A 57,671-nucleotide genomic window follows, 5' to 3' on the forward strand; every position below is an offset into this window, starting at 1 on the left:
AGTAATAGGCGCACCAAAACGCGTCACTAAGCCTTCATAGAAGAAAATATAGTACGCCCCAAGAAATGCACCAAGGGTAGCAAATAGCCAATCGTGATAAGGCACGCGATGCTTCGGTGAGGTTGCAAATGCAGGGAATGAGAGATAAGCCAAAAATAAGGCAAAGGCTAAATGAATTGAACGTGCTTTCGTATCATCAACCACCACATTCAGCTCTAAGCCCGCATTACGCACCACTTCCTGCAACCAGAATGGAAATGGTGAAGTGTAATAAAGTTGAAATAATGACCAAATTATTGCGGTAACGACAATCAGTTTTTTCGTAAACCCTGTTGGGTTACGCCCTCCTGCATCATTGGAGGCAACCATATCCTGTAGATCATCGTAGTTTGCCGTTACTGAATTTTCCTTAACAGACATAACACTTTCCTAAAAATGAGAAAAACAAGCGGATCGTTTTTGCCTATATTTTGCAAAAAATCATCTGTTTTAAACCGCTTGTAAGAAATGAAACGAGAGATCTAGGAACAGCGATTAAGCTGTTCCTAGAGGTGAGCTAATGCTCGAGAACTTAGAAAAGATTATTCAATCCAACCTTTTTCTTTATAGTAGCGTGCTGCACCTTCGTGAAGAGGGACAGAGATCGCATTTTTGATCATTTCTTCTTGTTTTAAGTTTTCAAATGCTGGGTGTAAACGTTTAAAGCGATCGAAATTATCGAATACTGCTTTTACCACCGCATATACTTTATCTGAATCAACATCGCTAGAAGTCACCAAGGTCGCATAAACCCCAAAAGTCTCGGTTGGTTCATCTGCGCCTTTATATAACCCACCTGGAATAGTCGCTTTAGCATAATATGGATTCTCTGCAACTAATTTATCAATTGCCTCACCCGTTACAGGCACTAATTTTACATCGCAAGACGCTGCCGCTTCTTTTAATGCTCCATTTGGGTGACCAACGTTATAGGTAATCGCATCAAGATTGTTATCACACATTGCCGATGCCATTTCTGAGGCTTTTAATTCTGAGGCGACTTTAAACTCTTTTTCCGTCCAACCTTTTGCATCTAAAATGACCTTCATTGTTGCACGCGTACCCGAGCCAGGATCACCAACATTCACCCGTTTCGCTTTTAAATCATCAAAGCCATTGATATTCGCATCTTGACGCGCCATGATGGTGAATGGCTCTGGGTGAATCGAAAATACTGCACGTAACTTTTCATTTTTCTTACCATCAAAGGAGCTCGAACCATTATACGCGTGGAATTGCCAATCTGATTGCGCAATACCTAAATCACGCTCGCCTGCTGCAATCGAATTTAAATTATCAACAGATCCACCTGTCGAAGGGGCATTACATTTTACATTGGTGGTTCGGGTATCACGATTCACTAACTGACAAATTGATTGACCAACAACATAATAAACGCCTGTTTGCCCACCCGTACCGATGGTAATGAATTTTTCGTCTGCCTGAGCAGACAATGCTGTTGAAGCTAAGGTTGCAACTAAAGAGAGTTTCAACAATTTTTTCATCTTAATGCTCCTTATATTTTAGAAGAGATAAAATAGCGTTTCCCACTTTTTGGGAAAAAACGCTATAGATATACTCGACTTTTCAGCGCTATGCAAACGGTTTATCATAGAAACATGATTTTGTTCACAGATATTTAACATACTAAACAAGATGGAATACTTTATCCCAAAGCAACAAGTCATTTTTGAAGAAGAAATCAAAAAAAGCCGTTTTATCACCTATGTTCGCCCCACAAATGGCATATATGAAGCCAAAGCATTTTGGGCAGAAATTAAGGCATTACACCCACAAGCCCGCCACCACTGTTGGGCTGCAGTAGCTGGCGCACCAAACGATGGGCAGCAATATGGATTTTCCGATGATGGAGAACCCTCCGGTACAGCAGGCAAGCCGATGCTTAATTATTTACTGGGGTCTGGATTAGGTGAAATTAGTGCGGTGGTAGTACGCTACTACGGAGGGATTTTACTAGGTACAGGCGGCTTGGTTAAAGCCTATGGCAATGGCATACAACATGCGCTATTGAATGTTGAAAAAGTTCGCAAAGTTTTACGTCAAAACTACCGCTTGCAATGCGAATATGACCAATTTAATAGCTTACAACATTTGCTTGCAGAACAAGACATTGAAGTAGCTGAACAGCAATTTAGCGATAAAATTACGCTACTATTAGCAATAAATCCCGCGATTCTAGTAGAGTTTCAGCAAACATTAACACAACGATTTGCAGCAAAATTAGTTTTAGAAAAGCAAGAAAAAGAAAAAGCCTTCGAATAATCGAAGGCTTTAGCTCGTATTAAATAAATTGGCGGAACGGACGGGACTCGAACCCGCGACCCCCTGCGTGACAGGCAGGTATTCTAACCAGCTGAACTACCGCTCCGTGAAACGTGATAAATAATAAAGGCTTATACTCTGTTCGTCAAATCTTTTTTATGCTATTCGCATTTAATGTTGCACATCTCTCTCTTCTGCCACTCGAGTAAGCCATAAGCAATTTCCTTTCGATTTCTTCGTCAGCAACTCTAAATATTGATTATGCGCTGCTAACTCTTCATCATCTAATGCCAACGTAACAAGTCCTGTATTATCCAGCACACTATAATGTTCTTCGGCCATCGCAGATAGTCCATTATCTGCCTGATCTTGTTCATCCTCACCAAGCAATGCTATCTGTCCGCCTGTCATCATGAGGAAAACATCAGCAAGAATTTCCGCATCCAGTAACGCGCCGTGCAAAACACGCTTACTATTATCAATGCCTAAACGACTACACAATGCATCTAAATTATTTTTCTTACCAGGATACATTTTGCGTGCGAGTTGTAAACTATCTGTCACAATACACATTTCCGCCGTTTTTGGTGGAGGGTTTGGTAAAAATGAAAACTCATGATCCATAAAACCAACATCGAAGGGTGCATTATGAATCACCAATTCTGCTCCTTTGATGAAAGCAACAAATTCATCCACGATTTCAGCAAATGTGGGCTTATCTTGTAAAAATTCATTGGTAATGCCGTGTACTTGGATAGCTTCTTCTTCAACCAAACGAGGTGGTTTGATATAAACATGGAAAGTTCGTCCGGTTAAACGGCGATTAATTACTTCAACAGCCCCAATCTCAATAATGTTATGCCCAATATGCGGTGCACCACCAAAGTTCATTCCTGTGGTTTCTGTATCTAGTACCACCTGACGAATAATCTGCTCGCTCATACTATTATCCTTTATCAAAATTTACGGAATTATAGCCTAAAAATAAAAAAGCCCCCAGAGGGGACTTTTTAGATGAATTTTACAAAATTACGCTTTTGCATTTGCACGTTTAACCATAATCACAGATAAGCTAAATGCAACAATAAATGAAATAGCCATACCAATTGAATACATAGCAAGGCTATCTGGTTTAATTGATGGTACACCTAAGAAACCAGCAGCACCCAATGCTTGCGCTTTTACATTAAAGAAGGCAATAAATGCACTAGATAAACCTGAACCAATCATTGCAGCAATAAATGCTTGACGATAACGTAAGTTTACCCCGAACATGGCAGGTTCTGTAATACCTAATAGCGCAGAAATCCCAGATGGTACAGCTAAACCGCGAACTTTCGCATCTTTTAATGCAAACGCCACGCCTAAACACGCTGCACCCTGTGCAATATTAGACATTGCAGCAATAGGGAAGATAAATGTACCACCTGATAATACCATATTAGAAAGTAATTGCGTTTCAACGGCAATAAAGGTTTGGTGCATACCGGTGATAACAATTGGTGCATAGAACGTACCAAATACACCACCACCAATAAAGCCTAAGGTATCATATAACCAAGTTAGACCTTGTGTAATAAGATCACCTGCTTCACGTCCTAATGGACCAATCACGGTAAAGGCTAATACCCCAGCAATGAAGAGTGAGAACATTGGTGTAACAAGGTTATCTAAATAACTTGGCACAAATTTACGGAAAGTTTTCTCAAGTGTCGCTAATACCCAAGCAGATACTAACGTTGGAATAACAGTACCTTGATAACCCACACGTTCAATTTCTAAACCTAAAACATTCCAATATTTGATTTCACCTTTGGCGAGTGTTAAGGCATAGTTCCAACCATCAGCTAATGCAGGGTGAACTAACAACATACCGAGCGCAGCCCCTAAGAATGGGTTACCACCAAATTTACGCGTTGCAGAGAAACCTAGTAATACTGGCAAGAACACGAATGGCGCATTTGCAATAGTATTGATGAAATCAACAAGATCCGCAATATTTGGATAACGGCTCACGACCGATTCGCCTTCCCAGAAGAAACCGTTTGCCGTCAGCATTGAGTGAATACCCATTAAAAGACCGCCCGCCACAATAGCAGGGATAATCGGTACGAAAATATCGGCAAGGCCTTTCACTAAGCGTTGTAACAATGGCTGATTTGCAGCACCCGCTGCGGCAACTTCAGAAGTACTCATATCGCCAATGCCCATCTGTTTTTGCATTTCGGCATGGACTTTATTGACTGTTCCTGAACCAAAAATAATTTGGTATTGACCAGATGTTGAGAATTGGCCTTTCACACCGTCAATATTTTCAATTGCTTCTTTATCTACTTTGCTTTCATCGGCAAGTGTTAGACGTAAGCGAGTGGCGCAGTGTGCAAGCGTTGTGATGTTTTCTTTGCCCCCAAGTTTTTCAATCACTTGTTGAGCGATTTGAGGAAAGTTCATAAGTTCACCTATATACTCGTAGAAAGTTAAAAAGTAACCGATTGCATTCTAGCTAAAACGTTTTAGTAAAGAAAGGGAATTTTGCTAAAACGTTTTAGTTTTGTAATCTAGATCACATTTTTAGCAGATTTAGCAAAATAAACAAGCGGGTGAATTTTATAAAAAAATTACAAAAATCAAAGGGTTAGACCTAAAATCAGTCTAACCCCTTATTTTACTTTATTTAGCGCTATTTTACTCTTTCGAGTTATGTTCAGCGAATTCTTTCATCATCTGATCAAGTAATTGATTATTTTTCGCGAAGCCTCTACATCTACTACACACCATTAAGTGAACTTTAAGTTGCAATTGCTGTTTAAAACGCAATTTTTGTTCACAGTGTAGTGATAATAGCTGAGTAGCTTCTTTACAATTTAACATGTTATTCTCCAAACCATTTCTGGGTTAAGCAGACTTGCAGTTGTAATCTAGCACGATAAAGTAAGGTATGCACATTAGCGCTTGATATTTCACACGCTTGGCAAATTTCTGCAGTATCCATCTCTAAATGGCTACGCATCATAAATACTCGCGCTTGCATGGTCGGTAGATTACTCAAACAAGATTCAAACACTTGCCAAAATTGCTCGGAATAAACTCGCGAATCACACTGCCGCCATTCACTCGAATGATAAAGATCATCATTCCATTCCCCATCAGAGCGGAAAAGTTTTTCGCTGAGATCATTATCATCCTCTTCAAGTAATTCTGACACAATGATTTCTCTATTTTTACGTCGTAGTAAATCAATGATTTTATTTTTCAAAATAGCAAAAATCCATGTTTTTAATGCTGCTTGTCCTTTAAATGAATCTGCATATTTATAAGCACTAACAAAGGCTTCTTGTACAGCATCTTCGGCTAATTCACTATTTTTAAGATGAAGTGTAGCAAATTTCACCATTTGCAAACGGATTGTTTCTAATTGGGATTGGGGAATTGTTTTCATTATTCTCTCTTTATTCTTTTACTTTTCTTTGCCTGTGCAAAAAAAGTAACAAATCAACACGGGTAAACTACCTCCGCATTTACCCATTTTTGCCAAATCTGCCTTAAAACCATTTTTAAGGCAGAATTTTGCTCAGTAAATGCACTTAATTCATCCAGTAATCCATTCAGAGAATTTGCCTTTTCTTGTAAAGAGGTCAAAAGAAAGAAATCCAATTCTTCTAAAGTTTGGTAGTAAATGCCAAATTCGCTATCTCGCCAGATCAGCACATAAGTCGGCGCTTTTTCAAATTGTTGAAAACCACTATGCAGAAAATTTACCCCGTACTGGCGCAACTCTGCTGCACCGGAAAATTGCATAATAGTATCGTTATCCCATTCGAATTCGGCAGGCACATTAGCCATCGCGACTTCTACGGCAAGTTGGGCGTTTTCAAAATCCATGAGAGCTAACAAATGCGGCTCAACACACTGCGTTTCTCGACAAAATACTAAGAATTCAGCGGCAATATCTTGGAAAAAAGGCGAGTGTGCTTTGCCTTCACGCACAAATTTCTCTTTGATTGCCCACCAATCTTCGGCACTTAAATGCTTTGCTAATTCCACATAGCAGCGATCAATAAAACCCAGTGTATTATTCCGAACTAAACGTGCATACACTCCCAAACGTTGCGGCAAGATATTACCACTCATTAAGCTAACATCATTATACCGAATCGCATTGGCAAATTCTGTTTGAGTTTCTTTTAATGATTTCTGTAACATAACTCACTCCTACTTGGCATATTTCTGCTGTAATGCCGCAATATGCTGAACTTCCCCAAGCAATTCTTGAAATGGCGGAAAATTGAAATCTCGTTCCAATAATGTCGGTGGAATATGCGGTAAACACTCATAGGTGTATGCCAATAAATCCCATACGCTTTTCTGCACCGTTTCGCCGTGTGTATCCACCAGCAAAGTCGGCAGATGACGTAACTCACCTTTCACCTTATTAAATGACTCTCCCTCTGTCATTCTCACGGCCTCTGCCGCACCATGTTCTTCATCGTGCCCAGCGATATGAATATAGTCCACCCGTTTTTTATCCACTTTATCTACAAACACAAAGGGATCTAATAGGCCGTGATTAACCCCATTCACATAAATATTATTCACGTCCAAATGGATACCACAATCGGCTTCCTGTGCAATGGCATTAAGAAATTCCACTTCGTTCATCGTACTTGTCGGTGAATGGAGATAATAGGAGGTGTTTTCTAGCGAAATCCGCATACCAAGATAATCTTGCACTTGCTTAATACGATTTGCCACATGATGTACAGCTTCATCAGTAAATGGCATTGGCAATAGGTCATACAAATGTCCTTCGCATTCGCAGTAACTTAAATGATCGGAAAAAAAGAAGGAATTATACTGCTGTTGCATGGTTTTAATTCCTTTGAGCAATGTCATATCCAATGGTGCTTGCCCACCTAAAGAGAGCGATAACCCATGAATAACCAAAGGAATTTTCTCCGCGACTTTATCAAAGTTATAACGCGCCTGACCGCCCATTTTGAGCCAGTTTTCCGGCGCGACCTCCATAAAATTGATAACACTATTATCTGTTAAATTTAAAAAACCATCCGCTAAATCACGGCGATAGCCCAAACCTGCACCTTGAAATTTCAGCATTATTGTTCCTTTAATAATTTGCAAAAAATAGAAAGATTTTGACCGCTTGTAAACCACCTCACTATCCCCACTTTTTTCAATAAGAAGTAAACTACCTTCTGATAAAAAATGGCGAACATGATGTCTCCTTTGAAAATTTACCCCCTCTTTGAAAAAGAGGGGGTTGGGACTTAAAGATTACTTACTGGCGCCACACTTACCTTCGCCACATTTTCCCTCTGCCGCTTTTGGTGCTGCAGGTTTCATTGCTTTTTTATTACTGTCAGTTGCTGTCGCACCACATTTGCCTTCGCCACATTTTCCTTCGGCTGCCTTCATACTGTTTGCTGCGCCACACTTACCTTCACCACACTTACCTTCAGCGGCTTTGGTTTCACTTGTCGCACCACATTTTCCTTCACCACATTTCCCTTTCCCTTCGGCTGCTTTGGTTTTCATCATTTTGGCTTCCATTACATGCTCAGTCGCATGAGTTTCTGCATTTACATTTGCTGTTGCCATTGTTAATGCACCGGCTAGTGCCATTAAAGTTGCTTTTTTCATGAAAAATTCTCCATAGTGTTGAGTTCAAAATTAAAGGAATTTCAACCAAGATCTGCTTGGCTGTTTTTTCTGTAACAGAAAATCAAGAGATAGTGCTCCAGCACCTTGCATTAATAGCGGCAATAACGTGACCAAATAAATTAATGCCATTTTGTAACCATTACTACATACGTTGTAGCCTAATCCTGCGTGTACCGAATACCAGGCTACTGAAGTTAAAATCATCAAACTGATAGCACTGATGCGAGTGAATAAGCCTAGAATAAGCAAAATAGGTAAAAATAGTTCAGCACTCATCGCTGTAAACCAATTCAGATCGGCGGGTAATAAATTGAAAGGAAAAGGAAAGTTATCCTCAATCGCAGAAAACCAGTTTTCACCATGTAGCTTTTCCCACCCCGCCTCAAAGAATTCATAGGCAAGAAATAAGCGTAAAACCAGTAAACCAGCTCCTTGGGTAACATTTTTGACAGTGTAACAAGACATAAAAACTCCAAAATTGTGATAATGGAGCATTAGACGGACAAGTAGTTAAACTCTAACAAGAAGTTGTAAAAAAATTTGCATAAAATTGTTATTAGGATAGTATGTTAATTTTTTGTAAACAGAAATTAATTCAATAAAAATTTGATTTAAATAAAGTTTGCCCCTTTTGTGAATAACATAAGCTCGCTAGAATTTATGCTATCTTTTTTATATTTTATGAGGTCTATATGCTCTATCTTGAATTTTTATTCTTGTTAGTAATGCTCTATATTGGTAGCCGTTATGGCGGCATCGGTTTAGGCGTAGTTTCTGGTATCGGTTTGGCAATAGAAGTATTTATACTGCGTATGCCATTGGGCAAAGCCCCTGTCGATGTGATGTTAATTATTCTGGCAGTAGTGACTTGTGCTTCTATTTTAGAAGCCGCTGGTGGTCTAAAATTTATGCTACAAGTTGCCGAAAAAGTGCTACGCAAAAACCCTAAGCGTATTACATTTTTAGGGCCTTTAGTCACTTACATTATGACGTTTATGCTTGGTACCGGTCACTCTGTTTACTCTGTTATGCCAATCATTGCAGATGTAGCATTAAAAAATAAAATTCGCCCTGAACGCCCAATGGCCGCAGCCTCTGTCGCTTCACAATTAGCCATCACCTCTAGCCCGCTCTCAGCTGCCGTAGTTTATTATCTCGGTCAAATTAGTGGCTTACCAGGTTTTGAACATGTTAGCTTACTAAGCATTATTGGGGTTACAGTGCCTGCAACCCTTGCTGGTACGATTGCTATGTCGCTCTATAGCTTACGTCGAGGAAAAGAATTAGAAAATGACCCAGAATATCAACGCCGCTTGCAAGATCCTGTATGGCGTGATCGCATTGCTAATACAACCAGCACCACATTAAATGACACCTTACCTGCAGGGGCAAAACAAGCGGTTTATCTCTTCTTACTTGCACTAGTAGTGATTGTGGCTATCGCAATGTTCCCTGAAATTCGTACCGTAGGCGAAGGTGAAAAAGTGAAACCTATTGGTATGTCATTAATCATCCAAATTATGATGCTCTGCTTCGGTGGCTTGATTCTCATACTAACCCGCACGAATCCTCAAACAGTTCCAAATGGTGTAGTCTTTAAATCAGGTATGGTAGCGGCTATTGCAATTTTCGGAATTGCGTGGATGTCCGATACTTATTTCCAATATGCAATGCCACAATTTAAGGCTGGTATTACAGAGATGGTAGAAAACTACCCTTGGACTTTCGCTTTCGCGCTGTTTGCCGTATCGGTAGTTATTAACAGTCAAGCTGCAACTGCAGTAATGATGTTGCCTGTCGGTATCGGCTTAGGTTTACCTGCACCGTTATTAGTTGGTTTAATGCCTGCAACTTACGGCTACTTCTTCATTCCAAACTATCCATCTGATATCGCAACAGTAAACTTTGACGTAACAGGTACGACTAAAATTGGTAAATACTACTTCAACCACAGCTTCATGGCGCCTGGTATTATCGGCGTAGTAACAGCATGTGTGGTTGGTATTGCTATCGCCAATGTGCTTATTTAAGGTCTAGCTAGGCTTAATAAGCAGAGCCTGCCTAAATCTCAAAATGAAAAACGCCAATTGCATATTTGTAATTGGCGTTTTTGCTTTAGTAAGCGGTCGATTTTACGTCTTCTTTTGCAAAATCAGGCTTAGGCATTATTTCAAGCCTAGTTTCTTCTCTAAATAGTGAATATTTGTGCCGCCCTTACGGAAATTCTCATCACTTAAAATTTTATCATGCAATGGAATATTGGTTTTGATACCTTCAATAATGCTTTCTGACAACGCATTTTGCATACGTGCAATCGCAATATCGCGATTTTCAGCATAAGTAATCAATTTACCAATCATTGAATCATAATGTGGTGGTACAGAATAACCGGCATAAATGTGTGAATCCCAACGAACACCTAATCCCCCTGGAGTATGTAATCGATTGATTTTACCTGGTGATGGCAAGAAGGTATTTGGATCTTCTGCATTAATGCGGCATTCAATCGCGTGGCCACGCACTTTAATATCTTCCTGCTTAATTGAAAGTGGCAAGCCCGCAGCAACGCGTAATTGTTCTTTAACCAAATCAACACCAGTAATCATCTCTGTCACAGGATGCTCTACCTGTAAGCGGGTGTTCATTTCAATAAAGTAAAATTCTCCATTCTCGTATAAGAATTCAAATGTACCTGCACCACGATAGCCGATTTCTTTACATGCGTTGGCACAACGCTCACCGATATATTTACGCAGTTCCTCAGTAATACCAGGAGCTGGAGCTTCCTCCACCACCTTTTGGTGGCGACGTTGCATAGAGCAATCACGTTCAGCTAAGTAAACCGCATTTCCATGGGTATCGGCAAGAACTTGAATTTCAATATGGCGTGGATTTTCTAAATATTTTTCCATATACACCATATCATTATTAAATGCCGCTTTTGCTTCTGCTTTCGTCATTGCAATAGATTCTTCTAGATCGGCTTCGTTATGTACTACTCGCATACCACGGCCACCACCGCCACCTGAAGCTTTAATAATCACTGGATAGCCAATACGTTTTGCGATCTCTTTATTTTTTGTTGCATCATTGCCTACCGGACCATCAGAACCCGGTACACAAGGTACGCCCGCTTTTTTCATCGCATTAATCGCAGAAACTTTATCCCCCATTAAGCGGATAACGTCAGCAGTTGGACCAATAAAAATAAAACCAGACTGCTCAACCTGCTCAGCAAAATCTGCATTCTCAGATAAAAAGCCATAACCAGGGTGAATTGCATCTGCACCGGTCACTTCTGCAGCAGCAATAATTGCTGGAATATTTAAATAACTTTTAGTAGAAGGTGCAGGGCCAATACAAATCGTTTCATCAGCAAGTAAAACGTGTTTGAGTTCTCGGTCAGCAGTAGAATGAACAGCAACAGTTTTAATACCTAACTCGCGGCAAGCGCGCAGGACACGCAAAGCAATTTCACCACGGTTAGCAATCACAACTTTTTCTAACATAGGGGTTTCCTTTTAAATGGAACATTGAAAATTGAAAATGGATAATGACAAGCGCCCAAATTTCAAACGAAATTTGCAAATTGTCGATTATCCATTCCCCTTTTATTTCATAAAATTATTCAATAACGAACAGTTTTTGATCAAATTCAACCGCTTCACCATCATTGACTAAAATTGCTTTAACCACGCCTGCTTTGTCAGATTCGATACGGTTCATCATCTTCATCGCTTCTACGATACAGAGCGTGTCGCCAGCTTTCACTGTTTGACCAACTTCAACGAATGGAGCAGCCTCTGGGCTTGGACTACGGTAGAAAGTGCCTACCATTGGCGAAAGAATTGCATGTCCGCTCACTTCAGCACTTGGCGCAGAAGCTGCCTGTGGTGCACTAGCTGCTGGTGCAGCCGCTGCAACAGGTGCTACGGCAGGTGCAGCTTGCGGTGCTGCAACATATTGTACCGCAGGGGCTGCTGGAGCCGCACGACTAATACGCACAGTACCCTCTTCTTCAGTCACTTCTAATTCAGTGATACCTGATTCTTCAACTAATTCAATAAGTTTTTTAATTTTGCGAATATCCATAATGAGATCCGTAGTAAATGCTAAAAATGAAAATAGAAAATCAGTGCTAAAAAAGCACTGATTAAAATCTTGCGTAGATTACCCGAATTTCGGCAATTTTGCGATAAAAATCTTACAAAATGCGTGAAAATCGACAGAATTTGGTACTCATCGTATCAGTTAATTACTATTTGATTTTAACTTCTTTGAGCCATTTCTCGGTTAAACGCTTACCTTCTTCACTTGTCCCAAAACGATCAAAATCCATTTTAATTAGATTTAATGTTTTTGGATCGACCGATTGTGGTGCTGCCTCAGCATTGACATTCGTTGGCAGTTGGTAAACACCGACTTCACGCCATGGAATTTCTTGCGCCTCAACCCCTAATACCCAATCAATAAACAATTTTGCATTATCTAAATTGCGTGAGCCTTTGATGATACTTGCCCCACCTAACGAGTAACTATCCGCCTCACAAGGCAAGATTGCTTCAACTGGTGCGCCATTTTCTTTTTCTGTGGCATAGTTATGGATAAAACCAACGCTTAATGCACTTTCACCACGAGCAAGATTTGAAGTCACTTGCGCACTTTTTACATATTGTGAAACATTTGCATCAAGCTGTTTCAAAAATTCAAATGCTTTATCTTCACCCCATAATTGAATCAATGTGGCAATTGCAGTATAAGTCGTGCCAGATAATTGGGGATCTGCCAGTTGAATATGCCCTTTTAATTGTGGATGAGTCAAATCTTTCCAACAGCGTGGATACTCCTTAATCCCTAATTTAGCGAAGACTTCTGTATTTACGCCAAAGCCAAGCACTAGCATATAAATAATCGAGGTAAAATCGCCTTTTTTCTCCAGCAATGTTTTAAATTGAGGTAGGGTCTCTTGCTGCATCGGTGAACGATATTTTTCTAATAGCGATAAATCTGCTGCTTGGAAATGCTGCTCAATTGTTCCACCATACCAAACATCCGCCTGAGGATTATTTTGCTCAGCTTTAATTTTAGAAAGTGTAGCCCCCGTGCTATTACGCACAAATTTCGCATCCACATTATATTTTTTCGCAAATGTCTGGGTAATTTTTTCACAGGTTGCATTTTGTGCACTGCAATAAATAGTCAGCTTGCCTTCGGCTTGAGCATTATTTGCCAAGCTCGTGAATGCCAAACAAGCGCTAAGCAAGCTAACCCTCTTCTTTAACCCAAATTTCCTCGCCATGTTGTGTTTCATATTTGTTCCCCATTTGTTAATCATTGTTAAAAAATGGCGGAATATACAAGAATTTTACCGTTTTTCCAACTGTTTCAATGCAAAGTCTAAGGCGTATTCATAACCTTGTGCGCCTAAGCCACAAATAACGCCTTTAGCAATATCGCTTAGATAAGAATGATGACGGAAAGACTCGCGAGCATGTACATTCGAAAGATGAATTTCAACAAAAGGGATTGCTACAGATAGCAAAGCATCACGCAACGCAACACTAGTGTGCGTAAATGCCGCTGGATTGATGAGAATAAAATCGACTTTCTGGAAAGCTTGATGAATGCGATTAATTAAGGCCTCTTCACTATTTGATTGAAAATAGTCTAATGCCACACCTCGCTCTGCCGCACATTGCTGGAGATGCTGTTCAATGTCTGCCAGCGTCTGTGAACCATAAATTTCTGGCTCTCTTTTGCCCAGCATATTTAAATTTGGCCCATTGAGTAATAGGATTTTTTTCATAATAACTCCTTAACCAATTCAGGTGGTCTGCAAAATTTTGTGCCTTTTCGACCGCTTGCAAACGGGCGATTGAGCAGCTTGGGGTGTGCGGCAATCAGAGCAATAATTTGCTCTTGGGATAAATTTTTATCTTTAATTAATGTTTTATATTCGTCTGTTTCTGTACGAAGTGCTTGTTCAAGCATAATGCCGCTATCATGAATAAGACGAGCAATTGTTGTTTGATCTAATGGTACTTTAAGGTATTCAACAATCTCAACTTCAATGCCATGTTGCTGCAAAATTGCCAACGTTTCCCGCGATTTGGAACATTTAGGGTTGTGGTAAAGTGTAATCATTCAATTTTCTCCCTGCTTAGAAACCATCAACTGATCAATCTTAAAATTCTCTGTATCAATAATTTCAAATTTATAATTGGCGTACAGCACAAAATCCGTTTTTTTCGGGATTTTACGTAACATATACATCATAAAGCCGCCAATAGTTTCGTAGTTCTCTGAATGCGGAAACTCGTTAATTTCTAATGCTCTCATGACATCTTCTAAAGGTGTTGCACCATCAATCAACCACGAATTTTCATCACGTTGAACTATTTGTTCTTCTTCGTTAGAGACAAGCTCCCCCATCACGATACTCATTACATCATTTAAAGTAACAATCCCCACCACTAACGCATATTCATTAATAATGACAGCAAAATCCTCACCAGAAGACTTAAATAGCTCCAACACCTCGTAAAGTGAAAGTGTATCTGGAATATATAAGGCTTTGCGGAGTAATTTATTGTCAGTAAGCGAAACCTGTTCTTCCTGTAAATAGCGCGTAAGCAAAGTATGGGATTCTACATAGCCTAAAATTTTATCTAAGCTGCTATCACAAATAATGACTTTAGAATGAGAATTTTCTCTTAAGGTATCAAGAATTTGTTGGCGAGTATAAGCTTTATCTAAGTAAACGATATTCTCACGCGTCGTCATGGTAGAAGTCACCGTACGCTGTTGCATATCAAAAATATTTTCGATCAAATATTGTTCTTGGGTTTTCAATACGCCAGCCTCAGCTCCCGCATCAACAATCGCAATAATGTCATCAGAGGTCATGGTGTCTTCGCGCTCAGTTGAAATACGCAGTAAGCGGAATAAGCCATTCGCAATCGTATTAAAAAACAACACAAACGGCTTAAGTAAGGTAATGCTGACGGTCATCACATTCACCAGCTTTAAAGCAACTTTTTCAGGATTTGCCATTGCTAAGCGTTTTGGCATTAAATCTGCCAAAATAATAAATGCCACCGTAACCACACCAAAAGCGATCCAAGAAGAAGCACTCTCCACCCAAGCCGCTTGGCTATATTGCTGTAAAAAACGTTGTACATAAATGGTCAAAGAGCTTTCTCCGAGCATACCGCCAAGAATTGCAACCATATTCAAACCAATCTGCACAACGGTAATAAACTGCCCTGGCTGTTCTTGCAATTTAAGCAGTTTTTCAGCCCGCTTGTCGCCTTCATTTGCCAGATTTTGCAGTTTGATTTTTCTTGCTCCAGCAAGGGATATTTCTGCCGATGAGATGATTCCGCTGAGAATAATCAGCAATGCCAATACAATAAAAAATTCAAAAAGTCCCATTTTTTTGCCTAAATATAAAACTTTGTAAAAAAAATGTTAAGTGAATCACATTTTTTTGTCTGAGCTATCTTTTATAATTCGCCAATATTGCTAGTTAAATTATCGACAAACCCTAAATGAAAAGCAGGATTATTGCATATTTTAGTAGCAATATCATCAAGCCCTTAAATCTAACATAAGGAGATCTCTATGATCATCGGATGCCCAAAAGAAGTGAAAGTGCAAGAGTATCGAGTTGGATTAACTCCTGCCAATGTGAAAAGCTACGTTGAAGCTGGTCATACCGTTTATATTGAAAAAGATGCAGGTGCTGCTATTGGTTTTTCTGACAAACTGTATCAAGAAGCAGGAGCAATTATTAGTGATAAAGCAACACTCTTTGCTCACAGTGAAATGATCATCAAAGTAAAAGAGCCGATAGAATGTGAATATGATTTCTTCCGAGAGGGACAAACCCTTTATACCTACCTACATTTAGCCGCAGATCAAGCTCTCACGGACATGTTGCTGGCGAAAAAAATTAAAGCCATCGCCTATGAAACCATCAAAACTCCAGCTGGATTACCTTGCTTAACCCCGATGAGCCAAATTGCAGGACGTTTGGCAACACTAGAGGCAGCAAAATTTATCCAGAAAAAATACGGTGGCTTAGGGTTATTGCTAAGTGGTACTGCTGGTACCCCAAAAGCAAAAGTTGTGATTTTAGGTGGTGGTGTTGTTGGTGTGAATGCAGCACAAATTGCGGTAGGTATTGGTGCAGACGTAACAATTTTAGATATTAACGCCGCACGCCTTGCCTATTTAGATCACATGTTTGGTATGAAAGTAACAACATTAACAAGTTCACGAGGCAATATTGAAAGCTGTTTAAGAAATGCTGATGTTGTGATTGGTGCGGTGTTAATTCCTGGTGCTAAAGCACCACATTTAGTCCGTAAAGCCGATCTTAAATTACTCAAAAAAGGGGCGGTATTAGTTGATGTGGCTATCGACCAAGGCGGATGTTTTGAAACATCTCATCCAACTACGCATGATGATCCAATCTATTTAGTTGATGATATCGTACATTATTGTGTCGCGAATATGCCTGGTAGCGTACCAAGAACTTCGACCCTAGGCTTAACCGATGCGACCCTTGAATTTGGTCTGAAAATTGCAGAGCTCGGCGTGAAACAGGCTTGCTTGGTAGATAATGCGATTTTAGAAGGCTTGAATACCTATGAAGGTAAATGCACCTTCAAAGGGGTCTCTGATGCCTTTGGTTATGCTTATACACCAGCAAAAGACGCATTATCATTAGGATAATCTTAAAATTTATTAGATAATACCGCTCTTTTTCCCCTAATTTGCAGTAGAGTTAGGGGAATTTTTATCAAAAAGAGGTAACTTATGAGTACAAAAGAACAAAGACTCTCTTGGTCGAGCCGCTTAACTTATGTGCTAACGGTGGCTGGGGCGACTGTTGGTTTTGGCGCGACATGGCGTTTTCCGTATTTAGTAGGAGAAAACGGCGGCGGCGCTTACGTATTACTATTCTGTATTGCAATGATTGTGATCGGCATTCCAATGATTTTAGTGGAAAATGTTATCGGTCGTCGTTTGCAACTTAACTCAATTGATGCTTTTGGCGGTACTGCAAATGGCAAAGAAATCCACAAGGGTTGGAAAATACTCGGCTTAATGGGTTTACTCGGTGCTTTTGGTATTCTTGCTTACTATATGGTACTTGGCGGTTGGGTACTCACTTATATTGGCGCACTAATCAGTGGCGGTTTAGATCTTTCAACCCCAGTTAATCCAGAATTAACCGCACAATTCTATAATGACCATATCCAAAATGATCCACTCATGATTCTTTGCTACACTGGTGTATTTGTACTTGCCAACTACTTTATTCTCGCTCGCGGTATCGTTGATGGCATTGAGCGTGCAGTGAAATTCCTAATGCCATTGCTTTTTGTTTTTCTCATCGTAATGGTTATCCGCAATATTACCCTACCAGGTGCTGCGCAAGGGATCGAATTTTACCTTTTACCCGATTTCTCCAAAATTACTCCACAGCTCTTTATTAAAGTCTTAGGTCAGGTCTTCTTTGCATTAAGTTTGGGCTTTGGTGTACTAATTACACTTTCTAGCTACTTAGATAAAAAAGAAAACTTAGTGAAAACAGCCACGATTACAGGTGTAGTCAATACCTTAATTGCAGTCGCAGCCGGCTTTATGATCTTCCCATCACTCTTTACCTTTGGTATTGAGCCTACAGCAGGCCCCGCACTAGTATTCCAAAGCCTACCGATAGTATTCTCTAATATGTGGGGCGGCACTGTCTTTGCTACGATCTTCTTTAGCCTATTGGTAGTCGCCGCATTAACGACTTCAATCACCATTTACGAAGTACTGATTACCGCTTTAGTTGAGAAAGCGAAAATTTCACGTAAAAGAGCCATTGCACTCGTACTGGGTGGCATTTTTGTTGTAGGCAATATTCCTTCTGTGCTGGGTGATAATCTATGGCAAGATATTCGCATTATGGGTATGAGCATCTTTGATGCGTTCGACTATATCAGTGGCAATATTCTATTTGTACTCACTGCATTAGGTAGCGCCATTTTTGTGGGCTATGTATTAAAAGATGAAGCGAAAAAAGAACTTGGCGCCAGTGAAGGTTTTACAAAAGTTTGGTTTAACTATGTGCGTTACGTCATTCCTGTCATTATTAGCGTGATCTTCATTAGCTCGCTCTAAATAAATGGCAATATTAAAAGGCAAATCTTGATTGATTTGCCTTTTTCATTTCACATACAAGCGGTAGAAAATTCAGCTTTTTTGCAAAATTTTGCTAGAAAATCACCGCTTGTTCACTTAAAGTGTGAATTGTTCTTATTCATAACAAAGGAGAGCTCCATGCAGTTTTATACACTACTTACGATCATTGGCATTATTGCCCTCGTGGTTATTACCTTATTAGTTGCCTTACTCTTCCGCCGCGTAGTCAAAACAAATGAGGTGCATATTGTTCAATCAGGGGGTAAAACAACCTCTTATGGCAAAGACACAGGCAATGGCAACGTTTATTACGCCTTCCCATCTTGGTTACCACTTATTGGGGTAAGTACCATTGTATTGCCCGTTTCCGTGTTCTCCATAAAAATTGATAATTACGAAGCTTATGATTTAGAACGTTTACCCTTTGTTGTAGACATCACCGCATTTTTCCGTGTCGCCGATTCCAATCTAGCTGCACAGCGGGTTTCAGACTTCCACGATATGAATATTCAACTTGTTGATATTATTCAAGGCTCTGTACGTTCCATTCTCTCTAGCCGCAATTTAAACGATATTTTGCAAGTGCGCTCTGAACTGGGAGATGACTTCACGCTTGCAGTAAAAGAACAGCTGAAAAACTGGGGAATTGAGCCAGTTAAAAATATTGAATTAATGGATATTCGTGATAGTGGTGGTTCGAAAGTTATCTTCAATATTATGGAAATTAAAAAATCCTTTATTGAAAAAGAGAGCCGTGTTGAAGTGGCACGTAACCAAAAAGAAGCCCAAATTGCCGAAATTGAAGCGAAAAAAGAGGCTGATGTAAAACGTCAAGAAGCTGAGAAAGAAGTAGGCTTAAAAACCGTTGAAAATCAACGTGAAGTTGCAGTTTCTAATGAACAAGCACAGCAACTAGTGAAACAACAAGAAAAAATCACTAAAGAACGTGAAATGGAAGTAAAACGGGTGGCCGAAATTAAGCAAGCAGAGATCGAAAAAGACGTAGAAATCGTGAAAGCTGATCAAGACAAACGCACCCAAGAAATCAAAGCTGAAGCTAACCGTAATGCCCTGATTATTGACTCCGAAGCTGAGAAACAGCATCAAATTCTCGTTGCAGAAGGGGAAAAACAGAAAGCATTCTTAGAGGCAGAAGCTTTACTTGAAACAAAAGATAAAGAGGCTCAAGGTATTGCCAAAATCGGGGCGGCAGAAGCCGAAGCCAAACAGAAATTGGAGATTTCGCTTGTTTCAGGACAAATTGAATTGGCTCGTGAAATTGGAGGTAATGAAGGCTATCAACAATACTTGGTCAGCATACGCCAAATTGAGGCTAACCAAGCCATCGGCATAGAGCAAGCAAAAGCATTGTCTCACTCCGATATGAAATTTATCATCAATGATGAGCGTGTAGATAAAGGCATTCAGCGTGTTGGCGAACTCTTTAGCTCCACTGGCGGTACAAAAATTGCAGCAACTTTAGAAGGCTTAAATCAATCGGAATTAGGTAAAGCTCTTATCAGTAAATTTTTAGGTAATCACCCTGATAAACCACAAGACGAGGCATAATTTTGCAAAAAAATACTTAAAATAAACCGCTTGTAAACATAAAAAATCCCCGCACTTTAGCGGGGATCTCTACGTTAATGATTACTCATCAATAGAACGTAATAAATCGTTTAAGCCCACTTTGCTTAAGGTTTTCTCATCGACTTTCTTCACGATTACCGCACAGTAAAGGTTGTGTGAACCATCTTTTGATGGAAGAGAACCAGATACGACCACAGAGCCTGCAGGAACACGACCATAGTGGATTTCGCCGGTTTCGCGATCGTAAATTTTGGTAGATTGGCCAATAAATACACCCATTGAGATCACGCAGTTATCTTCTACAATCACGCCTTCTACGATTTCAGAACGTGCACCGATAAAGCAGTTATCGCCGATGATGGTCGGGTTCGCTTGTAATGGCTCTAATACACCACCGATACCCACGCCACCTGAAAGGTGAACGTTTTTACCGATTTGCGCACAAGAACCAACCGTTACCCAAGTATCCACCATGGTGCCTTCGCCAACGTATGCACCGATGTTCACGAAAGATGGCATTAACACCACGTTTTTCTCGATGTGTGAACCTTTACGCACCACCGCACCTGGCACGGCACGAATACCGTCTGCTTTGAATTGCTCTTCGGTGTAGTTGCCGTATTTGGTTGGTACTTTGTCGTAGAATTTGGTTTCTGCACCGTCAATCACTTCGTTGTCAGCGATACGGAATGAAAGTAATACTGCTTTTTTCACCCATTGGTTTACTACCCACTCGCCATCTTTTTTCTCTGCAACACGTAAAGAACCGTCATCTAAACCTGCGATCACTTGCTCAATTGCAGCTTTAGTTTCTGCATCCACAGTTTTAGGCGTAATTTCTGCACGGCGTTCGAATGCCGCTTCAATAATGTTTTGTAATGACATTGTGCTTCCTTCAAATAGATTTAAACAAAAAAACGGGCAACTTTTTAACATAAAGTCGCTGTAATTGCCATCAAAATTGTTTGATTATTGTAATAAAGTAAAGGAATGCTTGCTGTTCATTCTGGCTATTTTTGTGGAAAATCCGATTTCCCTTTGACTATTGGTAGCGAAATCGGTAAAATTCCGCCCCTATGCAAAAAGTAAAACTCCCTTTAACGATTGATCCATATAAAGACGCGCAACGCCGAATTGACTATAACGGTTATATCTCGGCTGAATTGTTTGAGCGTTTGGATGATGCTGTAACCCGTGTGCAAAGTGATGCTCAGGTAGCATTGTCAGTCTATGTTGATCCGCAACGTCTTACAGTAATTAAAGGTACTGCAAGTATTGATGTGGAATTAGACTGCCAGCGTTGTAGTAATAGTTTTACACAAACATTGAGCTGTGAATTACTTTTCAGCCCAGTAAAGAATATGGATCAGGCAGGCGATTTGCCTGAAATTTATGAACCTATTGAAACTGATTCTTTTGGTGAAGTAAATTTGCTAGAGATGATAGAAGACGAATTCCTTTTATCATTGCCGCTAGTCCCGATGCATGAACTAGAACACTGTGAAGTGTCCGAAGACGAACAGGTTTTCGGTGAGTTGCCAGAAGAACTGGCAAGCAAACCAAATCCGTTCGCCATTTTAGCTAAATTGAAAAATTAAATTTTAATCCTAGGAGAAAGCCCGTGGCTGTTCAACAAAATAAAAAATCTCGTTCACGTCGTGATATGCGTCGTTCTCACGATGCATTAACCACCGCTGCTGTTTCAGTAGATGCTCGTGGTGAAACTCACTTACGTCACCATGTAAGTGCAGACGGTTACTACCGTGGTCGTAAAATCAAATAATCAATTTTCGCTTTGGGGTGAAAATTGAGTCGTCTAACTTTAGCGTTAGATGTAATGGGCGGGGACTTTGGTCCCCGTATTACTATGCCTGCCATACTTAAAGCATTGGAAAAGCATCCAACGCTTGATGTCTTGCTCTGCGGTGACCAATCGCAAATTTCTCTCTATTTTGAACCGCTTGCCGCCGATATTAAAAAGCGCATTCAAATTATCCATACCGATAAAATCATTAATGAGCATGTACCATTTCTACAAGCAATCCGACACAGCCGTGGTAGTTCAATGCGTCTTGCTTTAGAACAAGTGGCTGAAGGCAAAGCCGAAGGTTGCGTAAGCGGCGGAAATACAGGCTTATTGATGGGGTTAGCCAAAAACCTAATTGCCCCACTTCCAAATATCGATCGCCCTGCCTTAACCTCATTGATTCCAACCTTACAAGGTAAATCTAGTGTTATGCTCGATCTTGGAGCAAATGTTGAAGCCGATGAAAAATTACTCTGTCAATTTGCAGAGATGGGCAATGTATTTGCACAAGCTATGCTAAATTTAGTCTATCCACGTATCTCGCTTTTAAACATAGGTACAGAAGAGAATAAAGGCACGCTAACTTTGAAAAATGCAAATCAGCAACTTAAGCAGCAATATCATTTAAACTACCTCGGTTTTATTGAAGGTGATAAGCTGCTGAATAATCTTGCTGATGTGATCGTATGTGATGGTTTTACCGGCAATATTGCCTTAAAAACCTTAGAAGGCACCGCAAAAAATGTGATTACCTTTTTCCGCCATTCAGACGAAAATTCACATATTTGTCTAAAAATTCGTAATGCTTTTTTACGGCTTATTTTTCGTCGCCATTTGCGTAAACTACAGCAGATCAACCCAGATCGCCATAATGGTGCAACCTTGCTCGGATTATCAAAAGTCGTGGTTAAAAGCCATGGTGGAGCCGGAGTAAATGCTTACTACTATGCTATTGAATATGCCCTAAACCAGATCCAACAACAAATTCCGCAACAAATTGCAGGGCACTTGGCTACTTCACCTCAAAACTCATAATCGCACAGCCTGCATTACCGCCACTGAGACAGCTGGTCTCACGCAATTCAAGTAATTTCTCTTTCATTGACTGCAATGCCTCAATCTTTTCAGATAAATCCGCAATATGCTTATCTGTAAAATGTAAAATTTCTTCACAATTATGGCTTGGTGCATCACGGAAAGCCAATAACTCACCAATTTGTGCTAATGAAAAGCCCACCTCTCGTGCATGACGAATAAACCCCAAGCGTTGGATATCTGCCTCAGCATAGGTTCGGTAGTTAGATTCTGTACGGTAGGATGGCTGAATCAATCCCAATTTTTCATAATCGCGAATCTGCTTTGAAGAGAGTCCACAGGCTTTTGCAGCTTGACCAATGTTCATTTTTTATCCTTTTAAACAACCTTTTAAAAAAAGTAGAGAAAAATATTTGACCTTAACCTTAGGTTAATCTTTATGATTTGCGCCGTTCTGATGAGAGCTCTCTCACCACTAGTTAAACACTTTTACGGAGTAATTCAAAATGACAGTAAACAAAGTATATCCAACAGACAATGTACAATGCAAATCTCACCCTTGCCAATGCAGCCCAACTTGTATCTGCGGTCAGAACTGCGGCTGCCCAGAAGGTGAATGCCGTTGTGGTACAACTTGCGACTGCCGTCAAGAAAGTTGCAAAGCATAATTTAATTTAATCAAACAAGCGGTGCATTTTGCAGATTTTTTTGCAAAATGCACCGCTTGTTTGTATGAAAAATCTATGGCTTTTTTATTGATTTCTGCTAATATTTTGCCCACTTTATTCCACATTTTAATTAAGGATATTCTATGTTTAAAAAAAGCCTACTCTCTCTCGCATTATTCAGCGCAGCCAGTATCGCCAATGCTAATGTACTCACAACTATTAAGCCATTAGGGTTTATTTCGGCAGCAATTACTGAAGGTGTAACAGAAACTCAAGTGCTACTCCCGACAAGCGCTTCCCCGCACGACTACAGCCTAAAACCGTCTGATGTAGAAAAACTCAAATCAGCGCAATTAGTCGTATGGGTTGGCGATGAAATGGAAACATTTTTAGAAAAAACCCTTGATAAGCTACCTAAAGAGAAAGTGCTTACACTAGAAGATGTTGAACAAATTAAAACATTAGTTGAAAGCCATAAAAAAGAACATGACGAACATGAACACGAACATGCCCATAAACATGAGCATAAGCATAAGCATGAACATGGACATGATCATGATGAACACCACCATGATCATGATGAAGATTGGCATATCTGGCTTTCTCCTATTGCAAGCGAAACTATCGCTGAACAGATCGCTGAACGTTTAAGCCAACTTATGCCAGAGCATAAAGCAAAAATCGCAGAAAATTTAAGCCACTTCAAAACTGCACTTGCAACCAAGCATGCAGAAATTGAAAAACAACTCACTAGCGCACAAGGCAAGGGTTATTACACATTCCATGATGCTTATCGCTATTTTGAGAGCGCTTATCACCTAAACCCATTAGGCTCATTTACCATTAACCCAAGCGTTGCACCAGGGGCAAAAACCTTAGCAAAAATCAAAAAGCACTTAACAGAACATAAAGCACAATGCTTATTTGCGGAGCCTCAGTTTACACCAAAAGTGATTGAAAGTTTAAGTAAAGGTACTGCCGTACAAGTTGGACAATTGGATCCTCTTGGCGCAAAAATTGAACTAAGCCAAAATGCTTATCCACAGTTCTTACAAAACTTAGCTGACCAATTCAGCCAATGCTTAGCTAAATAAATTAATAGCACGCAGTAACATGCGTGCTATTTTTTTAGAAAATAGCAAAAGTATCTTCAAAGGGAAAAAATATGAGTTGGTTTATTTTAGCATTACGTAATATTTTTAATTTTCAAGGTCGAGCAAGGCGAAAAGAATATGGCTGGTTTATGCTAATCTACTCACTTATTCATTTTGTTTTAGACATTATTGAAATTGCCGCAGAAACATTAAATCTTATTGACTTATTGAAAGTTATGTCTATCGTCAATTTTATTTTGTTCATTTGGTTTGGAATAGTAAGCGTTAGTTTAACAACCAGACGCTTGCATGATGTTGGACACTCAGGGTGGTGGCAACTATTACCGCTTGCATTATCACTCGTTGTAGCGGTATTCACAACAGAAATAGGCACTATCTTTAGCAATAGAGCATTATTAGGTGAAGGGCTTCTTGCTCTTATATTATTAATTTTGCTATTTTACTTTGCATTTTTCATCTACCTCCTTTTCAAAGACGGACAACGTTTTAACAATAAATATGGTGCAGATCCAAAAGCAGTAGAGCTAACTAATAGCCCTCCTATACCAAATCATCAATAATTTTAATTTACTACCAATCTAAACAGGGCAAAATGTATTGTTTTGCCTACTTTAAAAGGCGAATTGTCTTTATTTTCTCATTATTTTGATCATAAAAAGAACACCGCATGAAATATTTTTATATTGCTATTTATCCTATTGTTAAATAATTATTTAACGATAGAATACGCGCCCTTTTTTATGACAATAACATAATAATGAATACAAAAATATTTCCTCTCTCTTACCTTGCCAGCTTAGTTGCCGCAGCGCTTTGCTCTCCCTTATCAGCCTCTGTTTTCAGAGATGATATCGATCTTCAATACTACCGTGATTTTGCGGAGAATAAGGGTAAATTCACCGTTGGTGCAAGTAATATTGAAATTAAAGATAAAAGCGGCAATACATTAGATGCACTCTTCCCAAATGTACCGATGCCAGATTTTAGTGCGGCAAACCGTAACTTAGGGATAGCAACTCTAGTTGCACCGCAATATTTAGTCAGCGTTGCCCATAATACACAATACAATACTGTGGAATTTGGCGCCCCAGGCACTAATGCCGATGCACACCACTACACTTACAAAGTCGTTGATCGTAACGACTATGGAATTGTTGAAGGTGGGCAACATCAAGATTATCAAGTGCCACGTCTCAATAAATTAGTCACTGAGGTCGCACCTGCAACAGTGACTGATCTGGGTAATAATGCTTCAGCCTACCAAGATAGTAGTCGTTTTACTCACTTTGCTCGCTTAGGCTCTGGTCGTCAAATAGTCAAAAATACCGAGCATCAAGATAACCAAATTTCAACATCTTACCAATATTTAACCGGGGGAGTTCATTTACCGATCGCGGTACACAATTCCGATTACTGGTTAGATTTTAGAGGAAATGCATTAAACAATAGCCCATATGGAGCATTAACTGCATTTGGTACTCGTGGTGATAGCGGTTCAGGTGTGTATGGCTACGATCAGAAAACGAAACGCTGGCTACTACTGGCTACTTACACCTTTGGTACGCCTGCAAACAACTACTATAACCGTGCTGGTATTATCCGTCAGGATTATCACGATAAACAGTTTGCTGAAGATATTGCCGGCACATTAACCAATGCGCAACAAAATGCCGTTTTTGAATGGTCTGCACAGGGTAAAGACAGTCGCATTGGTAATAAAGGACAAAACTTAACGGTTTCGCTTGCCGATCGTTCAATTAAAGACAATAGCGCTTCTCCATTAGGCTATGGTGGTACACCTCAGCTACAACTTCCGCAAGACAACACAGGAAAAACCCTAAACATTGAAGGAAAAGATAGCACTATCGTATTGAAAACCGATATTGACCAAGGTGCTGGTGCATTATATTTCAATGCTAATACTACTGTTCGACCTGAAAACGACCAAACTTGGCTTGGTGCCGGGATAGTTGTTGCTAAAGATAAGCAAGTCAACTGGCAAGTCAAAAACCCACAAGGCGACCGTTTATCTAAATTGGGCGAAGGGACACTACATATTAACGGTAAAGGCGAAAACCTTGGTGACATTAGTGTTGGACAAGGCACTGTCATTTTGAACCAACAAGCGGGTGAAAATGGCAAAAAATCTGCATTTAACCAAGTTGGTATTGTGAGCGGCCGTTCAACCGTTGTATTAAACAGTGCTGATCAAGTCGATCCAAATAAGATTTACTTTGGCTTCCGTGGTGGTCGTTTAGATCTCAACGGCAACAACATTGCGTTTAATCGTATTCAAAATAGTGATGATGGTGCGCGTATTGTTAATAATCATCTACAAAAAGCTGCAACACTCACCATTAATGGTCCGAAAGCTCCTGAAGCAACAGACTTAAAATGGGGAACGTGGAAAGAAAACGGTGCTGATATTTATGAATACATTAATCCACGAGCTAATAACCGTACCGATTACTTTACGCTCAAAGGCAATCCAAACCAATATATGCCAACGAATGGCGCAAGTAATGCCCATTGGACCTTCCTGTCTTCTAACAAGGATGCAGCAGTAAAACAAGTACTCGCGCAAAAAGGTCTGGAGCATCGCTACAATAGCTTTAATGGTTTTATTGGCGAAACAGATAACACCCAGCATAACGGTCGTTTGAATGTGGTGTATGATCCAAAAGCCTCTACACCGCTGGCAACTGCCTCTGAAGTAACTTGGGGTAAGGGGCTAGTAGCTGGTGCAGATATTTATCAGTTCACCAATCCGAAAACTAAAATTCGGGAATACTTTGCATTAAAAGGTGATCCAAAACAACCTGTTCCTCGCGGTGGCTTAAGCAGCGAGCATTGGGAATTTTTAGCTGCAGATCGCAATCAAGCGATCAACAAAGTATTAGCCCGTAAAAACGCACCAATAGAGCAAGAAAAGCTCAATAGTATTTATACCTTCTCTGGTGGTTTGAACTTAAACGGCGATCTCACTGTGAAAGGCGGTAAAGTGCTACTTTCCGGCAGACCGACCCCTCACGCTTATGATGTGATCAATAAGCAAGATGTAGTTTATGCCGATGATTGGCAAAATCGTCAATTTAAGGCTGATAATATGCAGCTAAACCAATACGCTCAGCTTTATGTTGGTCGTAATGTCTCAAACCTGCAAGCAAACTTGGCAGCGAATGACCATGCACAGCTACATTTAGGCTTTATCAACGGGCAAACTCCAAGTTGCTACTATTCTGAGTACACCGGTAAAACAAGCTGCGATACACAAGCGGTCGTTTCTGATGAAATTTTTGCAACACTGCCCACAACACAAATTAATGGTGATGTCAGCTTGGCAGCACAGAGCCAATTACACATCGGCAAAGCGAACCTGATTGGCACCATTCAAGCAGCAGCAACAACGAGCATTCGTTTAGCTAACCAAGCAAGCTGGACAAATACTGGGGATAGCTGTACTGGCAATTTAGTGGCAGAAAACGGTTCAACCATCAACCTGAATGAAAAATTTGTAACAGGCGAGATACCGACTCGTTTTAATAAGTTGATTATTGACGGTAATTTCCAAGGTAATGCCAAAATCAACTACTTAACCGATATTGCTGCTGGCAAAGGCGATCACCTACAAGTAAATGGTCTCGCCGAGGGGACTTTCACTCTTGCATTACGCAACAGTGGCAAAGAAGCTGAAGTTGTTAGCCCGTTAAGTTTATTAACTTTAACGCACCACGAGCAAGCCGATAAAGCTAAAGTCTCACTGGAAAATGGTTATGTTGATTTAGGTGCATATCGTTATGTACTGGCAAATCGAAGCAACGACTATCGCTTATACAATCCGTTAAAAGATGCTAAAGATCGGAATCAATCGATTGCAACGGCGAAAGCAGAATTAGACCGTGCTATTGCAGAAGCGGATAAACAAAAACAGGAAATCAGCCGTTTGAACGCAGAAGCCGAGAAAGAGCGCCAAGCAGAGAAAAATGCTAAACAAGCCGCTGCAAACGCACAATCTCAGCTTAGCCAAGCAAATAGCGAATTAACCCGTTTGCAACAATATGCTGATTACTACCGCCGTTACTATCCAACGTATTACCGCCAAATCCAAGGGCAAATTACGACAGCAAAGCAGAAAGTCACACAAGCAAGTGCTGCACTCACTACAGCAGAAAACAATGCTAAAGCAGCCGCTGCGCAAATTGCTAACGTAGAACAAGCGGTTGAAACTGCACAAAATATTGCAAAACAAGTAGAAGCAAAATTAGCTACCTTACGTATAACTGCTGGAAATAGTGAAGCAATTTTAAACGCTGAGGCACTAAAACTTTGCCAAGAGAATGGTGCAAATTGTGAGCATCTACAAGCACACGCAGACACTGACAGTAGTAATATTCAACAAAGCGACTGGGTAAGCCAATATGCCAATACCGCTCTTTCCGAGCTATCGGCACAGGCAAATTCTGCGTTGCAAATCGGGCAAAGCTTAGATCGCCAACTGTTCGCAAAACACGATAAATTCCACGTTTGGAGCAGTATCGAACATCAAAAAACCGAACACAAATCGGATTTATATCGCCCGTATGAGCAACAAACCAACCTCACTCAGTTAGGCGTAGAATTACCACTTGCAAACGGTATCAATGCAGGAGTGGTGCTATCCCGCAACCACGCTAATGCGGAATTTGATGAAGGCGTGAACGGAAAATCTAACTTACTAATGGCAAGCCTATACGGTAAATGGCATTCGGAAAACGGGACTTTCGTCAGCCTAGACGGTAGCTACGGTAAAGCGAAAAACCGTATCGACCTGTTCGGGGAAAACCGCTTTAACCGTCATATTATGGCATTCGGTGCAAATCTAGGGCATAACTTCGACTTAGCCGGAGTACAAGTTCAGCCTGCTGTTGGCGCACGTTATTATCGCTTCAGCGCTCAAGATTACAAACTGGGCGAAGTAGAAGTTCGCAGCCCGAGAGCAAACTTTATGGCATACCAAGCAGGTGTGAAAGTCAGCAAGGCCTTTGACCTCTCTGGCTGGAAAGTTGAACCTAGCCTTGCTGCGCATTATGTTGACGCCAGCAGTAAACGCCTCAGCGTGGCAGTGAATGACAATACCTTTAGCCAACGTTTCGGACGTTATATGAAAACTGAAGTGGGCGTGGGTGTTACAAAAGGTCAATGGCAATTAAGTACTCACCTTGGGCTATTGAAAGGTAACGAAATCGGCAAACAACATTTTGCCGGTTTCAAACTGGGATATAGCTGGTAATTTGCCTTAGGAGTATGCCGACTCCCACTATTAGCATAAAATAAAAAGCGCTAGTCAAAGACTAGCGCTCTCGGCAGAAAACTGCTTGTTCTTAGTAAATTTGAATACCGGTATTATCTGTAAATACAAGCGTTTGCGCACCTGTTACCACACCAAGCTGAGCATTTTGATCCAACATTAGAGGACGCGCGATTTCAGGCACATTTTCAAATGGAATAGCCATATCAATTACAGTCTTATCCTGCGCTTTCAATGGATTATTAAAGGTTAATGGCACTTCTTGTGCATAAATAATCTGATTATTATGCGTAAATGCACCAATAAATTTCACTCCTTGAACATCTTTTTGCCCTTTGTTGGTAAGCTCATACTTTAAGTAAAGATGTGGCTTGCCCTCTGTATTATTATCAACTTTATAACCAAGCAAACGAATACCAAAAGATTGATTAAATAATTTTAGTGCCTCATCTTGAGATAATACCGCAGGCGCTGCCGCTGCCGCGGCGGTTGCAGCAGCAGCTTTTTTAGCCGTTGTTGCTTTCTTTTGAGCTGTTTTAGCTTGCTGCTTCGGCTTAGCCGCCTGCTTTTTAGTTTGCTTAGCTTGTGTCTGCTTAGTTGATTGCTTCTGATTATTTTTAGGTGTATTTGCCTGTGCGTTACCCCAGATAAATGCAGAGACAAGTGAAGCAGTGAGAATTGATTTTAAAAGTTTCATAAGAATCCTCATATTAATTAAGAATATTAAACATAGTATTAAACTTTTATAATAATCAATAAGTCGTAGATAAACTATCTCTTATTTCTAGACCATATAACATATTGTTTAACATAGAGGTAACAAAATTGAGCGTATGTTCCCCCATATCTGTATGCCCTTTTATATTTGGGTTACTAAATATATATGAGCAGAGTCTTATATTTGGAATCAATATTAATTCACTAATATAATTAAATTGTTCAGAGTTAGGCGATGTAACTAATTTTATATGAGTTAAATCTTTATCTTTGTATTCTGTAAATAATTTAGCAAACTTATCCTGCTTTGATTCAGGAAAAACATCTGACACAAAATGTAAATCATTAAACTTTTCTAGATAATGTACATCTGAAATGATAGGATCTACTGCCAAGGTATTTAATCCCATCTTTATACCATGGTAAAGAGCTCCAGTCGCTCCTTTTGAAGTGCCATATAATACGGTGTGCTTATCAGATATAGAATTTTCTAATTGGATTTTATGAATTAAATCCTTAATTTTATTTTCAAATTGCATATCTGAATTGCTATTTAAGTAAAAACTACCTAAAACTCCTCCTATATCAGCAATACGTAAGATATAAGTATTTTTAGGAATATATTTTCCAACTTTCGGAAAGTTTTTAAAAAACATTCTACGGTCAATAAATGCATTAAATGCAAGATCTGCAATAGATGAAAAAATAACAAGTAAACGAGAACCAGATTGTTCTTTCTCAATAGGCTCTTCTAATGTATAGAATGTGTCATTCCATGTTTTAACTGCTTTGTTATTAAAATTTGGTAGAAAATCCTCTGCATTGGTAAATTTTTTAAATAGGGATATCCCATTAGAATGAGCCGTTAAGAAATATCTATTATTAGAGAGCGATGCGATTAGCTTCTTAGCTTCATTATTTGTCCGCCCAACAGCCAAAAAATTAAAATTCAATTTTTCTTTTTCGTCTTTGCCAATAGTTGATTTATCAATATAAATTTCATCTACTTCAAAATTTATATTGAGTTCTTCATATTTTGTATTAGATGTAAAATCAATTTTTTGGAAATTTTGCATATACATTTGTCCTTATTCATTAAGCAATGCGTAAAACTTATCCATTGCATCTTTTTGATATGCAATAGGATCAAAATTATCTTGTTTTGAGCCATTTTCAAGATATTCATTCATACCATTGATTAAGCCTTGTTTACTATTTTCAACTAGTAATCCATATTTATCACCCAAGATACTTCTATTGCCGACAATATCTGTAGCAATAATCGGTGTACCTAATGTTAAAGATTCTAATAGTACCATAGGTTGTCCTTCATGATTTGAGGATAACACAAAAATATCAGCTTGCTTTAAATAAGCAAATGGATTTGTCTTTTGTCCTAATAAAAATACGTCTTTTTCAAGTGATAATTTCTTAATTCGTGTAATTAATTCTTGTTTTAGTGGTCCATCTCCTAAAATAAATAAACGAGTGTCCTTATGTTTTTTATTTACTTCAGCAAATGCCTCTATAAGTTTTAGTTGATCTTTTTCATGTGACATTCTTCCAATATTAATAAATTTAGTTCCAGCGAAATTATCAAATTCATCTTCTATTTCAATATCATCCTTAGCGTTAGAAATAATTTGATCTATATTTATAGGATTATTACAAAAAACAAATCTTTTTTCTGCTATACCAAATTCATAGGAAATGTTATTTCTATTGTTCTCCATTGTTTTCTCAGAAACTGAAACTATCTTATCATAATACCTATAGGTTCTAAATACCCCCTCCAAATATGGAAATTTACTTTTCCATTCTTTATATTTGTCATTATGCTGATATATGATATGCTGCTTCGCATTAACCTGAGAAATCAGTAGCACCCAAAATAAAGCATATCCTTCGAAATTAATAATATTTCTAATCTTTGAGTCACCGAATAATCTTCTAGCCTCTCTTTTATAGATTTTCTCTATGACTCTTTTAAACTCCTCAGAATAAAATTTGAAATTCTCATCGAATTTATTTCGAACCCAAAGCTCTTCTAATGTCATTAGCATACGTCCAGAACGGGAGAAGACAGAAATATCTTTAGGTAAACGATAAAACTCTTCAAGTCTTTTATTATCTGATTGAAGATCGTTACCATTGATTAAAACTAAGATATTTTTTTCTCTCCCAATAGTAGACATTAAATTTAAAAACGATCTAGTAATACCATTTTGTAAAAATGGACCAACAAAAAATACATCTGTATCCTTTCGAATATAATCATATACATACCGGTTATCATTTTTGAAGATAAAATCTACGGTTCTTTGTGTAGCTCGACCATCATCAAGATAAGAATATTTTTCTATATCTCTTTCAAGCACATTTGATTTATTTTTATTCAGATTCTCTAAAATAGCCTGCCTTACCTCACTAATAGTTGAACATACAGCTCCAACCATTTCATCTTTTTCAAAATATAAGCCTCGCTCTTCTTTATATTCATCAAAATCATAAACATAGCTGATAACAGGTTTATTAAGCGCAAGAAAATCATAAATAATACTAGAGTAGTCTGTAATTAATAGATCGCAGTAACCCAATAATTCATTACTATCTATTTCTTTAGGTGCTACAACCACATCCAGTTTGATCTCTGATAATAAAGATTCAACTAAATGGTGTCCTCGGAATACTAAATTGTATTTGTCCGATTTTAGTCTTTTTAAGTCATTTTGTAATTTTTGAGTATCAAAATCTTTAGATTGTGATGTACCACGCCATGTTGGTGCATAAAAAACAACTGGCTTATTATTCTTAAATCCGAGTTTTTTTCTAATCTCATTTCTTCGCTCTTCAGATAAAAAGCTAAGGTCAATTCTTGGATAGCCCGTTTCTGCTATTTCGCCGCTAAATAAATCTTTAATATCATATTTCTCTAGCATAATATCTGTAGTATGTCTATTCGGCGATATCAAATGTGTTGCTTGTAAAAAATTACGGCTGACATTTGAATGATCTTGAAATGGGCTCTTAATATCTTTACCCAGTGTTTTCATCGGTGTGCCATGCCAAGTATTTAGATATATTTGTTCTGCTTTACGAATGAAGTAGTACGGAAAACTCACATTATTAATTAGGTATTTAGCTGTACATAAATAGCGTAAATATGCATCGCTTCCACGGTTAATAAAAATAATATTTTGTTTAAATTTAAGACTATCAGGAATAACAGTTTCTGGTTTAACAACAACAATATAGGTGAAATCATAGTTGTGATCTAGCATATACAATAAAATTGCATATGGATTACAACTGATATTACCGCCAAAGAAACTTTCAATTAATACTTGTTTTTCATTAACAGCTAAAGTCTCATAATATTCTGTATAATAGGTTAGGTATTCCTCTTCTTTATTTTTAATTACATCTTTAGGTGCCACGGCATGTGCGATCTTACGTCTTCGCGACTGTTGGTAATATTTGGCAGCTTGTTCAAAATTCCCCATCATTTCCATAGAATAAGCTAAACGGTACAACCAATAATCATTGTAATTATTTGAACGTGCTACAGCATTTTGATAAAACTCCACTGCTTTTGCATAATTCTTCGCCCTCTCATATGCTTGCCCACATTTAAAACACCAAGGGGCTGTAATTATTTCAGATAGTTTAACTGCTTGTTCAAATGCTTTACCCGCATCTTCCCAAAGGTAGAGACGCTCATTAGCAACACCAATACGATAATATAGCTCAGGATTATTGGATTGTGTTTTAGCTAAAAATTGTTTATAAGCATTTAAAGCTTTATCCCATAAACCTCTTTTAGCATGTAAAGCTCCTATTCCAAAAAGGGCTACATCATCATTACTCTTTGCAAATGAACTTACTAACTCATAATAAGTATTTGCATTTTCTAAATCTCCTAGACATTCATATGAATAGCCAATTCTATATTTGTAATTGCTATTGAAGGGAGAAAGTGAGGCGGCTTTCTCAAAATATTTAATTGCTTCAGGATAGTCGCTTAATTTTTCAGAGACCTTACCAAGGTTATCAAATGCTTTCTCCGAATTTGGCTTGAGTATCAGATATTTTTCAAATTGTAATTTAGCCATCCAGTACTGTTTATTTTCAAGTAGAGAGATAGCATACTCCCATATTACTTCTGGGCTATTTGGATCCTTAATTGCAGCTTTTTTAGCCTCGGCAACTTTTACCTTTTCACTATTTTGTTTATAGCGTTCACTTGTTGCTAGCTGAACCTGCCATGATTTTTTAGAAGGATCAATATTAATCGCCTTTTGTATATAATAATTTGCTTCATCCCATTTCTTACTTTTATACAATGCCATACCATATCTAAAATTTAAATATGCATTGTCACCCTGCTTATCTAACAATAATGCAAAAATTCGCTCAGCTTCATTATAGTTCTTATGTTTATATGCATAAAGACCTTTTAGCAGCATGGGAATTAAGCTTAATTTAACTTTATATTTCATATTAAATTCCTAGTCTATTTTTTATTTTATAAATTGTCATTTCTGTTTGATTATAAATTTCCATATTTGGTGTATCAAACGCACTATCAAAATCTACTTTAGGTGTTTTCCAATCACCATAATTTTCGGTTAAATAACGATCATAATCTTTAGGAATTAGATAATTATTCCCCAAAAATTCTTTCTCAGCCAATTCAAATGCTGAATTATGCCACTTAATTTTAACGCCTGCATGCCAATAATCATTTTCTTCACGATAATGAATAAAAACATCAATCACTATACCATTTAGATGACGTAGCATAACGAGGTGTTTTGTTCGTGTTGGGACGATATAAAAATAACCCGATTGCCCCAGCAATGTAGCAAGTTGCTCGTAATCGTAATCATCCCATACACCTACATCAATATCTTTATCGTGTCCTAATAGTTTACCTTCTCTTATACAACCTAGCAGTGTTCCACTAATTAGAAAAAAAGGGATACTTTGTTGTGCCATCACAAACTTTAAATCATTCAACGCTTGAGCAGCAAGTTTATCACTATAAGTACTCACTTTAGATTTTTTAGCTTTGTGGCTACTTTGGCACAGCGCTAGAGCAATATCATCTAGACCTGCCCTTAGTGCAGCATTCACTCTTTGGTGCTGTTGTGCATCCTGCTGTAAAAATGTTGTCCTCTTTTGCACACATTCTAAGTGCTGGCAAAATTGCTGATATTCTTCAGGGCTATCAACAAGGTTAGCCAAATATACCCACACTTTTGTTCTTGGCAAAGTTAAAGCGCATTCTTCAAGAATTTTACGTGCTTGTGCTTTACGATTCTGCTTTTGTAAAATTTCGGAATAGAGAAAAATAATTTCTGGGATTTTGGTAAAATTTTCGATATTTTTGACCGCTTGTTCTGCTTGTGCATATTCACCACATAAAAAATAGCTTAACGCTAAGAAATAGTGGCTAATCAACAAATTCTTTGCACATGGCTTTTGCGCTAATTTTCTTATTTGATGGTGGTTAGCATTATTCAGCGCTTTTAGCATTTGCAATCCATACCAGTAGGAAAAGGGAGATAGGCTTAAGCCACTCTCCCGCAATAAGCGCTTAAATAATGCTAAATTTATAGGGGAAATCCCAAACATAAAATACCTAATTATTCCGTTTCGTGAATTTGTTTTTGCCCAGCAGCGAGATCTTTCTCTGCTAACATTTTTTTCACTTGAGTAGTCGAAATATCTGGTGTTCTTGGTAGATAAACTACTTCACAATATTCTTGTAGAAAATCAAATTTTCCAGCCCAATCATCTCCCATAACAAAAATATCAATCTCATGATTTTTTACATCTTCTATTTTTTGTTCCCAATTTGTTTCAGGAATCACTGCATCTACATAACGAATAGCTTCTAAAATATGCTTGCGCTCTTCATATGAATAGGCACATGTTTTACCTTTTCCCAGATTAAATTGATCGGTCGAGATAGCAACTGTGAGGTGATCGCCTAAGGCTCGAGCTCTTTCAAGTAAACGAATGTGCCCGTGATGTAATAAATCGAAAGTGCCGTAAGTGAGTACTTTTTTCATAAGGTTCTCCAAGTATTACTTTGCTAAAAGTAGTTTTTTTGAAAGTTGTTTCATTTTGCTAAAAGATTTTCGCTTTTCTGCGCCCTTCCTTTTTTCTGCGTAGAGCTCACACAATGTTTGACGAATATATTGCTGTTGTTGTGAAGGTACATAGTCACCGTTTGCAAGTTTGTTCAGACAATATACTGCTTGTTTAGTTGCATATTCTGTTTCGGTAAAGAGGTTCGCGTATAATTCCTGAGCAAGTTGGTACTTTTGGGGAGCTGCCGCTATTTCATCAAGTACGCTTCCTAATTCTTCAGGTGAATGAATTTCTATGCCCAGTTGTGAGCGAAGAAAGATCTCTAGACAGAAGGCATCGAGTTTTTGCGATTTAACTGAATTAGGGATATTCAACAATACAACAGGTTTACGGCAAAATAATGCATCAAAAATTGCACCACTAAAATCGGAAATCACAATATCAGCAATGGAGATTAGCGAGATAATATCTTCATTCTCGTAGAAAAAGTGTACCCCAAAAAAGAGGTCTTGCAGGTTGTGTGAAGTATTACTTAGCAAGGTTGTATTATGATGAATCTTCACAATAACATTGTAACGTTCGCTTAGTGCATACAGTTGATCGATATAGAAGTGAAAACTTGAGAGCTCCCCCCAACTTGGTGCATATAGTATCGTTTTTTTACTATTATCTAAGATAGAGGCGTATTTATAGTAACTTTGCAGATGGAAATGCACATCAAACCATTGATCATATCGCGGGCAACCGATTGATTCTGTTGGTGAAAAATAGCTGATAGCCTCATAGGCATGCTGACCATAAACAAGATTTAAATCAGCAAATGCTCGCCAAGTGCCATAATTATGTGGTGCTTTAGCATACCCATATTGTAGCATAGCAATTTTCGTTTCTTTGAATAAATCAATTTGCTCAAAGACAGTTTGTATCACTAATACATCAAATTTGCCATCAAGTTTTTTTTGAATGTCTTTTTGTGCAATATATGCAACATTGTTTGGGATTTCAGCGAGTATATTTTGTGCGATTGGAATGCTACGTTTACGTTGTTCGACCACTAATAAGGCGGTTGGTAGCTGTAGAAGTAGGGATCTAAAGTGCAACAATTGGAACGTATTCCAAATCAGAAACGCAATGCGCTTTGATGAATCAAGCTGATTCTCCGCTATTCCCATTGATTCCTCTGTGTTGCAAGCCATAAAACGGCAAGGATTCTACCACAAAATAATAAGGGTTTAAAAGTTTGATGAGTAAAGCAAATAATTTACATTATTTTACATACTATCACTGCTTTTTGCGCCTTAACTAAGCTGTGGTAAAATCGCGGCAATTTTCATCCGATAAGGTTATTTATGCGTAAATTTATCCATGTCAAAGGTCTTTCTCTTGCAATTTTTTCTGCATTATTGACCGCTTGTTCCTCCTTGCCTACCTCGGGCCCTAGCCATAGCCGAGTGTTAGAAGTCAATAGCAATACACAACAAACACCTGAAGTAAACGTTGTTGATTTAGATCATGCTACGGTAAATGGTATGTATCGTTTACAAGAAAGTCAGCAATTCTCTGGGTTTGCTGGCACCAGTGGAAACGCGGGCTATGCTGGTATGGTAAATGTGGGCGATGTGCTAGAAATTTCCATTTGGGAAGCCCCCCCTGCGGTATTATTTGGAGGCACTTTTGATAGTGAAGGGCAAGGTAGTGGGCATCTAACCCGCTTGCCAGAGCAGATGGTCAATAGTAAAGGCACGGTAACCGTCCCCTTTGTTGGCGCGATTTCTGTGGTAGGTAAAACACCAGAAGCCATTCAAGCACAAATCGTTAATCGCCTAAAACGTAAGGCAAATCAGCCTCAAGTAGTCGTGCGCATTGTCAATAACAATTCTGCCGATGTTACTGTTATTCGCCAAGGAAATAGTATCCGTATGCCATTAACGGCGAATAATGAACGCGTATTAGATGCTATTGCTGCAGTAGGTGGTTCTGGCGCAGATATCCAAGATGTCACCATTCAGCTTACCCGGGGTAATCAAGTAAAAACACTGCCATTTGAAACTTTAATCGCAGAGCCGTATCAAAATATCGCTTTGCGCGCAGGCGATGTAGTCACTATGCTGACAACTCCTTATAGTTTTACCGGTTTAGGTGCTGTAGGTAATAATCAGCAAGTGAAATTTTCGACCAAAGGGCTAACGCTGGCTGAAGCCATTGGTAAAATGGGAGGATTAATTGATACCCGCTCAGATCCTCGTGGTATTTTCGTATTCCGCTATGTGCCATTTGGCCAACTCGATATGGCAAAACAGATTGAGTGGGAAAAACATGGTTATGGCGCAGGCATGGATGTGCCAACCGTGTATCGGGTGAACTTGCTTGAGCCGAAATCAATGTTTTTAATGCAGCGTTTTCCAATGCAAGATAAAGATATTGTCTATGTGTCAAATGCGCCACTGGCTGAATTCCAAAAATTCTTGAGAATGATCTTCTCAATCACCTCGCCAGTTACCAGTACGGTAAATAGTGTGCATAATTTGTAGGAGTAAAGAATGGAAAACAATGTAACGGCAGAAGCCCAAATACAACCGAAAAAAAAGAAAAAATTATCCAAGCTATTTAGCCCATTGTTATGGCTAACTGTTATTTTACCAACGCTCTTTTCTGCAATCTATTTTGGTGGCTATGCTTCCGATATTTATATTTCAGAATCAAGCTTTGTTGTGCGCTCTCCGCGTAATCAAACAGCGTTAAGTGGTGTTGGTGCATTATTGCAAGGTAGCGGTTTTGCCCGTTCTCAAGACGATACTTACACCGTGCAAGAATATATGCGTTCACGTACCGCACTAGAGCAGTTGCAACAAACTTTGCCTGTACGTGAATTCTATTCTGAAAAAGGCGATATTTTAAGCCGCTTTAACGGTTTTGGCTGGAATAACTCACAAGAGGCATTCTATAAATATTTTAAAGATCGTTTGAATGTGGATTTTGATTCTGTTGCCGGCATTGCCACTTTACGTATCCGCGCTTTTGATCCAGAAGAGGGATTTGCAATTAACGAACGCTTAATTAAACAAGGCGAAGAGTTGATTAATCGCTTAAATGAACGGGCAAGAATGGATACGGTTGAATTTGCAGAGCAAGCGGTTGAAATTGCAGAACAAAAGGTAAAAGAAACAGCAGATGCTTTAACTTATTATCGTGTAAAAAATAAGTTTGTTGATTTACCCGCGCAATCCAATGCGCAGCTTGCGTTAGTTTCTAATTTGAGCAGTGAACTGATTCGGGTTGAAACCCAGTTGGCACAATTAGAATCTATTACCCCAGATAACCCGCAAGTTGGTGCGCTAAAACAGCGTCAAAAAAGCCTAAAAGCCCAGCTTGAACAACAGTCTAAATCTTTAGCTGGCAGTGGTAACTCCATTGCAACACAAGCAGCTGATTACCAGCGCTTAGTACTAGATAATGAACTTGCACAGCAACAATTAACCACAGCAATGGTATCGTTGCAAAACACACGCAATGAAGCGGATCGCCAACAACTTTATTTGGAAGTGATTAATCAACCTAGCAAACCAGACTGGGCGGTTGAGCCTTATCGTTTATATAACATTTTAGCCACTTTTATTATCGGTTTAATGTTGTATGGGGTATTTGGCTTATTAATCGCAAGTATTAGAGAGCATAAAAACTGATGCAATACGGAGATCAAACCACTTTTCGCCAATCACTCGCTATCCAAGGGCGCGTGATTGGTGCCTTATTAATGCGGGAAGTGATTACACGTTATGGCCGCAGAAACTTAGGCTTTCTATGGCTGTTTATTGAGCCATTGCTAATGACGCTACTCATTACGTTAATGTGGAACTTTATCCGAGCAGACAAGTTTTCTACTTTAAATATTATTGCGTTTATGATTACAGGTTATCCCATCGCAATGATGTGGCGGAATACGTCTAACCGTACGATCGGAGCAATTTCAGGGAATTTAAGCTTGCTTTATCATCGTAATGTGCGAGTACTGGATACAATTATTACACGCGTGTTACTTGAAGTCGCTGGAGCAAGTATTGCACAAATTTTAATTATGGCATTATTTATACTCATTGGTTGGATAGATATGCCACAAGATGCGCTATATATGATTTTTGCTTGGCTGTTGATGGCACTCTTTGCGCTAGGTTTAGGATTAATTATCTGTAGTATCGCACAAAAATTCGAAATGTTTGGCAAACTATGGGGAACATTAAGCTTCTTGATGCTGCCATTATCTGGCGCATTTTTCTTTGTGCACACGTTGCCACAACAAGCTCGAGAATATGCACAGTGGATACCTATGATTAATGGCACGGAGATGTTCCGCCATGGTTATTTTGGCGATACGATTCCCACCTATGAAAATATTAGTTTCTTGCTTATTTGTGACCTTGCCATGATTTGGTTTGGGTTAATGATGGTAAGAAATTTCAGTAAAGGAATTGAACCACGATGATTAGTGTAAAGAATGTGAGCAAACGTTACCTCACTCGTACCGGATGGCGAACTGTGCTAAGTAATGTAAATTTTGATCTCAAAAAAGGCGAGAAAGTCGGGATTTTAGGACGCAACGGTGCAGGGAAATCAACGCTTATTCGGCTAATGAGTGGTGTAGAACCGCCAACAACAGGCACAATCGAACGCAAAATGAGCATTTCTTGGCCGCTTGCATTCAGTGGTGCGTTTCAAGGTAGCTTAACAGGGATGGATAATCTACGTTTTATCAGCCGAATTTATGATGTAGATTTTGATTACATGAAAGCCTTTACCGAGGAATTCTCAGAACTAGGCGACTATTTATATGAGCCAGTAAAAAAATATTCTTCAGGTATGAAAGCTCGCCTCGCCTTTGCTTTATCTCTTTCGGTGGAATTTGATTGTTACTTAATTGATGAAGTCATTGCCGTAGGAGATTCCCGCTTTGCAGCAAAATGTAAACATGAGCTATTTGAAAAACGCAAAGACCGCTCAATTATTTTAGTTTCACATAGCCCTGCTGCAATTAAAGAATATTGTGATAACGCAATGGTGCTGAATAAAGGTGTAATGCATCAGTTTGAAAATATTGACGAAGCCTATAAGTTTTACAACACCAATCAATAATAAAAAGGCTGAACAAGAAACGTTCAGCCTTTTGCATCACTTAAGGGTTTATCAAGCTTCAAAACCTTCAAAGAGCAATGTACTTAAATAACGCTCTGAAGCAGAAGGTAAAATTACCACGATGGTTTTATCAGCAAATTCAGGTAACTTCGCGATGCGATCTGCCGCTGCAACAGCTGCACCTGATGAAATACCAACCAGAATTCCTTCTTCTGCCATCACTCGGCGCGCGGTTGCGATTGCCGTTTCACTATCGATTTGTTCAACACGGTCGATTAAAGATAAATCTAAATTTTTTGGAATAAAGCCTGCACCAATACCTTGAATTTTATGTGGCCCTGGTTTCACTTCTTCGCCATTACGCGTTTGAGTAATGACAGGAGATTCAGCAGGTTCAACCGCAACGCTAACTACCGCTTTACCTTGGGTGTGTTTTAAATAGCGGCTCACCCCAGTAATCGTCCCACCAGTACCAACACCTGCTACAAACACATCAACCCCGCCTTCTGTTGCTTGCCAGATCTCTGGTCCTGTTGTTTGTTCATGGATTGCTGGGTTAGCTGGATTTTCAAACTGTTTCAACATCACATAACGATTTGGATCACTAGCTAGAATCTCTTCGGCTTTCGCAATGGCTCCTTTCATTCCTTTTGCGCCTTCGGTTAATACCAAGGTTGCCCCTAAACCACGCAGTAAACGACGGCGTTCAATACTCATCGTTTCTGGCATAGTCAACGTTAATTTATAACCTCGCGCCGCTGCCACATACGCCAATGCAATGCCAGTATTACCACTAGTAGCATCAATAATCTCTTTACCTGCAGTTAGAATACCATCCTTTTCTGCTTGCCATACCATATTGGCACCAATACGGCATTTCACGCTAAAGCTTGGATTACGAGCTTCAATTTTTGCCAAAATATTGCCATTATGACCAAAATTTTTTAAGCGCACTAATGGGGTATTACCGATAGTTTGTGAGTTGTCTTCATAAATTTTCATAATCCGTACCTTATATTTAGAAATGGAAGTTTTGGTAGCGTACTGATTTTTTGAGAAATGTTAAGGACAAAGAATCTATTTAATATAACCAAAAAGAATAAAAACAGCAGTGGTTTATTTTTAGAAAAGTTTCGATTATTCTGTACTCTTTTATCTGCTCGGAGAATGCTATGCACGCTTTATTGAAATTTACCCAGTTTGTCAGCAAAACTTTTGCAATTTGGGTAATCCTGTTTGCCTTTATTGCCGCTCAATTTCCTGAAACTTTTCAGACTTTTGTTGGCTGGATCCCCTATTTACTCGGCATTGTTATGCTAGGTATGGGATTAACACTCACCTTTAACGACTTTAGCGAAGTAACCCGACACCCTAAAGCGGTATTCATCGGCGTTATTGCACAATTTGTAGTGATGCCTTGCATTGCTTTCTTACTGGCTAAGCTTTTCCAACTCCCCGCCGATCTCGCTATTGGTGTTATTTTAGTGGGATGTTGCCCTGGCGGAACCTCCTCTAATGTGATGACATTTCTTGCTAGAGGCAATACAGCCCTTTCTGTTGCTTGCACAACCATCTCAACCTTATTAGCACCAATTTTAACCCCTGCCGTATTCTACCTCTTTGCCAGTCAATGGTTAGAAATTAATGCAAGCGCAATGTTTATCTCTGTCTTACAAATGGTGCTATTGCCTATTTTTATCGGGGTACTGCTTCGTTCTCTCTTCAAAGGAAAAATCGCGCAGTTTAGCCAGATAATGCCATTAGTTTCAGTTATCGCAATCGTGCTGATTGTCACCGCGGTGGTTTCAGTAAGCAAAGATCGTATTATTGAGTCTGGCTTACTCATTTTTGCAGTGGTTGCACTACATAATGGTTTGGGTTATGTCATTGGCTATGCGGTTGCACGCCTGTTTAAACTTGAAGTGTATAACAGTAAAGCCGTTGCCATTGAAGTTGGCATGCAAAACTCTGGCTTAGGTGCAGCATTAGCAGCAATACATTTTAAAGCAAACCCACTTATTGCTGTACCAAGCGCGGTGTTTAGTTTCTGGCATAATATCTCCGGCCCTATTTTGGCAATGATTTTCAGCCGAATGGATAACAAATCTAAGCCTTAGATAATCCCAACTTTTTCAAGCGGTTAGATTTTGCAAAAAAATTACAAAATCTAACCGCTTGCTGGTATAGTACCGCCATCTTCAGTCGCCAATTTATCTAGCTATGAAAAAGCATAATTCTCAACCACTTAGCAAAAGAAGCAGCTTAAACCAGCTGCTTTTTATCATCATTATTTTAATCTTTGCGATCTTTACTTGGATCAAAAATGAAGAAAAAGCGCAACAATCATCTACCAGCAAAAGCGAAATCCAATTGCCCACAAGTTTAGGTAACTACGATACTGTAATGGCAAACGACAATTTAGGTCAGAATAAAAAAGCAGGGGTTGATTATTACCAGCTGGCTCTTTCTTGGTCACCAAGTTTTTGTGAACTACAAAAACGTAAAAATGAAGGAGATATACCAAAACACCTGCGCTATCAGTGCGATAATGCAGACAAATTTGGCTGGGTGATTCACGGCTTATGGCCTCAAGCAGCAAGTGCACGCTCACCGTCCGAGCATCCACGTTTTTGCCAAGGAGATCTTCCCCCGCTCTCAGAAGAGCTTATTAAACAACATATGCCTGAATCTCCGGGCGCTAACCTATTACAAGGTCAGTGGGAAAAACATGGCGCTTGTGCTTTCAATTCTGCCGATAGCTATTTTGCTAAACAAAAAGAGTTATTCTTACAGCTTAAATTACCAGAGCAAGCGATGAGCCGTAAAGAGCTCTTTGCATGGTTGAAACAGCACAATCCACAGCTTAAAAATGCCTATATTGGTGCAAGCAAAACTGAACTTTACATCTGCTATGATAAACACTGGAATGTTATTGATTGTCCGAAAAACTAATGCTCTCTCTCCCTCAACTAAAAATTCAGGTGCAGCGTCGTTTAAAGCAAGATTTAACAAAGGCCTCTGCATTTTTCCAAACCGGTTTTCATACCCCAAACATTCTTTATAATGTGCGGGGTTTAAAAGCTGGTGTTGCCTATCTTGAACGCAATGAAGTGCGTTTTAATCCCATTCTGCTTCAAGAAAATGGTTTAGATTTCATTAACCAAGTCGTTCCACACGAACTCGCACATATTTTGGTTTATCAGCTTTTTGGACGCGTCCGCCCCCATGGTAAAGAGTGGCAATTTATGATGGAAAATGTACTAGGCGTATCTGCCAATACTTACCACTGCTTTGATACAGTGAATGCCGCAAAGCAGTTTGCTTACCGTTGCCATTGTCAAATTCATCAACTTTCTACCCGCCGTCATCATGCCATTGTGCGTAATGGCAGAATTTATCTGTGTAAAAAATGTAAAGGTCAGCTTCAAGCAGTCTAATTTTTATATTATTTTGCGATATAAATTAATTCTTTTAGTTATTTTTGTTCTATAAAATCTTTGGCTATAGTCTGCCTTGTTCATTTTTTGATTCATGGAGGCTCTATGCTTTGGACAATTTTTGCTGGCGGTAGCGTCGGTATTTTACTTGGCTTTGTATTACAACGAACACGCTTTTGTATGACGGGCGGGTTTCGCGATATGTATCTGAATAAAAATAACAAAATGTTCTACGCATTTCTGCTCGCAATTACCGTACAAAGCTTCGGCGTACTCGGTTTGGTACAAGCGGGCTACATTCCTCTGAGCTACAAAGAGTTCTCATTGGTAGCCGTTATCTTTGGCTCATTTCTATTTGGGATCGGCATTATTCTGGCTAGCGGCTGCGCCACCGGTACTTGGTATCGCGCAGGTGAAGGCTTAATTGGTAGCTGGATTGCACTTGCAATGTATATGCTGTTTTCATCCATTATGAAATATGGCGCATTAAACAATTTCCAAAAAGCCATTGAGCAATATGGTAGAGTGAATGAAAATCTTGCAGAGACACTGGGTGTCTCAGTATGGTGGCTAGTTGCTTTATTGTTAATTGGAACAGTTTATGGCATCTATCGCACTTGGCTTAAACGTCCTAAAGTTGCTCTCGCAAGCCTTGCTCCTAAATACACAGGTTTACGCCATTGGCTCTTTGAAAAACGCTACCACCCTTTTGCTGCAGCCGTAATTATTGGTGTACTTGCAATTTTAGCTTGGGTAACCAGCACTTCTACAGGCAGAGTTGGCGGGCTAGGTATTACCACCCCTTCGGCCGATATTGTCAATTTCCTTGTTACCGGTAATGAAAAACGTTTGAACTGGGGAGTATTCTTAGTACTTGGTATTTTCATTGGCTCTTACATTGCGGCTAAAGGCAGCCATGAATTTAGATGGCGTTTGCCTGATCTCAAAACGATTTATCACTCTACTATTGGTGGTATTACGATGGGTATTGGAGCTTCATTAGCCGGTGGTTGTACGATCGGCAACGGACTCACGGCTACCGCGGTGATGAGTAGCAAAGGCTGGCTCTCTTTGGCTTTCACTATCTTAGGTGCATGGAGCATGACATATTTCATTTTCATTCGTCCACAACGTCAAGCGGTTGCTTGTGCTGCATAATTTACAAAATTTCATTTGAATCTTTAGGAGAATCCTATGCGTTACAATTTAGAAACAGGCGGAATGGTGTGCCCATTTCCATTGATTGAGGCAAAAAAGAAAATGGCAGAACTTGCCAGTGGCGATGAGTTATTTATTGCTTTTGATTGCACCCAAGGGACAGAAAGTATCCCGCAGTGGGCGGCAGAGCAGGGCTATCCAGTCACTCACTTTGCACAAACAGGTGAAGCATCTTGGGAAATCGTAGTACAGAAAAATTAAGTGTTCACCGCTAAAAACAATGGCGCAAGCATGGAAGCTTGCGCCATCTCTATTTTTGAAGGTTCCAAACCAAATTTGAAGATACAACACTCTAATTGATAGGACTTCAGATGAATTTCTATGCTTGATTACTCACAATTAATCGCAAGCTATCTAATCGCCAATTTGCTTGATTAAGTTGTTCAAGCGATTGCGCTTTAATGCTTTCCAACATTGCAATTTCATCATCGCGAATATTTTTATTCACTGCTTGGAGCGATTGCAAGCGATGTAATTCTGCGGATAACTTGCGATCACATTCCGCTTTTGCCTGCATAATTAAATTTTCTGCAAGTGGCGCTATTTTCTGTTCCCCAAAGGCAATTAATTTCTCAATATCTGAACGAGCCATTTTCACAATTTTATTTGCCATCTGTTTACCCATCGGTTTCAGCTGTTTTTCCAAACCGGTAAACGAGACTTGCGCAGCGAGATTGTTGCCTTTATTATCCAGTAAAACTCGCACTGGCGTTGGTGGCAAGAAGCGAGTGAGCTGCAAACCTTTTGGTGCTTGCGCTTCCACGACATAAATTGCCTCAAGTAATAGTGTTCCAGCAGGTAAATTTTTATTCACCAATAATGAAACAGCGGATTTTCCAATATCACCAGCCGTAATTAAATCAATACCGTTGCGAATCATTGGGCTATCCCAAGTTAAAAACAGCACATCTTCACGCATTAAGGCTAATTCCCGTTCAAAAGTGACCGTATTTCCTTCTTCCGAAAGCCCTGGGAAATCGGGTACGAGCATATGCCCTGTTGGACTAATCACAATGCTTTTTTCACCTAAATCTTCCTGTTCAAGCCCAATTACATCAAACAGTTTTAGTGCAAAACTCACCAATTTTGGATCGCTATCTTGTTCGGCAATCGCATTTGCCGTTTCTTGAGCTAAATCGCCACCATTAGAATTAAGCTCCAATAAACGATCCCGCCCTTGCTCTAGCTCTGCTTTCAGTTGCTCTCGGCGTTTGGCGGTCTGTTTTGCAAATTCAGTGAAATTTTCAACCGCTTGTGGCTCAAGCAGATAGCTATTGAGCTGCTCAGCATATTCTCGGAATAGTGCAGCCCCCATTGGGCAGGTTTCTTCAAAGGCATTCAACCCACTGTGATACCAATCCGCAAGCACATGCTGTGCAGATTGTTCAAAGCATGGTACATAAATTTGAATATCATGTTTTTGTCCAATACGATCTAAACGCCCAATACTCTGCTCTAGTAAATCAGGATTATCAGGCAGATTAAACAGCACTAAATGACGAGCAAACTGGAAATTTCGCCCTTCTGAGCCGATACTGGAGCTGATCAACACCTGTGCGCCTTCTTCCAAATCGGCAAAGTAAGCCGCAGCCTTGTCTCGTTCGACAATTGTCATTCTTTCGTGGAACACAGCGGAACGGATCGCTTCTTTCTCTCTAAGGGCTTGTTCAAGCTGAATGGCGGTGTCTGCTTGTTTACAGATCACTAAAATTTTCTCATCTCGATGGCTTTTCAGAAAAGTAATTAACCACTCAATGCGTGGATCGAAATCATACCAAGCCGCATTCGGATTCATTCGTTGGAATAGGCGTTCAGGATAGAGCAAATCTTCCAGCTTTTTACCGCTCATCATGCCCATCACTTTGAGAGCATTAGCGTACTGTTTTGGCATCGCTAAATTAATTTGATGATACTCACGATGTGGGAAGCCTTTAACAGCTTGACGCGTGTTACGGAACAACACTCGGCTTGTACCATGGCGGTCAATAAGTTCACTGATCAGCTCTTGGCGTACCGCCTGTTTTTGCTCAATATCCGCATCGCTATTAATAATGCGTAACATTGGTTCAACATCTTGCTCACTTAATAATTCGCTAATAGCATTCTGCTCTGAGTTGGATAAAGGCGCATCATTGAGTAATGTTGCAACCGCATCAGCAACAGGCTGATATTGTTGCTGTTCTTTGACAAATTCTTGGTAATCAAAGAAACGGTTTGGATCAAGCAATTTCAAACGGGCAAAGTGGCTCTCTTGCCCAAGCTGTTCAGGGGTTGCCGTCAGCAACAATACGGCAGGAATTTTGGCAGCAAGCTGTTCAACAAAACGATAAGCGAGGCTTGGCGCTTGCTCATTCCACTCTAAATGGTGTGCTTCATCAATAATCATTAAATCCCATTCACTTCCCAGCACTTGTTCGGCACGTTTTGGCGATTTTTCCAACCAATCGATAGAAGCAATTACCATACTTTCCGTTTCAAATGGATTTTGGCTCTCTTCTGCCTCTTCTCTGTCAAAATCTGCACAGCGTTCTTCATCAAATAACGAGAAATTGAGATTAAAACGGCGGAGCATTTCCACCAGCCATTGATGCTGTAAGCTTTCAGGCACAAGCACCAGCACTCGCTCTACTCTGCCAGAGAAAAGCTGTTGCTGCAAAATCATGCCAGCTTCAATCGTTTTTCCTAACCCCACCTCATCGGCAAGTAACACACGAGGAGCTACACGCTGTCCCACTTCTTGAGCAATATGCAGCTGGTGTGGAATCAAGCTTGCGCGAATACCGCGTAATCCGCGCAATGGTGATTGAAACTGTGCTTGCTGGTGCTGCAATGCGCGATAACGCAAAGCAAATCGATCGCTACGATCAATTTGAGCAGAGAATAAACGATCCTGTGGTTTACTAAAACTCACTTTGTGATCCAGTAATGTTTCCGGCAGCACCGCTTCTTCATCACTATCCAAGCGCTTACCTAAATAAATAAGCACGCCTTGATTTTCTACTACATCACTGATGCTAAGTTGCCAACCCTCCGCGCTACTCACCGTATCACCTTGCTGAAACTGCACGCGAGTTAATGGCGCCACAGCCACCGCATACACGCGTTGTTCATCTGCGGCTGGGAAATCTATCGTTACAGTACGCACATCCACCGCCCGTACAATACCTAGCCCTAAATTATTTTCACTTTCGCTGATCCAGCGTTGTCCAACTACAAAATTCATTTTTTATCTCAATCAAAAATAATCGTATTTCCAAAATAACAGCGCGCAAAGAAAATAGGCTTTAGTTCATCCTCTCTATAGATTTCGATAAACTAAAACCATTCTATAAATTTTCCATTTCTGGGGCGCACTAAAAAGCCGTGCATTTTACTTTAAAATTATTGTGCAAGCGGTTTAATTTTACAAAAAATTTGCAAAATTGCTGAACACTCAAACCAAAACAGCTCAAAATACACTCAAACATAATGATGGCGCTCGTCTTCACTCCACCGGCATTGCTGCTGTTTATTATAACGTCTGATATAGTTTGAATGCCTGCCCATCCGACATACTCGCTAAATAATCACAAATGACCCTTGGACGCAGTTTCTCTTCCGCATTTTGCCAGCGTTCCGCAATAGGCTTTGGCAATAAACGAGCGGGATCTACAGAAAGCATATCAAACAATTCCATTAAAATTCGCTGCCCTTTGTATTCCACCCGCTGTGTTTTTACATCACAAATCACATATTGGTAAACGAAATTTTTTAGTACAGCTAGCACTTCCCGCACCTCTTTTGGTAGCTCGGCATTATAACGAAGTAACGGCTCACTAAACGCATCATTCACTTTCCACTGCACATTGGTGACAAAATAATTTACCAGCGCACCAATGACATCTTTACGCTCGTAGCGGTGAAGAGAAAAGAGTTTTTCTCGCAAACTTGGTAAACGGTTTTTAATCCATTGCGACTGGCATTTTTCAAATTCATATTCAGCGTATTGCCACGTTTGTGGTGTTACCATGCCACCGACTATTGCATCTTCTAAATCGTGTACCCCATAAGCAATATCATCAGCCAGTTCCATCAAACTACAATCAAGTGATTTATGGAGCGTTTTATTAGGAAAGCTTGCTTTTTCGCTCGGTGCCACCAAACAAAATAGCTGACGATCAACCTTAGAAAGCGGCTCAAGCACCCAATCAAAAAAACGCTGATCATCGCGGTATAGACCTTTATTAGTCGGAAAATTATGCAAATTGATATAACGACTTTCAGGCATCGCCTTCGGCTCTCTGGGCGCGGTTTGGTCAAGAAAAGCAGGATATTTAATAATGCCAAGTAAAGTACGCCGCGTTAGGTTCATTCCCAAATCGGCGGTATAGGGCTCAAGCTGTGTCACAATCCGAAATGATTGAGCGTTACCCTCAAAGCCTCCATGTTGGCGCATTTTATAATTCAATGCCATTTCGCCACCGTGCCCAAAAGGTGGATGCCCAATGTCATGGGCAAAACAGAGTGATTCCATTAAACTACGAGAAGGCAGCAGCGCTTCTAGCGCTTTTGCAGATTTTTGCTCTTTTGCCAGCGCTTGAAAGCCACTCACATCACCCACTAATTTTGCACGTAAACTACTACCAATTTGAGCAACTTCTAAGGAGTGTGTTAGGCGTGTACGATAGAAATCATCTTCGCCAACCGCATGAATTTGCGTTTTCGCTTGCAAACAACGAAAAGCTTCTGAATGCAAAATCCGCCCACGATCACGCTGGAATGGCGAACGGTGATCTTTCTCACGCTGATGGCTCTCAGAAATACGTGCTGTCCAGATTGTGTCAGTCATAAAGCTTCCCCTTTCTTACCAATTTCCCGCTATAATACGCGCTTTATTTTCACTGTTCAAATTTAATCCAATGGCACTGTTTTATTCCGACAAATTGGCAAAAAAATCGCCCAAAACCACCGCTTGCCCAGTATTTCAAATTCAAAATTTAGATTATCAAGGCTTAGGTGTTGCCAAACTAAATGGCAAAACGTGGTTTATTGAAAATGCGCTACCAAATGAGCGCGTAAGAGCCAAAGTATTAGAAGAAAAACGCCAGTATGGCCACGCACAAGCGGTCGAAATTTTGCAAAAATCTGCAAAACGCCAATCCCCTTTCTGCCCAGTTTATTCGCAGTGTGGCGGTTGTCAAATGCAGCATATTCCATTGGAGATGCAACGCCAAACAAAACAAAATTCACTGTTTCAGCGTCTGCAAAAATTACAAGCTGAAGCCATTGACTTTCAGCCCATGATTGTTGGCAATAGCGAAGGTTATCGCCGGCGCGCAAGATTAAGCATTGCTTTACAAAAAAATCAACTGGCTATTGGCTTTCGCCAAGCTGGCTCACAAGATATTATCCACATCAACCAATGCCAAGTGTTGGAGCCCGAGCTTTCAGCTTTACTGCCGAAGATTCAAATACTGCTACAGCAATGGGAAAATAAAAAACAGCTTGGGCACTTAGAGCTTGTGCAAGCGGATAATGGCATTGCTCTGTTATTACGCCACATTGGTGCAATTGCACCTCGTGATCAGCAAAAACTAAGAGATTTTGCCGAACACCATCAATTAATGCTATTTGTCATGTATGAACAAGATCTGATTGAACAGTGGCGGGGTGAAGCTCCTTATTACGAAATTCAAGGCTTAAAGCTGCATTTTTCGATTCGAGATTTTATTCAAGTTAATCGTGAATTAAACCCTAAAATGGTCGAAACAGCGATAAATTGGCTTGATTTGTCAGGATCAGAACGCGTTTTAGATCTCTTTTGTGGAATGGGAAATTTCACCCTGCCAATTGCTCAACAAGCGAAAAAAGTCGTGGGCGTGGAAGGGGTTGAGCCAATGGTTATTCAGGCTCGCCAAAATGCTGAAACAAGCGGTATCAAAAACGCCGAATTTTACCGAACTGATCTCGATCAGCCTTTCATCGATCAGACTTGGGCGAAAGAATCCTTTGACAAGGTGTTATTAGACCCTGCTCGCAACGGAGCATTATTTTGCTTAGATCACCTCTGCGATCTCAAGCCAAGCCGTATCGTCTATGTATCCTGCAACCCTGCAACGCTTGTGCGAGATGCCCAAAAACTGATCGCTAATGGCTACCGTATTGAAAAATCCGCAATGATTGATATGTTTCCGCATACGGGGCATTTGGAAAGTGTGACGTTGTTTGTGAAATAGAACTATTTTTTCAAATTTGCCCACGCTACCGCTCCAATAATCAAAGCACCACCTAAAACCATTTTTAAACTTGGTACGTCATCAAACCAAAGCCAAGCGACCAAAATGGCATACACGGGTTCAAGCGAAATAATCATTGCGGCTGTGCGAGCGTTAATCGTATCAAGGCTAGAAACATAAAGCGTATAGGCAAAAGTGGTGCAAAATACGCCGATACAGCCAATCCAAAACCAGTCGGAAAGGCTTGCAAAGAAGAGTTCACCGCTATAAAACGGTAATAAAATCAGCATAATCGCAAGATATTGCCATAAGCTACTTTCTACACCTGAAAGTTTAGTTGCACTGTGACGATTCATTACCGCAAGCACGCCATAGGAAAAAGCGGAGAAAATGCCCCAAAGTAAGCCTTGTGTCACTTGATTACCAAATTCAAACGCTGGTGTAATCAAAATTAAACCGAATGAAATGGCAATCAATAGCACGAAATCTCTTACTCGGGGTTTCTCCCGAAAAAATAACATTTCAAATAACGCAGTAAAAGCAGGGAAACTCGCAAATCCAAGCGTACCAACCGCAACACCGCCAATTTTTACACCTAAATAGAAGCTAATCCAATGTAAAGCGAGCAATCCTCCCATTACAAATTGCATTAATTTTTCTTGATAAGTTAATTTGGTAAGCGGTCGCTTTTTGAATAAAAAATACAAAGCAATGAATGCAAAAGCAATTATCGCCCGACCAAGAGTAAGTGCTTCAGATGAGCTTTCTATCAATACACCAAATACGCCAGAAAGCCCAAAGAAAATCGCAGTACCGTGGACTTTCAGCAATGCAAGAGAGTATTTATTCACTATTTTATCCTTTTATCGTCATCAGCTTTACGCTCAAATTCCGCATCAAAGGTTGTGCCTTGCGATTGAGACGTGTAAGCCGTTGAGCCAAAAGAGAAAATTTTAAATTTGTTGGCAATAAAACGGCTCGCCAGTTTTTCAATAAATTTGCGAGAGAAGGGCAACAAAGCTAGTACCGCAAGAAAATCACTGATAAAACCGGGGATAATCAATAAAATGCCAGCAATCAAAAACAGGATGGACGATGAAACTGCCTGAGTTGGGATTTTGCCTTCACCAAGCTGTTTTTTAATCTGCCACGCCGTAAAAATACCACGAGCCTTTAACACCCATAAACCGACCACCGAAATTGCTACCATCAGCAAAATCATTGGTAACACTCCGATATTTGAACCAACAGAAACCAATAACGAAATTTCTAGATAGATGTAGAGAAAAAAGCCGAAGATAAAAAGAAGAAATGGCATAATGTTTCCTTGCAGACGAAAGGCGAGATTTTAACAGAATTTTATAAAAATGGGCGAAAATTCCGCCGAATAAATAATTTTTTTGAAAAAATCATTTGACGAGATTTTTCCAAATCTCTATAATCCGCCCCCATTGCGACGGGCGATTAGCTCAGTTGGGAGAGCACCTCCCTTACAAGGAGGGGGTCACTGGTTCGAGACCGGTATCGCCCACCACTTTTCAAGTGCTGTCGTAATAGCTAAGCCGATGTGGGCGATTAGCTCAGTTGGGAGAGCACCTCCCTTACAAGGAGGGGGTCACTGGTTCGAGACCGGTATCGCCCACCACTCTCGGTTTATATCCCTTTGTTTTAAGTCTCAAGTGGGCGATTAGCTCAGTTGGGAGAGCACCTCCCTTACAAGGAGGGGGTCACTGGTTCGAGACCGGTATCGCCCACCACTTAGACTTAAGGCATAAACTTCATATCGATTTTCATTTCGAGAGAAGGGCGATTAGCTCAGTTGGGAGAGCACCTCCCTTACAAGGAGGGGGTCACTGGTTCGAGACCGGTATCGCCCACCACTTTCTAATTCTTCTAAATATTCCTTATACTTATTTCTCAGATAAACTGCCGCATTCTGTTTTAATTTCAGCATTATTCAGCTAAAATAGCCGACTTTTGATAATTGGGAATAACGGGCGTGAAACAAGTAACTTTTTACCTATTAAGCCAAGATTGTATAACTGAATCGGCATGTAATTTAGCCGTAAAACAATGGCGAACTGGCAAAAAAGTGTTAATTGCCTGTGAAACAGAACAACAAGCCTATCAAATTGATGATGCGCTTTGGGCAAGAAATCCCGACGATTTTATTCCACATAATTTATCTGGCGAAAGCACTCCCTACCCAACCCCGATTGAAATCTCATGGGCAGGCAAACGTAATGCGCAACGCCGAGATGTTTTGATTAGCTTGCAACGCCAAATCCCCGATTTTATTGCCAGTTTTAATCAAGTAATTGATTTTGTACCAACCGATGAAGCTGAAAAAGCGATTGCTCGTGAACGTTATAAACAATATCGCCAAATGGGCTGGCAATTAAGCACGGAGAATGCCTAATGCAGTGGCACGCAAAAACATTTGCTGAATTAAGTTCATTAGAGCTGTTTGAGATCTACTACGCTCGCACGGCGGTATTTGTGGTTGAACAAAATTGTGCTTACCAAGAAGTGGATAACAACGATTTACAAGCGGTGCATTTCTTTGCAAAAAATGCAAATAATCTGACCGCTTACTGTCGCCTAATTCCAAGTGATGATGGTGTACATATCGGCAGAGTGTTGGTGGCGAAAGAAAATCGTGGTTCAGGCTTGGCAAGGGAATTAGTACAAAAAGCGATGGATTATTGCAGTACACATTTTCCCAATCAGCCAATCCACGCTCAAGCCCAAAGTTACCTGCAAGCGTTCTATGAAGGCTTTGGTTTTAAAGCGGTTTCAGAAGTGTATTTGGAAGATGGGATACCGCATTTGGATATGGTGAAAAATGATGTTTGATACACAAAAATTACAGTGGCTCAACCCACCAAAACAGTTTGTTATCACAGAAAATTCAGTAGAAATCACCACAGAACCGCATACCGATTTGTGGCAGAAAACTTACTACCATTTTCAAAATGATAATGCTCCAATGTTGCAATTTGAAACTGCGGAACCGTACTTTTCTTTCGTCGTGAAAACCGATTTCAGCAGTTCAAAACAACGTTTTGATCAGTGCGGTATAGTGCTTTACCTAGATAGTGAAAATTGGCTTAAAGCATCGGTTGAATATGAAAATGAACAGTTTCAGCATTTAGGCTCGGTAGTCACCAATAATGGCTACTCGGATTGGGCAACCACCGAAATCGGCTTAAATATCAAACAGATGTGGTATCGTCTAAGCCGTAGAAAAGACGATTTTCGGATTGAATGTTCCCAAGACGGAGTACATTTTGCCCAAATTCGTATTTGCCATTTGAACAAAGCCACAGACAAAATCCGCTTCGGCTTATATGCGTGCAGCCCAGAACATTCGTCTTTTACGGCATTGTTCAGCGAAATGCGAATGGACGAATGTGTTTGGAAAAAGCACGATGGGCAGCCTCCTGATGAAGAGCAAGGGGAATAGGTGATGACTTCAAAAGAAGAACTACTTAGGAAACAACAAGAGCTAGATATTCTCTTCACTGCTTGGTTTGAAGAAAAGAAAAAACACGAAGTGCTGACTTACCGCCGTGAGAATGGAGATTTGATTCAGCATTATCCTGACGGTACGGAAAAAGTGATCAAATATGCACAATAGTTTAGCGATTTTCTACTGCGGTACGAATGGTGCGGGCAAATCAACTTTGCGTGATGCATTGGAAATCACCTAGCACGAGCCGTGCTAGGCTCGATAATCCCAGCTCCTTTGGAGCTGTAACTTAGAGCCACAAAGTGGCTCGGCTATGCGTAACCCCACACGGCTCGTGTGGGGTTGCAAGCGGTCGGATTTAAAAAATTTTTGCAAAAAACTTCTCAAAACATACCGCTTGTAGAATATCAAACGATAGCACTCGCCTCTGACGGGGGCTTAAATAAATAGGCACTCGTCAGAGGCGAGCGCCATCGGGGGCTGAAGCTTGAAAAGAATAAAGAGCCACAGCGTGGCTCGGCTATGCCTAACCCCACACGGCTCGTGTGGGGTGACAAGCGGTTAGGTTTAAGAAAAATATTGCAAAAAACTTCTCAAAACAGACCGCTTGTAAAATACCAACGATAGCACCCGTCTCTGACGGGTGCTTAAATAAGTGGGGTGACAAAACGGTTGGATTTAAGAAAAATTTTGCAAAAGTGGAGTTATATATGAGCGAATCTATTCTAATTTATGGCGGAAAAAGTTTCGGTGAAATTATGGAAGATGGTGGTCTTGGTTGGTGGATAGTAAATCAGTCAAGAGCAGAACATTTGGAATATGCAGTATTAACTCGTTGCTTAACTCAAGAATGGGCAACATATGATGCTGAACAAGGTACTGCAGTTATGCTCTGTAAATTATCTAATTCGGTTGTTAAAGCTAATGATAGCAACAGAAAATGTATAGGTATTAGTTCTTATGCAAGAATTAACATTCCTGAATTTTGGCAAAAAATGACAAATAGTCAGAGAAATCCTTTCAAATATATTGATACAGATGAACTATTAAAAGAATTATCTCCATATTTAAATAAACTTGAATGGCAACCATTCAATGGATAACAAAGAGAAAAACCAATGACAAAACAATTCACAATGGAAGACCGTTTTAACCCTTCCGCCGTAGAGCAAGCGCTCTACCAACACTGGGAATCGCAAGGCTATTTTAAGCCTAGCGAAGACTTATCAGCACCAAGCTACTGTATCGCTATTCCGCCGCCGAATGTGACGGGGAGTTTGCATATGGGGCACGCTTTCCAGCAGACCTTAATGGATACACTGATCCGCTTTCACCGTATGGAGGGGCATAACACCCTGTGGCAGTCGGGAACTGACCACGCCGGGATTGCTACTCAGATGGTGGTGGAGCGTAAAATTGCAGCGGAAGAAGGGAAAACCCGCCACGATTACGGGCGTGAAGCCTTTATCAATAAAATCTGGGATTGGAAAGCCTATTCGGGCGGCACAATCAGCCAGCAAATGCGCCGCTTAGGCAACTCAATTGACTGGGAGCGTGAGCGTTTTACAATGGACGAAGGCTTATCTAATGCGGTGAAAGAGGTATTCGTTCGCTTGCACGAAGAAGGTTTGATCTATCGTGGCAAACGCCTTGTAAACTGGGATCCGAAACTGCACACTGCGA

Annotated in this window: 57 protein-coding genes, 5 tRNA genes and 1 pseudogene (2 of these 63 cut by a window edge); 32 read left to right on the forward strand and 31 right to left on the reverse strand. The window is 39.9% G+C overall.

The annotated features are described in order from the left end of the window. Together F542_RS08605 and F542_RS08610 are read right to left on the reverse strand one after the other, a co-directional pair. Nucleotides 1-420, reverse strand: partial view of a TRAP transporter permease gene (locus F542_RS08605; protein ID WP_025267325.1) — the start only. It extends 2,226 nt beyond the left edge of the window; 420 of the gene's 2,646 nt are visible here — the first part of the coding sequence; its start codon is at nucleotides 418-420; its stop codon lies beyond the left edge, outside the window. 161 nt (nucleotides 421-581) lie between these two features. Beyond that, nucleotides 582-1,544 (reverse strand): TAXI family TRAP transporter solute-binding subunit, encoded by a 963-nt coding sequence (locus F542_RS08610; protein ID WP_025267326.1) that lies wholly within the window; start codon nucleotides 1,542-1,544, stop codon nucleotides 582-584. Between the two features lie 151 nt (nucleotides 1,545-1,695). Here F542_RS08610 and F542_RS08615 point away from each other — a divergent pair, with 151 nt between their 5' ends. Beyond that, a complete protein-coding gene (locus F542_RS08615) occupies nucleotides 1,696-2,322 on the forward strand; it encodes a YigZ family protein (protein ID WP_025267327.1) in 627 nt (208 codons plus the stop codon). Between the two features lie 29 nt (nucleotides 2,323-2,351). On the opposite strand, the gene F542_RS08620 is transcribed toward F542_RS08615, so the two are convergent. The 10 genes and pseudogenes from F542_RS08620 to F542_RS08660 form a co-directional block, all read right to left on the reverse strand. Next, nucleotides 2,352-2,428, reverse strand: a tRNA-Asp gene (locus F542_RS08620). A gap of 65 nt (nucleotides 2,429-2,493) precedes the next feature. Continuing rightward, nucleotides 2,494-3,264, reverse strand: coding sequence for a DNA polymerase III subunit epsilon (gene dnaQ / locus F542_RS08625; protein WP_015431881.1), 771 nt, complete (start codon nucleotides 3,262-3,264; stop codon nucleotides 2,494-2,496). An 87-nt stretch (nucleotides 3,265-3,351) separates the two neighbouring features. Beyond that, nucleotides 3,352-4,773 (reverse strand): sucrose-specific PTS transporter subunit IIBC, encoded by a 1,422-nt coding sequence (locus F542_RS08630; RefSeq protein WP_015431880.1) that lies wholly within the window; start codon nucleotides 4,771-4,773, stop codon nucleotides 3,352-3,354. Between the two features lie 234 nt (nucleotides 4,774-5,007). Further along, entirely contained in the window at nucleotides 5,008-5,193 is a 186-nt protein-coding gene (locus F542_RS11235) for a zf-HC2 domain-containing protein (RefSeq protein ID WP_025267328.1), read from the reverse strand. A gap of 1 nt (nucleotide 5,194) precedes the next feature. Next, entirely contained in the window at nucleotides 5,195-5,761 is a 567-nt protein-coding gene (locus F542_RS08640) for a sigma-70 family RNA polymerase sigma factor (RefSeq protein WP_015431879.1), read from the reverse strand. A gap of 53 nt (nucleotides 5,762-5,814) precedes the next feature. Then, a complete protein-coding gene (locus F542_RS08645) occupies nucleotides 5,815-6,525 on the reverse strand; it encodes an HvfC family RiPP maturation protein (protein WP_015431878.1) in 711 nt (236 codons plus the stop codon). A gap of 9 nt (nucleotides 6,526-6,534) precedes the next feature. Continuing rightward, the gene (locus tag F542_RS08650; RefSeq protein WP_172635297.1) at nucleotides 6,535-7,434 is read right to left on the reverse strand and encodes an HvfB family MNIO-type RiPP peptide maturase; all 900 of its coding nucleotides are present in this window, start codon (nucleotides 7,432-7,434) and stop codon (nucleotides 6,535-6,537) included. 180 nt (nucleotides 7,435-7,614) lie between these two features. Next, the gene (locus F542_RS11260; RefSeq protein WP_429946372.1) at nucleotides 7,615-7,683 is read right to left on the reverse strand and encodes an HvfA family oxazolone/thioamide-modified RiPP metallophore; all 69 of its coding nucleotides are present in this window, start codon (nucleotides 7,681-7,683) and stop codon (nucleotides 7,615-7,617) included. A 27-nt stretch (nucleotides 7,684-7,710) separates the two neighbouring features. Continuing rightward, nucleotides 7,711-7,938, reverse strand: a pseudogene (locus F542_RS11240) (HvfA family oxazolone/thioamide-modified RiPP metallophore); the annotation flags it as partial. Nucleotides 7,939-8,010: 72 nt separating this feature from the next. After that, nucleotides 8,011-8,466 carry an HvfX family Cu-binding RiPP maturation protein gene (locus F542_RS08660; protein ID WP_015431875.1) on the reverse strand — a complete coding sequence of 152 codons (456 nt, stop codon included), beginning with the start codon at nucleotides 8,464-8,466 and terminating at the stop codon, nucleotides 8,011-8,013. A 227-nt stretch (nucleotides 8,467-8,693) separates the two neighbouring features. Here F542_RS08660 and F542_RS08665 point away from each other — a divergent pair, with 227 nt between their 5' ends. Beyond that, on the forward strand, nucleotides 8,694-10,031 hold the full coding sequence (locus tag F542_RS08665) for an anaerobic C4-dicarboxylate transporter (protein WP_015431874.1): 1,338 nt from the start codon (nucleotides 8,694-8,696) through the stop codon (nucleotides 10,029-10,031). 135 nt (nucleotides 10,032-10,166) lie between these two features. On the opposite strand, the gene accC is transcribed toward F542_RS08665, so the two are convergent. From accC to F542_RS08695, 6 genes are all read right to left on the reverse strand, one after another. Beyond that, the gene (accC, locus tag F542_RS08670) at nucleotides 10,167-11,510 is read right to left on the reverse strand and encodes an acetyl-CoA carboxylase biotin carboxylase subunit (protein ID WP_015431873.1); all 1,344 of its coding nucleotides are present in this window, start codon (nucleotides 11,508-11,510) and stop codon (nucleotides 10,167-10,169) included. 115 nt (nucleotides 11,511-11,625) lie between these two features. After that, nucleotides 11,626-12,093, reverse strand: coding sequence for an acetyl-CoA carboxylase biotin carboxyl carrier protein (gene accB, locus F542_RS08675; protein ID WP_015431872.1), 468 nt, complete (start codon nucleotides 12,091-12,093; stop codon nucleotides 11,626-11,628). A 166-nt stretch (nucleotides 12,094-12,259) separates the two neighbouring features. Continuing rightward, complete coding sequence (locus F542_RS08680) at nucleotides 12,260-13,312, reverse strand: ABC transporter substrate-binding protein (RefSeq protein ID WP_231504926.1); 1,053 nt, start codon at nucleotides 13,310-13,312, stop codon at nucleotides 12,260-12,262. Between the two features lie 54 nt (nucleotides 13,313-13,366). Next, on the reverse strand, nucleotides 13,367-13,807 hold the full coding sequence (gene aroQ, locus F542_RS08685) for a type II 3-dehydroquinate dehydratase (RefSeq protein WP_015431870.1): 441 nt from the start codon (nucleotides 13,805-13,807) through the stop codon (nucleotides 13,367-13,369). Continuing rightward, complete coding sequence (gene arsC / locus F542_RS08690; protein WP_025267331.1) at nucleotides 13,804-14,145, reverse strand: arsenate reductase (glutaredoxin); 342 nt, start codon at nucleotides 14,143-14,145, stop codon at nucleotides 13,804-13,806. The genes aroQ and arsC overlap by 4 nt, the downstream gene beginning before the upstream one ends. Further along, nucleotides 14,146-15,435, reverse strand: coding sequence for a hemolysin family protein (locus F542_RS08695; protein ID WP_015431868.1), 1,290 nt, complete (start codon nucleotides 15,433-15,435; stop codon nucleotides 14,146-14,148). Nucleotides 15,436-15,624: 189 nt separating this feature from the next. Between F542_RS08695 and ald the strand changes: the two genes are divergently transcribed. The 3 genes from ald to F542_RS08710 all read left to right on the forward strand — a co-directional run bounded on the left by ald (nucleotide 15,625) and on the right by F542_RS08710 (nucleotide 19,770). After that, on the forward strand, nucleotides 15,625-16,740 hold the full coding sequence (gene ald / locus F542_RS08700) for an alanine dehydrogenase (RefSeq protein ID WP_015431867.1): 1,116 nt from the start codon (nucleotides 15,625-15,627) through the stop codon (nucleotides 16,738-16,740). Between the two features lie 84 nt (nucleotides 16,741-16,824). Continuing rightward, a complete protein-coding gene (locus F542_RS08705; protein WP_015431866.1) occupies nucleotides 16,825-18,180 on the forward strand; it encodes a sodium-dependent transporter in 1,356 nt (451 codons plus the stop codon). A 159-nt stretch (nucleotides 18,181-18,339) separates the two neighbouring features. Then, nucleotides 18,340-19,770 (forward strand): SPFH domain-containing protein, encoded by a 1,431-nt coding sequence (locus tag F542_RS08710; protein WP_025267332.1) that lies wholly within the window; start codon nucleotides 18,340-18,342, stop codon nucleotides 19,768-19,770. An 81-nt stretch (nucleotides 19,771-19,851) separates the two neighbouring features. On the opposite strand, the gene dapD is transcribed toward F542_RS08710, so the two are convergent. Then, nucleotides 19,852-20,676 (reverse strand): 2,3,4,5-tetrahydropyridine-2,6-dicarboxylate N-succinyltransferase, encoded by an 825-nt coding sequence (gene dapD / locus F542_RS08715; RefSeq protein ID WP_025267333.1) that lies wholly within the window; start codon nucleotides 20,674-20,676, stop codon nucleotides 19,852-19,854. Nucleotides 20,677-20,867: 191 nt separating this feature from the next. Here dapD and yceD point away from each other — a divergent pair, with 191 nt between their 5' ends. Genes yceD through plsX form a run of 3 tightly spaced genes read left to right on the forward strand, consistent with a single transcriptional unit; the run spans nucleotide 20,868 to nucleotide 22,633 of the window. Beyond that, entirely contained in the window at nucleotides 20,868-21,389 is a 522-nt protein-coding gene (gene yceD, locus F542_RS08720; RefSeq protein ID WP_015431863.1) for a 23S rRNA accumulation protein YceD, read from the forward strand. A gap of 23 nt (nucleotides 21,390-21,412) precedes the next feature. After that, nucleotides 21,413-21,574, forward strand: a complete 162-nt coding sequence (gene rpmF / locus F542_RS08725) for a 50S ribosomal protein L32 (protein WP_015431862.1) — start codon at nucleotides 21,413-21,415, stop codon at nucleotides 21,572-21,574. Between the two features lie 24 nt (nucleotides 21,575-21,598). After that, on the forward strand, nucleotides 21,599-22,633 hold the full coding sequence (gene plsX / locus F542_RS08730) for a phosphate acyltransferase PlsX (RefSeq protein ID WP_025267334.1): 1,035 nt from the start codon (nucleotides 21,599-21,601) through the stop codon (nucleotides 22,631-22,633). On the opposite strand, the gene F542_RS08735 is transcribed toward plsX, so the two are convergent. Next, entirely contained in the window at nucleotides 22,611-23,000 is a 390-nt protein-coding gene (locus tag F542_RS08735; RefSeq protein ID WP_015431860.1) for a MerR family DNA-binding protein, read from the reverse strand. The two genes, plsX and F542_RS08735, sit on opposite strands and share 23 nt — an antisense overlap. A gap of 170 nt (nucleotides 23,001-23,170) precedes the next feature. Here F542_RS08735 and F542_RS11015 point away from each other — a divergent pair, with 170 nt between their 5' ends. The 4 genes from F542_RS11015 (at nucleotide 23,171) to F542_RS08750 (ending at nucleotide 29,685) form a co-directional block, all read left to right on the forward strand. Then, entirely contained in the window at nucleotides 23,171-23,311 is a 141-nt protein-coding gene (locus F542_RS11015) for a hypothetical protein (RefSeq protein WP_015431859.1), read from the forward strand. A 133-nt stretch (nucleotides 23,312-23,444) separates the two neighbouring features. Further along, nucleotides 23,445-24,395, forward strand: coding sequence for a zinc ABC transporter substrate-binding protein ZnuA (gene znuA / locus F542_RS08740; protein WP_025267335.1), 951 nt, complete (start codon nucleotides 23,445-23,447; stop codon nucleotides 24,393-24,395). 71 nt (nucleotides 24,396-24,466) lie between these two features. Then, a complete protein-coding gene (locus F542_RS08745) occupies nucleotides 24,467-24,976 on the forward strand; it encodes a DUF805 domain-containing protein (RefSeq protein WP_025267336.1) in 510 nt (169 codons plus the stop codon). 197 nt (nucleotides 24,977-25,173) lie between these two features. Further along, entirely contained in the window at nucleotides 25,174-29,685 is a 4,512-nt protein-coding gene (locus F542_RS08750) for a S6 family peptidase (RefSeq protein WP_025267337.1), read from the forward strand. A 91-nt stretch (nucleotides 29,686-29,776) separates the two neighbouring features. On the opposite strand, the gene F542_RS08755 is transcribed toward F542_RS08750, so the two are convergent. The 6 genes from F542_RS08755 to F542_RS08780 are packed head-to-tail and all read right to left on the reverse strand — an operon-like array spanning nucleotide 29,777 to nucleotide 37,691. Next, nucleotides 29,777-30,400, reverse strand: a complete 624-nt coding sequence (locus F542_RS08755; RefSeq protein ID WP_025267338.1) for a hypothetical protein — start codon at nucleotides 30,398-30,400, stop codon at nucleotides 29,777-29,779. A 55-nt stretch (nucleotides 30,401-30,455) separates the two neighbouring features. Then, nucleotides 30,456-31,496: an XcbB/CpsF family capsular polysaccharide biosynthesis protein gene (locus F542_RS08760; RefSeq protein WP_025267339.1), complete on the reverse strand. Its 1,041-nt coding sequence runs from the start codon at nucleotides 31,494-31,496 to the stop codon at nucleotides 30,456-30,458. Nucleotides 31,497-31,508: 12 nt separating this feature from the next. Continuing rightward, the gene (locus tag F542_RS08765; protein WP_025267340.1) at nucleotides 31,509-34,919 is read right to left on the reverse strand and encodes a CDP-glycerol glycerophosphotransferase family protein; all 3,411 of its coding nucleotides are present in this window, start codon (nucleotides 34,917-34,919) and stop codon (nucleotides 31,509-31,511) included. Nucleotide 34,920: 1 nt separating this feature from the next. Beyond that, nucleotides 34,921-36,057: a hypothetical protein gene (locus tag F542_RS08770; protein WP_025267341.1), complete on the reverse strand. Its 1,137-nt coding sequence runs from the start codon at nucleotides 36,055-36,057 to the stop codon at nucleotides 34,921-34,923. A gap of 11 nt (nucleotides 36,058-36,068) precedes the next feature. After that, nucleotides 36,069-36,497: a glycerol-3-phosphate cytidylyltransferase gene (tagD, locus tag F542_RS08775; protein WP_015431841.1), complete on the reverse strand. Its 429-nt coding sequence runs from the start codon at nucleotides 36,495-36,497 to the stop codon at nucleotides 36,069-36,071. A 15-nt stretch (nucleotides 36,498-36,512) separates the two neighbouring features. After that, on the reverse strand, nucleotides 36,513-37,691 hold the full coding sequence (locus F542_RS08780) for a CDP-glycerol glycerophosphotransferase family protein (RefSeq protein ID WP_025267342.1): 1,179 nt from the start codon (nucleotides 37,689-37,691) through the stop codon (nucleotides 36,513-36,515). 177 nt (nucleotides 37,692-37,868) lie between these two features. Between F542_RS08780 and F542_RS08785 the strand changes: the two genes are divergently transcribed. Genes F542_RS08785 through F542_RS08800 form a run of 4 tightly spaced genes read left to right on the forward strand, consistent with a single transcriptional unit; the run spans nucleotide 37,869 to nucleotide 41,646 of the window. Then, nucleotides 37,869-39,050, forward strand: a complete 1,182-nt coding sequence (locus F542_RS08785) for a polysaccharide biosynthesis/export family protein (protein WP_025267343.1) — start codon at nucleotides 37,869-37,871, stop codon at nucleotides 39,048-39,050. 9 nt (nucleotides 39,051-39,059) lie between these two features. Beyond that, the gene (locus F542_RS08790) at nucleotides 39,060-40,202 is read left to right on the forward strand and encodes a capsule biosynthesis protein (RefSeq protein WP_025267344.1); all 1,143 of its coding nucleotides are present in this window, start codon (nucleotides 39,060-39,062) and stop codon (nucleotides 40,200-40,202) included. Continuing rightward, nucleotides 40,202-40,999 carry an ABC transporter permease gene (locus F542_RS08795; RefSeq protein WP_025267345.1) on the forward strand — a complete coding sequence of 266 codons (798 nt, stop codon included), beginning with the start codon at nucleotides 40,202-40,204 and terminating at the stop codon, nucleotides 40,997-40,999. Before F542_RS08790 ends, F542_RS08795 begins: the two co-directional genes overlap by 1 nt. Beyond that, the gene (locus F542_RS08800; RefSeq protein ID WP_025267346.1) at nucleotides 40,996-41,646 is read left to right on the forward strand and encodes an ABC transporter ATP-binding protein; all 651 of its coding nucleotides are present in this window, start codon (nucleotides 40,996-40,998) and stop codon (nucleotides 41,644-41,646) included. Before F542_RS08795 ends, F542_RS08800 begins: the two co-directional genes overlap by 4 nt. A 51-nt stretch (nucleotides 41,647-41,697) precedes the next feature. On the opposite strand, the gene cysK is transcribed toward F542_RS08800, so the two are convergent. Next, nucleotides 41,698-42,648 carry a cysteine synthase A gene (gene cysK, locus F542_RS08805; RefSeq protein WP_025267347.1) on the reverse strand — a complete coding sequence of 317 codons (951 nt, stop codon included), beginning with the start codon at nucleotides 42,646-42,648 and terminating at the stop codon, nucleotides 41,698-41,700. A gap of 170 nt (nucleotides 42,649-42,818) precedes the next feature. On the opposite strand from cysK, the gene F542_RS08810 reads away from it, so the two are divergent. From F542_RS08810 to F542_RS08830, 5 genes are all read left to right on the forward strand, one after another. Next, nucleotides 42,819-43,763 carry a bile acid:sodium symporter family protein gene (locus F542_RS08810; protein ID WP_025267348.1) on the forward strand — a complete coding sequence of 315 codons (945 nt, stop codon included), beginning with the start codon at nucleotides 42,819-42,821 and terminating at the stop codon, nucleotides 43,761-43,763. A gap of 103 nt (nucleotides 43,764-43,866) precedes the next feature. After that, nucleotides 43,867-44,598 (forward strand): ribonuclease T2 family protein, encoded by a 732-nt coding sequence (locus F542_RS08815; protein WP_025267349.1) that lies wholly within the window; start codon nucleotides 43,867-43,869, stop codon nucleotides 44,596-44,598. Further along, nucleotides 44,598-45,083: a SprT family zinc-dependent metalloprotease gene (locus tag F542_RS08820; protein WP_025267350.1), complete on the forward strand. Its 486-nt coding sequence runs from the start codon at nucleotides 44,598-44,600 to the stop codon at nucleotides 45,081-45,083. The genes F542_RS08815 and F542_RS08820 overlap by 1 nt, the downstream gene beginning before the upstream one ends. Before the next feature lie 105 nt (nucleotides 45,084-45,188). Next, complete coding sequence (locus F542_RS08825; RefSeq protein ID WP_025267351.1) at nucleotides 45,189-46,241, forward strand: YeeE/YedE family protein; 1,053 nt, start codon at nucleotides 45,189-45,191, stop codon at nucleotides 46,239-46,241. Nucleotides 46,242-46,277: 36 nt separating this feature from the next. After that, nucleotides 46,278-46,502: a sulfurtransferase TusA family protein gene (locus F542_RS08830; protein WP_015431830.1), complete on the forward strand. Its 225-nt coding sequence runs from the start codon at nucleotides 46,278-46,280 to the stop codon at nucleotides 46,500-46,502. A gap of 118 nt (nucleotides 46,503-46,620) precedes the next feature. Here the strand turns inward: F542_RS08830 and rapA are convergent, their stop codons facing one another. Continuing rightward, a complete protein-coding gene (gene rapA, locus F542_RS08835; protein WP_025267352.1) occupies nucleotides 46,621-49,524 on the reverse strand; it encodes an RNA polymerase-associated protein RapA in 2,904 nt (967 codons plus the stop codon). Between the two features lie 288 nt (nucleotides 49,525-49,812). Further along, on the reverse strand, nucleotides 49,813-51,129 hold the full coding sequence (locus tag F542_RS08840) for an anti-phage deoxyguanosine triphosphatase (RefSeq protein ID WP_025267353.1): 1,317 nt from the start codon (nucleotides 51,127-51,129) through the stop codon (nucleotides 49,813-49,815). Nucleotides 51,130-51,199: 70 nt separating this feature from the next. On the opposite strand from F542_RS08840, the gene rlmD reads away from it, so the two are divergent. Beyond that, a complete protein-coding gene (rlmD, locus tag F542_RS08845) occupies nucleotides 51,200-52,516 on the forward strand; it encodes a 23S rRNA (uracil(1939)-C(5))-methyltransferase RlmD (protein WP_025267354.1) in 1,317 nt (438 codons plus the stop codon). Nucleotides 52,517-52,518: 2 nt separating this feature from the next. Here rlmD and F542_RS08850 read toward each other — a convergent pair whose 3' ends face one another. Next, nucleotides 52,519-53,367 carry a DMT family transporter gene (locus tag F542_RS08850; protein WP_015431825.1) on the reverse strand — a complete coding sequence of 283 codons (849 nt, stop codon included), beginning with the start codon at nucleotides 53,365-53,367 and terminating at the stop codon, nucleotides 52,519-52,521. Next, entirely contained in the window at nucleotides 53,367-53,834 is a 468-nt protein-coding gene (locus F542_RS08855) for an FxsA family protein (RefSeq protein ID WP_015431824.1), read from the reverse strand. Before F542_RS08855 ends, F542_RS08850 begins: the two co-directional genes overlap by 1 nt. Before the next feature lie 140 nt (nucleotides 53,835-53,974). Here F542_RS08855 and F542_RS08860 point away from each other — a divergent pair. The 10 genes from F542_RS08860 to F542_RS08900 form a co-directional block, all read left to right on the forward strand. Further along, nucleotides 53,975-54,050, forward strand: a tRNA-Val gene (locus F542_RS08860). Nucleotides 54,051-54,085: 35 nt separating this feature from the next. After that, nucleotides 54,086-54,161, forward strand: a tRNA-Val gene (locus F542_RS08865). A gap of 36 nt (nucleotides 54,162-54,197) precedes the next feature. Next, a tRNA-Val gene (locus tag F542_RS08870) sits at nucleotides 54,198-54,273 on the forward strand. A gap of 47 nt (nucleotides 54,274-54,320) precedes the next feature. Next, nucleotides 54,321-54,396: transfer RNA gene (locus F542_RS08875), tRNA-Val, on the forward strand. A gap of 119 nt (nucleotides 54,397-54,515) precedes the next feature. Continuing rightward, on the forward strand, nucleotides 54,516-54,935 hold the full coding sequence (locus F542_RS08880) for a DNA polymerase III subunit chi (protein ID WP_015431823.1): 420 nt from the start codon (nucleotides 54,516-54,518) through the stop codon (nucleotides 54,933-54,935). Next, nucleotides 54,935-55,372: a GNAT family N-acetyltransferase gene (locus F542_RS08885; RefSeq protein WP_015431822.1), complete on the forward strand. Its 438-nt coding sequence runs from the start codon at nucleotides 54,935-54,937 to the stop codon at nucleotides 55,370-55,372. Before F542_RS08880 ends, F542_RS08885 begins: the two co-directional genes overlap by 1 nt. Next, entirely contained in the window at nucleotides 55,362-55,982 is a 621-nt protein-coding gene (locus tag F542_RS08890; protein WP_025267355.1) for a DUF1349 domain-containing protein, read from the forward strand. The genes F542_RS08885 and F542_RS08890 overlap by 11 nt, the downstream gene beginning before the upstream one ends. 3 nt (nucleotides 55,983-55,985) lie before the next feature. After that, complete coding sequence (locus F542_RS11065; RefSeq protein WP_015431820.1) at nucleotides 55,986-56,156, forward strand: hypothetical protein; 171 nt, start codon at nucleotides 55,986-55,988, stop codon at nucleotides 56,154-56,156. 542 nt (nucleotides 56,157-56,698) lie between these two features. After that, complete coding sequence (locus tag F542_RS08895; RefSeq protein WP_015431818.1) at nucleotides 56,699-57,091, forward strand: hypothetical protein; 393 nt, start codon at nucleotides 56,699-56,701, stop codon at nucleotides 57,089-57,091. A gap of 15 nt (nucleotides 57,092-57,106) precedes the next feature. Then, nucleotides 57,107-57,671 carry the 5' end (the start) of a valine--tRNA ligase gene (locus F542_RS08900; RefSeq protein ID WP_025267356.1) on the forward strand. 2,300 nt of this gene lie beyond the right edge of the window, so 565 of the gene's 2,865 nt are visible here — the first part of the coding sequence; the start codon lies at nucleotides 57,107-57,109; its stop codon lies beyond the right edge, outside the window.

This window comes from Bibersteinia trehalosi USDA-ARS-USMARC-188 (assembly GCF_000521725.1).
Taxonomy (GTDB): Bacteria; Pseudomonadota; Gammaproteobacteria; order Enterobacterales; family Pasteurellaceae; genus Bibersteinia; species Bibersteinia trehalosi.

Bases quoted from the DNA above. Each gene is read 5' to 3' on its own strand.
- F542_RS08610 (WP_025267326.1), bottom strand. From the start codon at position 1,544: ATGAAAAAATTGTTGAAACTCTCTTTAGTTGCAACCTTAGCTTCAACA.
- F542_RS08615 (WP_025267327.1), top strand. From the start codon at position 1,696: ATGGAATACTTTATCCCAAAGCAACAAGTCATTTTTGAAGAAGAAATC.
- dnaQ (WP_015431881.1), bottom strand. From the start codon at position 3,264: ATGAGCGAGCAGATTATTCGTCAGGTGGTACTAGATACAGAAACCACA.
- F542_RS08630 (WP_015431880.1), bottom strand. From the start codon at position 4,773: ATGAACTTTCCTCAAATCGCTCAACAAGTGATTGAAAAACTTGGGGGC.
- F542_RS11235 (WP_025267328.1), bottom strand. From the start codon at position 5,193: ATGTTAAATTGTAAAGAAGCTACTCAGCTATTATCACTACACTGTGAA.
- F542_RS08640 (WP_015431879.1), bottom strand. From the start codon at position 5,761: ATGAAAACAATTCCCCAATCCCAATTAGAAACAATCCGTTTGCAAATG.
- F542_RS08645 (WP_015431878.1), bottom strand. From the start codon at position 6,525: ATGTTACAGAAATCATTAAAAGAAACTCAAACAGAATTTGCCAATGCG.
- F542_RS08660 (WP_015431875.1), bottom strand. From the start codon at position 8,466: ATGTCTTGTTACACTGTCAAAAATGTTACCCAAGGAGCTGGTTTACTG.
- F542_RS08665 (WP_015431874.1), top strand. From the start codon at position 8,694: ATGCTCTATCTTGAATTTTTATTCTTGTTAGTAATGCTCTATATTGGT.
- accC (WP_015431873.1), bottom strand. From the start codon at position 11,510: ATGTTAGAAAAAGTTGTGATTGCTAACCGTGGTGAAATTGCTTTGCGT.
- accB (WP_015431872.1), bottom strand. From the start codon at position 12,093: ATGGATATTCGCAAAATTAAAAAACTTATTGAATTAGTTGAAGAATCA.
- F542_RS08680 (WP_231504926.1), bottom strand. From the start codon at position 13,312: ATGAAACACAACATGGCGAGGAAATTTGGGTTAAAGAAGAGGGTTAGC.
- aroQ (WP_015431870.1), bottom strand. From the start codon at position 13,807: ATGAAAAAAATCCTATTACTCAATGGGCCAAATTTAAATATGCTGGGC.
- arsC (WP_025267331.1), bottom strand. From the start codon at position 14,145: ATGATTACACTTTACCACAACCCTAAATGTTCCAAATCGCGGGAAACG.
- F542_RS08695 (WP_015431868.1), bottom strand. From the start codon at position 15,435: ATGGGACTTTTTGAATTTTTTATTGTATTGGCATTGCTGATTATTCTC.
- ald (WP_015431867.1), top strand. From the start codon at position 15,625: ATGATCATCGGATGCCCAAAAGAAGTGAAAGTGCAAGAGTATCGAGTT.
- F542_RS08705 (WP_015431866.1), top strand. From the start codon at position 16,825: ATGAGTACAAAAGAACAAAGACTCTCTTGGTCGAGCCGCTTAACTTAT.
- F542_RS08710 (WP_025267332.1), top strand. From the start codon at position 18,340: ATGCAGTTTTATACACTACTTACGATCATTGGCATTATTGCCCTCGTG.
- dapD (WP_025267333.1), bottom strand. From the start codon at position 20,676: ATGTCATTACAAAACATTATTGAAGCGGCATTCGAACGCCGTGCAGAA.
- yceD (WP_015431863.1), top strand. From the start codon at position 20,868: ATGCAAAAAGTAAAACTCCCTTTAACGATTGATCCATATAAAGACGCG.
- F542_RS08735 (WP_015431860.1), bottom strand. From the start codon at position 23,000: ATGAACATTGGTCAAGCTGCAAAAGCCTGTGGACTCTCTTCAAAGCAG.
- F542_RS11015 (WP_015431859.1), top strand. From the start codon at position 23,171: ATGTACAATGCAAATCTCACCCTTGCCAATGCAGCCCAACTTGTATCT.
- znuA (WP_025267335.1), top strand. From the start codon at position 23,445: ATGTTTAAAAAAAGCCTACTCTCTCTCGCATTATTCAGCGCAGCCAGT.
- F542_RS08745 (WP_025267336.1), top strand. From the start codon at position 24,467: ATGAGTTGGTTTATTTTAGCATTACGTAATATTTTTAATTTTCAAGGT.
- F542_RS08750 (WP_025267337.1), top strand. From the start codon at position 25,174: ATGAATACAAAAATATTTCCTCTCTCTTACCTTGCCAGCTTAGTTGCC.
- F542_RS08755 (WP_025267338.1), bottom strand. From the start codon at position 30,400: ATGAAACTTTTAAAATCAATTCTCACTGCTTCACTTGTCTCTGCATTT.
- F542_RS08760 (WP_025267339.1), bottom strand. From the start codon at position 31,496: ATGCAAAATTTCCAAAAAATTGATTTTACATCTAATACAAAATATGAA.
- F542_RS08765 (WP_025267340.1), bottom strand. From the start codon at position 34,919: ATGAAATATAAAGTTAAATTAAGCTTAATTCCCATGCTGCTAAAAGGT.
- F542_RS08770 (WP_025267341.1), bottom strand. From the start codon at position 36,057: ATGTTTGGGATTTCCCCTATAAATTTAGCATTATTTAAGCGCTTATTG.
- tagD (WP_015431841.1), bottom strand. From the start codon at position 36,497: ATGAAAAAAGTACTCACTTACGGCACTTTCGATTTATTACATCACGGG.
- F542_RS08780 (WP_025267342.1), bottom strand. From the start codon at position 37,691: ATGGGAATAGCGGAGAATCAGCTTGATTCATCAAAGCGCATTGCGTTT.
- F542_RS08785 (WP_025267343.1), top strand. From the start codon at position 37,869: ATGCGTAAATTTATCCATGTCAAAGGTCTTTCTCTTGCAATTTTTTCT.
- F542_RS08790 (WP_025267344.1), top strand. From the start codon at position 39,060: ATGGAAAACAATGTAACGGCAGAAGCCCAAATACAACCGAAAAAAAAG.
- F542_RS08795 (WP_025267345.1), top strand. From the start codon at position 40,202: ATGCAATACGGAGATCAAACCACTTTTCGCCAATCACTCGCTATCCAA.
- F542_RS08800 (WP_025267346.1), top strand. From the start codon at position 40,996: ATGATTAGTGTAAAGAATGTGAGCAAACGTTACCTCACTCGTACCGGA.
- cysK (WP_025267347.1), bottom strand. From the start codon at position 42,648: ATGAAAATTTATGAAGACAACTCACAAACTATCGGTAATACCCCATTA.
- F542_RS08810 (WP_025267348.1), top strand. From the start codon at position 42,819: ATGCACGCTTTATTGAAATTTACCCAGTTTGTCAGCAAAACTTTTGCA.
- F542_RS08815 (WP_025267349.1), top strand. From the start codon at position 43,867: ATGAAAAAGCATAATTCTCAACCACTTAGCAAAAGAAGCAGCTTAAAC.
- F542_RS08820 (WP_025267350.1), top strand. From the start codon at position 44,598: ATGCTCTCTCTCCCTCAACTAAAAATTCAGGTGCAGCGTCGTTTAAAG.
- F542_RS08825 (WP_025267351.1), top strand. From the start codon at position 45,189: ATGCTTTGGACAATTTTTGCTGGCGGTAGCGTCGGTATTTTACTTGGC.
- F542_RS08830 (WP_015431830.1), top strand. From the start codon at position 46,278: ATGCGTTACAATTTAGAAACAGGCGGAATGGTGTGCCCATTTCCATTG.
- rapA (WP_025267352.1), bottom strand. From the start codon at position 49,524: ATGAATTTTGTAGTTGGACAACGCTGGATCAGCGAAAGTGAAAATAAT.
- F542_RS08840 (WP_025267353.1), bottom strand. From the start codon at position 51,129: ATGACTGACACAATCTGGACAGCACGTATTTCTGAGAGCCATCAGCGT.
- rlmD (WP_025267354.1), top strand. From the start codon at position 51,200: ATGGCACTGTTTTATTCCGACAAATTGGCAAAAAAATCGCCCAAAACC.
- F542_RS08855 (WP_015431824.1), bottom strand. From the start codon at position 53,834: ATGCCATTTCTTCTTTTTATCTTCGGCTTTTTTCTCTACATCTATCTA.
- F542_RS08885 (WP_015431822.1), top strand. From the start codon at position 54,935: ATGCAGTGGCACGCAAAAACATTTGCTGAATTAAGTTCATTAGAGCTG.
- F542_RS08890 (WP_025267355.1), top strand. From the start codon at position 55,362: ATGATGTTTGATACACAAAAATTACAGTGGCTCAACCCACCAAAACAG.
- F542_RS11065 (WP_015431820.1), top strand. From the start codon at position 55,986: ATGACTTCAAAAGAAGAACTACTTAGGAAACAACAAGAGCTAGATATT.
- F542_RS08895 (WP_015431818.1), top strand. From the start codon at position 56,699: ATGAGCGAATCTATTCTAATTTATGGCGGAAAAAGTTTCGGTGAAATT.